The organism is Pseudomonas sp. S2_C03, assembly GCF_054668405.1.
The window spans coordinates 3,154,380-3,212,050 of the sequence record NZ_CP162766.1 but is presented as its reverse complement, the minus strand read 5'-3'; the positions used below and the strand labels follow the sequence as shown (position 1 = coordinate 3,212,050).

51 protein-coding genes and 1 pseudogene (2 of these 52 cut by a window edge) are annotated in these 57,671 nt (G+C 62.6%); 30 read left to right on the top strand and 22 right to left on the bottom strand.

What is annotated here, in order from left to right:
- The 9 genes from AB4N64_RS14655 to AB4N64_RS14615 form a co-directional block, all read left to right on the top strand.
- Nucleotides 1-297, top strand: partial view of a polyamine ABC transporter substrate-binding protein gene (locus AB4N64_RS14655; protein WP_460116517.1) — the final stretch only. It extends 759 nt beyond the left edge of the window; only the last 297 of its 1,056 coding nucleotides appear in the window; the start codon falls outside the window, past its left edge; its stop codon occupies nt 295-297.
- Nucleotides 298-378: 81 nt separating this feature from the next.
- On the top strand, nt 379-1,239 hold the full coding sequence (locus tag AB4N64_RS14650) for an ABC transporter permease (RefSeq protein WP_460116515.1): 861 nt from the start codon (nt 379-381) through the stop codon (nt 1,237-1,239).
- A complete protein-coding gene (locus tag AB4N64_RS14645) occupies nt 1,236-2,042 on the top strand; it encodes an ABC transporter permease (protein ID WP_460116514.1) in 807 nt (268 codons plus the stop codon). The genes AB4N64_RS14650 and AB4N64_RS14645 overlap by 4 nt, the downstream gene beginning before the upstream one ends.
- The gene (locus AB4N64_RS14640) at nt 2,035-3,111 is read left to right on the top strand and encodes an ABC transporter ATP-binding protein (protein ID WP_460116512.1); all 1,077 of its coding nucleotides are present in this window, start codon (nt 2,035-2,037) and stop codon (nt 3,109-3,111) included. Before AB4N64_RS14645 ends, AB4N64_RS14640 begins: the two co-directional genes overlap by 8 nt.
- Nucleotides 3,112-3,144: 33 nt before the next feature.
- Nucleotides 3,145-4,428 (top strand): nucleotide disphospho-sugar-binding domain-containing protein, encoded by a 1,284-nt coding sequence (locus AB4N64_RS14635; protein WP_460116511.1) that lies wholly within the window; start codon nt 3,145-3,147, stop codon nt 4,426-4,428.
- Entirely contained in the window at nt 4,421-4,789 is a 369-nt protein-coding gene (locus AB4N64_RS14630; protein ID WP_460116509.1) for a cupin domain-containing protein, read from the top strand. Before AB4N64_RS14635 ends, AB4N64_RS14630 begins: the two co-directional genes overlap by 8 nt.
- A gap of 131 nt (nt 4,790-4,920) precedes the next feature.
- Entirely contained in the window at nt 4,921-5,265 is a 345-nt protein-coding gene (locus AB4N64_RS14625; protein ID WP_460116507.1) for a cupin domain-containing protein, read from the top strand.
- Nucleotides 5,266-5,270: 5 nt separating this feature from the next.
- Complete coding sequence (locus AB4N64_RS14620; protein WP_460116506.1) at nt 5,271-6,338, top strand: aminoglycoside phosphotransferase family protein; 1,068 nt, start codon at nt 5,271-5,273, stop codon at nt 6,336-6,338.
- Nucleotides 6,325-7,833: an aldehyde dehydrogenase family protein gene (locus tag AB4N64_RS14615; RefSeq protein ID WP_460116505.1), complete on the top strand. Its 1,509-nt coding sequence runs from the start codon at nt 6,325-6,327 to the stop codon at nt 7,831-7,833. The genes AB4N64_RS14620 and AB4N64_RS14615 overlap by 14 nt, the downstream gene beginning before the upstream one ends.
- Nucleotides 7,834-7,966: 133 nt before the next feature.
- On the opposite strand, the gene AB4N64_RS14610 is transcribed toward AB4N64_RS14615, so the two are convergent.
- From AB4N64_RS14610 to AB4N64_RS14560, 11 genes are all read right to left on the bottom strand, one after another.
- On the bottom strand, nt 7,967-9,439 hold the full coding sequence (locus AB4N64_RS14610; protein WP_460116503.1) for an aldehyde dehydrogenase family protein: 1,473 nt from the start codon (nt 9,437-9,439) through the stop codon (nt 7,967-7,969).
- Entirely contained in the window at nt 9,432-10,259 is an 828-nt protein-coding gene (locus tag AB4N64_RS14605; protein WP_460116502.1) for an ABC transporter permease, read from the bottom strand. Before AB4N64_RS14605 ends, AB4N64_RS14610 begins: the two co-directional genes overlap by 8 nt.
- A gap of 1 nt (nt 10,260) precedes the next feature.
- Nucleotides 10,261-11,178 carry an ABC transporter permease gene (locus AB4N64_RS14600; protein WP_460116500.1) on the bottom strand — a complete coding sequence of 306 codons (918 nt, stop codon included), beginning with the start codon at nt 11,176-11,178 and terminating at the stop codon, nt 10,261-10,263.
- 31 nt (nt 11,179-11,209) lie between these two features.
- Nucleotides 11,210-12,352 carry an ABC transporter substrate-binding protein gene (locus tag AB4N64_RS14595; protein WP_460116498.1) on the bottom strand — a complete coding sequence of 381 codons (1,143 nt, stop codon included), beginning with the start codon at nt 12,350-12,352 and terminating at the stop codon, nt 11,210-11,212.
- Between the two features lie 34 nt (nt 12,353-12,386).
- Nucleotides 12,387-13,496: an ABC transporter ATP-binding protein gene (locus AB4N64_RS14590; RefSeq protein WP_460116496.1), complete on the bottom strand. Its 1,110-nt coding sequence runs from the start codon at nt 13,494-13,496 to the stop codon at nt 12,387-12,389.
- Nucleotides 13,497-13,627: 131 nt separating this feature from the next.
- On the bottom strand, nt 13,628-14,470 hold the full coding sequence (locus AB4N64_RS14585) for a helix-turn-helix transcriptional regulator (protein WP_460116495.1): 843 nt from the start codon (nt 14,468-14,470) through the stop codon (nt 13,628-13,630).
- A gap of 178 nt (nt 14,471-14,648) precedes the next feature.
- On the bottom strand, nt 14,649-14,855 hold the full coding sequence (locus tag AB4N64_RS14580) for a hypothetical protein (RefSeq protein ID WP_460116494.1): 207 nt from the start codon (nt 14,853-14,855) through the stop codon (nt 14,649-14,651).
- 301 nt (nt 14,856-15,156) lie between these two features.
- Nucleotides 15,157-15,573, bottom strand: a complete 417-nt coding sequence (locus tag AB4N64_RS14575) for a hypothetical protein (RefSeq protein WP_460116493.1) — start codon at nt 15,571-15,573, stop codon at nt 15,157-15,159.
- Nucleotides 15,574-15,673: 100 nt separating this feature from the next.
- Entirely contained in the window at nt 15,674-16,087 is a 414-nt protein-coding gene (locus tag AB4N64_RS14570; protein WP_460116491.1) for a VOC family protein, read from the bottom strand.
- Nucleotides 16,088-16,193: 106 nt separating this feature from the next.
- Entirely contained in the window at nt 16,194-16,796 is a 603-nt protein-coding gene (locus AB4N64_RS14565) for a TetR/AcrR family transcriptional regulator (RefSeq protein ID WP_460116490.1), read from the bottom strand.
- Nucleotides 16,783-17,634 carry a 3-hydroxybutyryl-CoA dehydrogenase gene (locus AB4N64_RS14560; protein ID WP_460116488.1) on the bottom strand — a complete coding sequence of 284 codons (852 nt, stop codon included), beginning with the start codon at nt 17,632-17,634 and terminating at the stop codon, nt 16,783-16,785. The genes AB4N64_RS14565 and AB4N64_RS14560 overlap by 14 nt, the downstream gene beginning before the upstream one ends.
- A 163-nt stretch (nt 17,635-17,797) precedes the next feature.
- Between AB4N64_RS14560 and AB4N64_RS14555 the strand changes: the two genes are divergently transcribed.
- Complete coding sequence (locus AB4N64_RS14555; protein WP_460116487.1) at nt 17,798-18,808, top strand: AraC family transcriptional regulator; 1,011 nt, start codon at nt 17,798-17,800, stop codon at nt 18,806-18,808.
- On the opposite strand, the gene AB4N64_RS14550 is transcribed toward AB4N64_RS14555, so the two are convergent.
- The 3 genes from AB4N64_RS14550 to AB4N64_RS14540 form a co-directional block, all read right to left on the bottom strand.
- Nucleotides 18,750-19,736, bottom strand: a complete 987-nt coding sequence (locus AB4N64_RS14550; protein WP_460116485.1) for an alpha/beta hydrolase — start codon at nt 19,734-19,736, stop codon at nt 18,750-18,752. The two genes, AB4N64_RS14555 and AB4N64_RS14550, sit on opposite strands and share 59 nt — an antisense overlap.
- Before the next feature lie 221 nt (nt 19,737-19,957).
- Nucleotides 19,958-20,956 (bottom strand): NAD(P)H-quinone oxidoreductase, encoded by a 999-nt coding sequence (locus tag AB4N64_RS14545; protein ID WP_460116483.1) that lies wholly within the window; start codon nt 20,954-20,956, stop codon nt 19,958-19,960.
- A 58-nt stretch (nt 20,957-21,014) separates the two neighbouring features.
- Nucleotides 21,015-22,226, bottom strand: a complete 1,212-nt coding sequence (locus AB4N64_RS14540; protein WP_460116481.1) for a YbfB/YjiJ family MFS transporter — start codon at nt 22,224-22,226, stop codon at nt 21,015-21,017.
- A gap of 111 nt (nt 22,227-22,337) precedes the next feature.
- Here AB4N64_RS14540 and AB4N64_RS14535 point away from each other — a divergent pair, with 111 nt between their 5' ends.
- Nucleotides 22,338-23,201, top strand: coding sequence for a LysR family transcriptional regulator (locus AB4N64_RS14535; protein WP_460116479.1), 864 nt, complete (start codon nt 22,338-22,340; stop codon nt 23,199-23,201).
- A 123-nt stretch (nt 23,202-23,324) separates the two neighbouring features.
- Here the strand turns inward: AB4N64_RS14535 and AB4N64_RS14530 are convergent, their stop codons facing one another.
- A complete protein-coding gene (locus AB4N64_RS14530) occupies nt 23,325-24,047 on the bottom strand; it encodes a pirin family protein (protein WP_460116478.1) in 723 nt (240 codons plus the stop codon).
- A 237-nt stretch (nt 24,048-24,284) separates the two neighbouring features.
- Between AB4N64_RS14530 and AB4N64_RS14525 the strand changes: the two genes are divergently transcribed.
- Nucleotides 24,285-25,235, top strand: coding sequence for a GlxA family transcriptional regulator (locus AB4N64_RS14525; protein WP_460116476.1), 951 nt, complete (start codon nt 24,285-24,287; stop codon nt 25,233-25,235).
- Between the two features lie 159 nt (nt 25,236-25,394).
- The gene (locus tag AB4N64_RS14520; RefSeq protein WP_460116474.1) at nt 25,395-26,867 is read left to right on the top strand and encodes an ATP-binding protein; all 1,473 of its coding nucleotides are present in this window, start codon (nt 25,395-25,397) and stop codon (nt 26,865-26,867) included.
- On the opposite strand, the gene AB4N64_RS14515 is transcribed toward AB4N64_RS14520, so the two are convergent.
- The gene (locus AB4N64_RS14515) at nt 26,838-29,636 is read right to left on the bottom strand and encodes an ATP-binding protein (protein WP_460116472.1); all 2,799 of its coding nucleotides are present in this window, start codon (nt 29,634-29,636) and stop codon (nt 26,838-26,840) included. The two genes, AB4N64_RS14520 and AB4N64_RS14515, sit on opposite strands and share 30 nt — an antisense overlap.
- 336 nt (nt 29,637-29,972) lie before the next feature.
- Between AB4N64_RS14515 and AB4N64_RS14510 the strand changes: the two genes are divergently transcribed.
- Entirely contained in the window at nt 29,973-30,548 is a 576-nt protein-coding gene (locus tag AB4N64_RS14510) for a flavodoxin family protein (RefSeq protein WP_460116470.1), read from the top strand.
- A gap of 59 nt (nt 30,549-30,607) precedes the next feature.
- Here the strand turns inward: AB4N64_RS14510 and AB4N64_RS14505 are convergent, their stop codons facing one another.
- Nucleotides 30,608-31,039 (bottom strand): helix-turn-helix domain-containing protein, encoded by a 432-nt coding sequence (locus AB4N64_RS14505; protein ID WP_460116468.1) that lies wholly within the window; start codon nt 31,037-31,039, stop codon nt 30,608-30,610.
- A gap of 135 nt (nt 31,040-31,174) precedes the next feature.
- Between AB4N64_RS14505 and AB4N64_RS14500 the strand changes: the two genes are divergently transcribed.
- From AB4N64_RS14500 to ycaC, 5 genes are all read left to right on the top strand, one after another.
- A complete protein-coding gene (locus AB4N64_RS14500) occupies nt 31,175-32,092 on the top strand; it encodes a LysR family transcriptional regulator (RefSeq protein WP_460116466.1) in 918 nt (305 codons plus the stop codon).
- Between the two features lie 233 nt (nt 32,093-32,325).
- Complete coding sequence (locus AB4N64_RS14495; RefSeq protein WP_460116465.1) at nt 32,326-32,742, top strand: DoxX family protein; 417 nt, start codon at nt 32,326-32,328, stop codon at nt 32,740-32,742.
- Nucleotides 32,735-33,328: an antibiotic biosynthesis monooxygenase gene (locus AB4N64_RS14490; protein WP_460116463.1), complete on the top strand. Its 594-nt coding sequence runs from the start codon at nt 32,735-32,737 to the stop codon at nt 33,326-33,328. The genes AB4N64_RS14495 and AB4N64_RS14490 overlap by 8 nt, the downstream gene beginning before the upstream one ends.
- Nucleotides 33,325-35,163, top strand: a complete 1,839-nt coding sequence (locus tag AB4N64_RS14485) for an amidohydrolase (RefSeq protein ID WP_460116462.1) — start codon at nt 33,325-33,327, stop codon at nt 35,161-35,163. Before AB4N64_RS14490 ends, AB4N64_RS14485 begins: the two co-directional genes overlap by 4 nt.
- Before the next feature lie 67 nt (nt 35,164-35,230).
- Nucleotides 35,231-35,857 carry an isochorismate family cysteine hydrolase YcaC gene (ycaC, locus tag AB4N64_RS14480; RefSeq protein ID WP_460116460.1) on the top strand — a complete coding sequence of 209 codons (627 nt, stop codon included), beginning with the start codon at nt 35,231-35,233 and terminating at the stop codon, nt 35,855-35,857.
- A gap of 55 nt (nt 35,858-35,912) precedes the next feature.
- Here ycaC and AB4N64_RS14475 read toward each other — a convergent pair.
- Together AB4N64_RS14475 and AB4N64_RS14470 are read right to left on the bottom strand one after the other, a co-directional pair.
- Nucleotides 35,913-37,339 (bottom strand): annotated as a pseudogene (locus AB4N64_RS14475) (mechanosensitive ion channel domain-containing protein).
- Between the two features lie 168 nt (nt 37,340-37,507).
- Nucleotides 37,508-38,527 (bottom strand): alpha/beta hydrolase, encoded by a 1,020-nt coding sequence (locus AB4N64_RS14470; protein WP_460116458.1) that lies wholly within the window; start codon nt 38,525-38,527, stop codon nt 37,508-37,510.
- 160 nt (nt 38,528-38,687) lie between these two features.
- Between AB4N64_RS14470 and AB4N64_RS14465 the strand changes: the two genes are divergently transcribed.
- Nucleotides 38,688-39,584, top strand: a complete 897-nt coding sequence (locus AB4N64_RS14465; protein WP_460116456.1) for a LysR family transcriptional regulator — start codon at nt 38,688-38,690, stop codon at nt 39,582-39,584.
- A gap of 152 nt (nt 39,585-39,736) precedes the next feature.
- Here AB4N64_RS14465 and AB4N64_RS14460 read toward each other — a convergent pair whose 3' ends face one another.
- The 3 genes from AB4N64_RS14460 to gspG all read right to left on the bottom strand — a co-directional run bounded on the left by AB4N64_RS14460 (nt 39,737) and on the right by gspG (nt 41,988).
- Nucleotides 39,737-40,255: a hypothetical protein gene (locus tag AB4N64_RS14460; protein WP_460116455.1), complete on the bottom strand. Its 519-nt coding sequence runs from the start codon at nt 40,253-40,255 to the stop codon at nt 39,737-39,739.
- 89 nt (nt 40,256-40,344) lie between these two features.
- Entirely contained in the window at nt 40,345-41,532 is a 1,188-nt protein-coding gene (locus tag AB4N64_RS14455; protein ID WP_460116453.1) for a type II secretion system F family protein, read from the bottom strand.
- A 12-nt stretch (nt 41,533-41,544) separates the two neighbouring features.
- A complete protein-coding gene (gene gspG, locus AB4N64_RS14450) occupies nt 41,545-41,988 on the bottom strand; it encodes a type II secretion system major pseudopilin GspG (RefSeq protein ID WP_460116451.1) in 444 nt (147 codons plus the stop codon).
- Between the two features lie 194 nt (nt 41,989-42,182).
- Here gspG and AB4N64_RS14445 point away from each other — a divergent pair, with 194 nt between their 5' ends.
- From AB4N64_RS14445 to AB4N64_RS14400, 10 genes are all read left to right on the top strand, one after another.
- The gene (locus AB4N64_RS14445) at nt 42,183-42,791 is read left to right on the top strand and encodes a lytic transglycosylase domain-containing protein (protein WP_460116449.1); all 609 of its coding nucleotides are present in this window, start codon (nt 42,183-42,185) and stop codon (nt 42,789-42,791) included.
- 336 nt (nt 42,792-43,127) lie between these two features.
- Nucleotides 43,128-48,956: a manganese-oxidizing multicopper oxidase MnxG gene (mnxG, locus tag AB4N64_RS14440; RefSeq protein ID WP_460126545.1), complete on the top strand. Its 5,829-nt coding sequence runs from the start codon at nt 43,128-43,130 to the stop codon at nt 48,954-48,956.
- A gap of 241 nt (nt 48,957-49,197) precedes the next feature.
- A complete protein-coding gene (locus tag AB4N64_RS14435) occupies nt 49,198-51,150 on the top strand; it encodes a YncE family protein (protein ID WP_460126544.1) in 1,953 nt (650 codons plus the stop codon).
- Nucleotides 51,151-51,163: 13 nt separating this feature from the next.
- Entirely contained in the window at nt 51,164-51,823 is a 660-nt protein-coding gene (locus AB4N64_RS14430; RefSeq protein WP_460126542.1) for an SCO family protein, read from the top strand.
- Complete coding sequence (locus AB4N64_RS14425) at nt 51,820-52,440, top strand: SCO family protein (protein ID WP_460126541.1); 621 nt, start codon at nt 51,820-51,822, stop codon at nt 52,438-52,440. The genes AB4N64_RS14430 and AB4N64_RS14425 overlap by 4 nt, the downstream gene beginning before the upstream one ends.
- Before the next feature lie 9 nt (nt 52,441-52,449).
- Entirely contained in the window at nt 52,450-54,000 is a 1,551-nt protein-coding gene (locus AB4N64_RS14420; RefSeq protein ID WP_460126539.1) for a cytochrome c/ABC transporter substrate-binding protein, read from the top strand.
- 15 nt (nt 54,001-54,015) lie between these two features.
- Nucleotides 54,016-54,969: a peptidylprolyl isomerase gene (locus AB4N64_RS14415; protein WP_460126537.1), complete on the top strand. Its 954-nt coding sequence runs from the start codon at nt 54,016-54,018 to the stop codon at nt 54,967-54,969.
- 224 nt (nt 54,970-55,193) lie between these two features.
- On the top strand, nt 55,194-55,724 hold the full coding sequence (locus AB4N64_RS14410) for a response regulator (protein WP_460126536.1): 531 nt from the start codon (nt 55,194-55,196) through the stop codon (nt 55,722-55,724).
- A gap of 83 nt (nt 55,725-55,807) precedes the next feature.
- A complete protein-coding gene (locus AB4N64_RS14405) occupies nt 55,808-57,514 on the top strand; it encodes a GspE/PulE family protein (RefSeq protein ID WP_460126534.1) in 1,707 nt (568 codons plus the stop codon).
- Nucleotides 57,495-57,671, top strand: the beginning of a protein-coding gene (locus AB4N64_RS14400) for a hypothetical protein (RefSeq protein ID WP_460126532.1). 627 nt of this gene lie beyond the right edge of the window; 177 of the gene's 804 nt are visible here — the first part of the coding sequence; it begins with the start codon at nt 57,495-57,497; its stop codon lies off the right edge, out of view. Before AB4N64_RS14405 ends, AB4N64_RS14400 begins: the two co-directional genes overlap by 20 nt.

Sequence of the window (57,671 nt, the reverse complement as noted above, 5' to 3'; positions counted from 1 at the left end):
TTGTGGGTCGACACCATGGTCGTGCTGAAAAGCTCCAAGCACCAGGACCAGGCGTTGCAGTTCATCAACTTCATGCTGGCCAAGGAAAACCACGCCTGGGTCGCGGAAAACATCCTCTACAAAGTCCCCAACCAGGCCGCCATGGCCGGCTTGTCGGCTGACCTGCTCAAGCAGTACCCCAACCTCACCATCGCCCCCGACGACTTGCTGAAGATGGAGCAGTTGCGGGACCTGGGCGGCACCACGCAAAAAGCCTACACCCGGGCGGTCACCGAAATCATGGCGGCGCAGAACTAAGCCACATCGATCCCGAGGCATGCCGGGCATGCCTCGCCACGCTCGCAAACCGCCCGTGTGACTGGGCGCAAGGATTGGGTAATGAGTGCTTTGCATGCTGACAGGCGCCTGTCGGCCTGGCTTCTTGCGCCCGGCTTCGGCTGGCTGCTGATCTTCCTGGTGGTGCCCTGCGTGCTGGTGCTGGTCTACAGCTTCGTCGAGCGCGGAGCCTACGGCGGCATCGACTGGCTGTTCACCTGGGAAAACTACCAGCGCGCGTTCGATCCGCTGTACCTGGGCATCCTGCTCAAGTCGGCGAAAATCGCCGGGTTGGCGACGCTGTTCGCCGTGCTGATCGGCTATCCCGCCGCGTACGCCATTGCCCGTGCGCCACGGCGTCATCAGGCGGTGTTCCTGTTCCTGGTGATGCTGCCGTTCTGGAGCAACTACCTGATCCGCACCTACGCCTGGATCGTCCTGCTCAACCGCGAAGGCCTGATCAACCGCCTGTTGCAGATGTTCGGCTACAGCGGTGACCCGATCAATATGCTGTACACCGAAGCGTCGGTGGTATTGGGCCTGGTCTACAACTACATCCCGTTCGTGATCCTGGCGATCTTCTCTTCGCTGTCGCGTATCAACAACGAGCTGTGGGACGCCTCCCGGGATCTGGGCGCCTCGGGCTGGATGACCTTCCGCCGGATTATCCTGCCGCTGAGCGTGCCGGGTGTCGCCGCCGGTGCGGTGTTCGTATTCGTGCTCAGCATCGGCAACTTCATTACCGCCGACCTGCTGGGCGGCAAGCAGGTACAGATGGTCGGTAACCTGATCTACGCGCAGTTCCTCACCGCGCGGGACTGGCCGTTCGGTGCCGCACTGAGTTTCTTCCTGATCGCGATCATGCTGATCCTGTTGTTCGTCCAGGCCCTGGTGGCGCGCCGTGCAGAAGGGGGCCGCGCATGAGTCAGTCGCGTTCCTTGGGCGGTACCGCACTCAATACGCACCTGTGGCTGGTGTATGCCTTCCTGTACGTGCCGATCCTGGTGCTGATCCTGTTGTCGTTCAACAAGTCCGGCCTGCCGACCGCCTGGGGCGGCGTCTCGCTGAAATGGTACGTGTCGCTGGCCCACAACTCGGCGATCCTGTCGGCGGCGCTCAACACCCTGATCGTGGCGTTGGCGGCGACCTTCATCGCCTGCGTGCTCGGCACCTTGCTGGCGCTGGGCATCGAGTTGCGCCGCAAGGGCAGCGACAAGGGCCATGTGGTGGACACCTTGCTGATGGCGCCGATGATCATCCCCGACATCGTCCTGGCCATTGCGCTGCTGAGTTTCTTCAACCTGCTCAAGGTCGGCCTGGGCCTGCACTCGATCATCATCAGCCACGCGGTGTTCAACATCGCCTTCGTCTGCGCGGTGGTGCGCACGCGCCTCAAGCACTTCGACTACTCGATCCTCGAAGCCTCGATCGATCTTGGCGCCAGCGCCTTCACCACCTTCCGCCGGGTGCTGCTGCCGGCGATTTTTCCAGGCGTGCTGGCCGGCGGGTTGCTGTCGTTCACGCTGTCGGTGGACGAATTCATCATTGCGTTTTTCAACTCCGGTTCCGGCCAGGCGTCGACCACCTTGCCCATGCAGATCTACGCCATGATCCGTTTTGGTGTCACCCCGGAAATCAATGCCCTGGCGACGCTGGTGATGCTGGTCAGCATCACCGCGCTGCTGGCTTCGCAGCGTCTGAACAAGGCCCCTCGCACCCATGAATAATTCGTCTGCGGTACTGATCCTGGACAAGGTCAGCAAGTCTTATGGCAACGGCCTGGCGGTCGACGAGGTGTCGCTGAACATCCGCGAGAACGAGTTCTTCGCACTGTTGGGCCCGTCGGGCTGCGGCAAGACCACCTTGCTGCGCATGCTCGCCGGTTTTGAAACCCCCAGTGGCGGCTGCATCTACCTGGATGGCAAGGACATCTCGCCCCTGCCGGCCAACAAGCGCCCGCTGAACCTGATGTTCCAGTCCTACGCGCTGTTTCCCAACATGACCGTGCGCAAGAACATCGCCTACGGCCTGGAGATGGAGCGCCTGCCTCAATCCGAGATCCGTCGCCGGGTCGATGAAGTGCTCAATACCGCGCAGCTCGCTGAACTGGCCGAACGCAAGCCCGATCAGCTCTCCGGCGGGCAGCGCCAGCGTGTCGCCCTGGCGCGGGCGCTGGTCAAGCGGCCACGGGTATTGCTGCTGGATGAGCCCCTGGGCGCACTGGACAAAAAGCTGCGGGAAAAGATGCAGCTGGAACTCAAGCGCCTGCAACTGGAAAGCGGCATCACCTTCATCATCGTCACCCACGACCAGGAAGAAGCCCTGGTCATGTCCGACCGCATGGCGGTGCTCGATGGCGGCAAGGTTTGCCAGTGCGGCAGCCCGAGCGAACTCTACGAGAACCCCAACAGCCGCTTCGTCGCCAACTTCATCGGTGTCAGCAACCTGTTCGAAGGTGTGCGGTCCGGGCAGCACACCGTGCGCGTCAACGGCCAGGAACTCAACGTCGAGACCGATGCGCCGCTGGTGCCGGGGCAATCGGTGGCGGTGGTGGTGCGTCCCGAACGCCTGCAGGTGCTGGGGGAGGGCGAAACCTGCGCCAACCAGGTCAGCGGCCAGATCGTCGAGATCGCCTATCACGGCCTCGACACCAACCTGCATGTGCAGACCGCGTTCAGCGACAAGCCGCTGATCGTGCGGGTGCCGTCCTCGCAATGCGAATTCGCCCATTTTGCGATGGGCATGCATGTCCGGCTCGGCTGGCAGGCACGCCATGCCCGTGTTTTGACGCGCTGAACCCTAAAAAAGACCAGGCAGGAGCATTGTTCGATGAAACAGAAAGTGATCGCGTTCTTTCCCGAAGCCGCCTATGGCCCGGCCCTGAATTCAGTGGGCATCGCCCAGGCGTGCGAAGCCCTCGGTCACAAGGCGGTGTTCCTCACCGACCCGGGCATGAGCGGCGTGTATGCCGGCTATGGTTTCGAAGAACACATGGTCAACATGTCAGCGCCCATGCCGCCGGAAGAAATGGCTCGCTACTGGGTCGACTTCATCAACGGCCACATTCCCAACTTTCGCAAAACGCCGCTGGACCAGATCGACAACTACGTCAAGGAATGCTGGGCCGCCATCGTCGACACCGCCAAGTGGGCACAGAAGGAATTGCCCGCCGTGCTGGACAAGGTCAAGCCGGACCTGATCTGCGTTGACAACGTGATCCTGTTCCCGGCGATCAAGCAATACGGCAAGCCATGGGTGCGGATCATTTCCTGCTCGGAAAACGAGATCGAAGACCCGGACATCCCGCCGCACCTGTCGGGCATGAGCGTCGACGACAAGGCCGGCCATGCGCAATTTCGCCAGCGCTTCGAAGAGGTGGTCGGACCGATCCACGACGACTTCAACCAGTTCCTGCAAGCCCATGGCGAGGCACCGTATCCGCTGGGTACCTTCTTCGAAGCGTCGCCGTACATGAACCTGTTGCTGTACCCGGACGCCGTCAAGTTCGAGCGCCGTCATCCGTTGCCGGCCGAGCGCTTCCACTACCTGCAAGGGTGCGTGCGTAACGATACGAGCTACGAGATTCCGCAGTTTGCCGCTCACAACGACAAACCGTTGCTCTACGTCAGTTTCGGCAGCCTGGGCTCCGGTGACGTCGAGCTGCTGCAACGGCTGATCCGTGCCATTGGGCAGTTGCCTTACCGTGCGTTGTTCAACGTTGGCGAGCACCTGGACGAATACCCGGACCTGCCCGACAACGTGCAGATCTCCAACTGGTTCCCTCAGCCGTCGGTGATCGCTCAGGTCGATGCGGTGATCCACCACGGCGGCAACAACAGCTTCACCGAATGCCTGTTCTTCGGTAAGCCGGCAATTGTCATGTCCTACGTCTGGGACGGCCACGACAACGCCATGCGCGCCGAGGAAAGCGGCCACGGCTTCAAGCTCGACCGCTACGAATGGACCGACGCGCAACTGGCGGAAAAACTCGACGCCTGCCTCAACGACCAGGCCATGCGCCAACGCTTGCAGCGCACCAGCGCGCAGATGCAATCCCGCAAGGGCCCTGCCGATGCAGCGGCCATTCTCGACAAGGTCCTGAACAATGCCTGATACCCACACCACGGCGGGGTTTACCCCGTACCTCGAAGCCGTCAGCACCCGCACCGACCTGGTGGACTGGGGCGTACAGAGTGACGCCGTCGAAGGCGTCTCGCATTCGAGCGGGCGTCTGCTGTTCAAGGGGCCGAACAACAGCCCCGAAACCGGGCTCTGGGTGTGCACGCCAGGGCGCTGGCGCCTGTCGATTCCCCGTGACGAGCTGTGCCATTTCCTGGAAGGCGATGCCACTTACCGCCACGACAACGGCGAGGTGATCGAAATCCGCCCCCACACGCTGGTGCTGTTCCCGGCCGGCTGGACCGGCGAATGCCACGTGCGGGCAACCCTGCGCAACGTTTACATGCTGGCTTGAAACCCACCCTGACCTGTAGGAGCGGGCTTGCCCGCGATGGCGGTGTGTCAGCCAACACTGATACCACTGAGATACCGCATCGCGAGCAAGCTCGCTCCTACAGGGGATATCACCCATTTTGGAGAATGTTTATGACCACCCCATTCCTGTACGACCCCCTGAACATCACCGACGTCAAAGACTGGGGCGTGATCCCCACCATGCTCGAAGGCGAGTCCCGGGTCAGCGGCGTTGTCCTGCACAAGGGTCCGGAAGGCCAGTCCGAGTGCGGCGTGTGGATCTGCACCCCAGGCAAATGGTTCTGCCACGTCACCAGCGACGAGTTCTGCCACTTCCTCGAAGGCCGCTGCACCTATGTGCATGAGTCCGGTGAAGTCATCGAGATCAAGCCTGACACCGCGGCGTTTTTCCGCAAGGACTGGAAGGGCGTGTGCACCGTCCATGAGACGGTGAAAAAGGTCTACATGATTCGGTGACCGCCATGACCCAGACACCTGTGACAACGTCCGAACGCGAACATCAGCGCGCCGCCTTCCTGGCGCGCGCCGGGTTTGCCACGGCGCGATTGGAGGCGTTGCCGGCGGATGCCTCGACCCGGCGCTATTTCCGCCTGGGCGGCGAGGGCTTGTTGCTGATGGACTCGCCACCGCACAGCGAGCCCATCGGTCCGTTCGTTCAGGTGGCCCGGCATCTGCACGACCTGGGGCTGTCCGCACCGGACCTGATCGTGGTGGACGAGGCAGCGGGGTTGGCGTTGATCGAGGATTTCGGTCACGACACCTACACCCGCCTGTTGGCGGCCGGGCACCCGGAAGGGGCGTTGTATCGGTTGGCGGTGGATGCCCTGGTGGCGTTGCATCGCGCGCAGCCCGCCACGGCACTGGCGCCGTATGACGCCGGGCAACTGAGTGACGAATGTGCGTTGTTCATCGACTGGTACGCGCCGTTGTTGATCGGCCATGAGGCAGCGAGGGAGCGGCGCGAGGCGTTCCTGGCGCTGTTCGCCGAAGCCTGCCGCGACGTTGCGCAACGCCGTGAAACGCTGGTGCTGCGCGACTACCACGTGGACAACCTGATGCTGCTCGAAGGCCGTCAGGGCGTGGCGGCCTGTGGCTTGCTGGACTTTCAGGATGCGTTGCTCGGCGCGGCGGCCTACGACCTGATGTCCTTGCTCGAAGACGCCCGCCGCGACGTTCCCGAAGCGCTGCGCGTGGCCTTGCTGACCCATTACCTGATGCAGCGCCCGGAAATCGACGCACCGCGCTTCCTGGAAGATTACCGCCGGCTGGCGGCCCAGCGTCACGCCAAGGTGCTGGGGATTTTCGTGCGCCTGGCCGGCCGCGATGGCAAGCACGGTTACCTGGCCCACCTGCCGCGCACCCTCAAGCTGTTCGTTCGTGCATTGGACGCCGAGGCCTTCGGGCCGCTGCGCGCGTGGCTCAACGGCCATGTTCCGGGCTGGCGCGATGAACTGCCGCCGGCCACGCTCGATGCATTGCGCCAAACCCCTTATCGAATGGTTCAAGGATCTGCCCATGACCCCCTTTAGTCCTGACACCGCATTGCGCTTCATCAATGGCCAATACTTGCCGCTGACCCAGGGGCGAGGGCGCGAAGTGCTCGACCCCGCCACCTTGCAACCCGTCGGGCAGGTCGGCCTGTGCGGCGACGCCGATGTGCAGGCCGCTGTCGATGCGGCCAACGCCGCGCAACGGCAATGGCGGCAGGTCGACGCGAAAAGCCGCGCTGCGCTCCTGCATCAACTGGCTAACGCCCTCGAACAGAACACCGCCTGCAACCGCGAAGTGGCGCGGCTGATGACCCTGGAAATGGGCAAGCCTTTCGCCGAGGCCATGGGCGAGCTGGCCAACTGCGCGCCGATCTTTCGCTACTACGCGGAAATGGCCCGGGACGATGCCGGCAAGGTCGCCGGCACCACGCAGATCGGCTCGTTCCAGCATGTGCGTTACGAGCCTTACGGCGTCAGCGTGCACATTATGCCGTTCAACTTTCCAATCCTGCTGATGTGCTGGACGGTGGCGGCTTCGCTGGCGGCGGGCAATGCCTGCATCATCAAGCCGGCGGAAGCCACCACCCTGTGCACGCTCAAGTTCATGGAGCATTTCACCACGCTGGCGCCGGGGCTGGTGTCCTGTGTGCCGGGGGATGCAACCACCGCTCAGGCGCTGGTGAAATCCAGCGGCACCCATGCGGTGGCCTTCACCGGCAGCGTGGCGGCGGGCAAGGCGGTGGCGGTGGCGTGCGCCGAGCAGATGAAACCCTGCGTGATCGAGGCCGGTGGCAGCGACCCGATGATCATCTCCCGGCATGCGCCGCTGGAAGTCGCGGCCGCCGGGGCGGTGACCGCCGCGTTCCACTTGAGCGGGCAGATCTGCACCTCGGCGGAACGCTTCTATGTGGTCGACGAGATCCACGATGAATTCGTCGCCCGCTTTGCCGAGCGCACCCGAGCGCTGCGCATCGGCCACGGCCTGGAGCACACGGAAATCGGGCCGATGGTCAGCGAGGCGGCGCGTAACAAGGTCATGCGCCTGGTCGACGATGCCGTGGCCAAGGGCGCGACGGTTGTGTGTGGCGGGCGGGTGCCGCCGCAGCATAGTGTTGGCTGGTTTTATGAACCGACCATCCTCACCGGCGTGACGTCGGACATGGCGATCCTGCAGGAAGAATGCTTCGGCCCGGTCGCGGCGATCTGCCGGGTCGGAAACTTCGACGAGGCGGTGCGCCTGGCCAATGATTCGCCATTCGGCCTCGGGGCATCACTTTTTTCCACGGACCTGGCCGAAGCGATGGAGGCCGCCGAGCGTCTTGAAGCCGGCATGGTCTGGGTCAACAACCCGCTGATCGACAACGACGCACTGCCTTTCGGCGGCTGGAAAATGTCCGGACTGGGGCGCGAACTCGGACGGCAGGGCCTCGAGGCGTTCCGCCGCTCGAAAATGGTCATCATCGACCACCAGCCGAAAATCCATGACTGGTGGTATCCGTATGCCGATGATGTGTTTTATCGCGATCAGCCCTGAGTCAGCAGGGCACCGCCCACTGTGGGAGCGGGCTTGCCCGGGAAGGCGGTGGGTCAGGCCCCATGATGTTGGATGTGAGGGCCTCTTCGCGAGCAGGCTCGCTCCCACAGGGGGCCTGCTCGCTGAACCGCGGTTATTTCAGGTACCACCCCCACGGCTGGTCGCTGATGTACTCGGTCACCTGCTTGACCTCCAGGTAATTGTGCAAGCCCCATTCACCAAGCTCACGGCCGATGCCGCTGTGTTTCATGCCGCCCCACGGGGCCTCGACGAAGGTCGGCTGTGAGCAGTTGACCCAGACGATCCCGGCACGCAGCTGGTTGGCGACCCGGGCGCTGCGCTCGAGGTCGGCGCTCATGACGGCCGCGGCCAGGCCGAAGCGGCTGGCGTTGGCCATTTGCAGCGCCTGCTCTTCGGTCTTGAATCGCTTGACACACAACACCGGACCGAACACTTCTTCGCGCCACAGGATGCTGTTGTGCCCCGGCTCATCGAAGATCGCCGGCTCGATGAAATACCCCTCGGGCAGATGCGCCGGTCGCTGGCCGCCGGTGAGCAGGCGTGCGCCGCTGGCCAGTCCCTGGTCAACGTAACCGAGGACCTTGTCGTACTGCCCCTGGCTGACCAGCGGCCCCAGCAACACGCCGGGCTGCATGCCTTGGCCGATGGTGATCTTGCGGGTCTCCTCCACCAGTCGTTCGATCAGTCGCGGTGCGATACCTTCTTGCACCAGCAGGCGCGAGGTGGCGCTGCACACCTGACCCTGGTTCCAGAAAATGCCGAACAGAATCCATTCCACCGCCGCTTCGACATCGGCGTCGTCGAACACGATAAACGCGGATTTTCCGCCCAATTCCAGGCTGATGTTCTTGATGTCACGCGCCGCCGCCGACATGATCTTCGCCCCGGTCGGTACGCTGCCGGTGAACGCCAGTTTGTCCACGCCAGGGTGCTCGGTCAGCGGGCCGCCGGCATCGGCGCCGAGGCCACTGACCACGTTCAGCACTCCGGCCGGCAGCCCGATGCGATCCGCTGCCGCCGCCAGCTCCAGCGCGGTCAACGGCGTCAGTTCAGATGGTTTCAACACCAGCGTCGCCCCGGCCGCGAGGGCTGGTGCGACTTTCCAGGCCGCCATCAGCAGCGGGTAGTTCCAGGGGATGATCTGCCCGGCCACGCCAATCGGTTCGTGGCGGATGCGACAGCGAAAGCGCGCGTCGGGCAACGCCAGGGGTCGGTCCTGCTGCTGATCCAGCTCACGGGCGAGCCCCGCGTAGTAGCGAAAGCAGCCGATGGCATCGGCGATATCCCATTGCGCTTCGGGCAAGGGTTTGCCGTTGTCCCGCACTTCCAGTTCGGCCAGAGTCTGTTGGCCGCTTTCCAGTTCCTCGGCGAGCGCTTCCAGCCACTGCGCGCGCTCGGCACCGGTCGTCTGGCTCCAGCCATTGTCGAACGCTCGCCTTGCGGCGCGCACGGCGTGGTCGACGTCCTCTTCGGTGCCCGCCGCGACGCGATGAAACACTTGGCCGGTGGCCGGGTCGATGACGTCCAGGTAACCGCCCAGGTCCGGGCTGACCCACTCGCCGTTGATGTAAAGCTGATCACGCATGGTGAGACTCCTGGGCGCCGGAACGGCGGTTTTGCAGGTGGCGGGAAGTGAACAGCAGCGCCAGCGACGCACAGATGATGACGGTGGACACCGCATTGATTTCCGGAGTCACGCCGCGGCGGATCGAAGAAAAGATGTAGATCGGCAACGTTGTCTCGGAACCCGCGACGAAAAACGCGATGATGAAATCGTCGAAGCTGAAGGTGAAGGCCAGCAGGAAACCAGCCATGATCGCTGGACCGATCTGCGGCAGGGTTACGCGCCAAAAGGTGTGCATGGGTGGTGCGTAGAGGTCGGCTGACGCCTCCAGCAGCGCCTTGTCCAGTGAGTCGACGCGGCTTCGCACGATCACCATCACCAGCGCCATGGTGAACAGCGAGTGCGCGGCGATCACCGTGAAGAACCCCATGTTCAGGCGGGGCAGGCTCGGAATCCAACTCGCCAGCAATGGGTTGATCAGATCGAACAGACTGATGAAGGCGATCAGCGTCGAAATGCCGATCACGATGCCGGGCACGATGATCGCGCAGTAAGTGAGGGCGTCGAACAGCAGGCGGACCTTGGGATGGGCGCGTTGCAGGCCGAACACCGCCAGGGTGCCAAACAGCGTGGCGATCACCGCAGACGTGAACGCAATCAAGGCGCTGTTGCCCAGCGCTTCCATGATGAAAGGGTTGCCGAACGCCCGGCCGAACCACTGCGTCGAGCAGCATTGGAACGCCAGGCCGCTGCGCCCGGCGTTGAAGCTGAACAACACGATCAACGCGATCGGGGCGTAGAGGAACAGGTACAGCGAAGTCGAATAGCTACGCAGCCACATGTCACATGCCTCCATCGGCGGGGCGGCCGCCGTAGCGGGCCACCAGTTTGAGGTAGACGCCGATGATCAGCAGCATCATCGCCACCAGCGTCATCGCCAACGCACTGCCGAACGGCCAGTTGCGCGATTGCAGGAACAGGTCGACCAGCGCGTTGCCGACGAAGAACACCTTGCCGCCCCCCAGAATCGCCGGGATCAAAAACTCGCCCATCAGCAGAATGAACACCAGCATCACCCCGGTAATGATCCCGGGCGCGGAGAGGGGCAGGGTGATCCGCCGGAAGCTCTCGAAGGCGCTGGCCCCCAAATCCGCAGAGGCCTCGAGCAGGCGCTTGTCGAGTTTTTCCAGACTGACGTAGATCGGGAATACCATTAGTGGCAGGTAGCCATAGACGATGCCGATCAGCACCGCCCAGGGCGTGTTGATCAAGCGCACGTCCTCAAGGCCCACGCTTGCAAGCAGCGCCGGGATGCCCTTGCCGCTGAGGATGAAGATCCAGGCGTAGGTGCGGATCAGGAAACTGGTCCAGAACGGCACGATCACCAGCGTCAGCAACAACGAGCGGTTGCGGGAGACCTTGACCGCCAGGAAATACGCCAGTGGGTAGGCCGCCAACAGGCACACCAGGGTCCCCAGCGGCGCCAACATCAGCGTGTTGCTGAACGCCGCACCGCGGGAACCAAGGTTCAGGTAGTTGGCCAGCGTAAAGCCGCCGGCATAACCGCCCACCGCGCTGCGCTCGCCGAAACTGAACACGAGGATGATCACCAGCGGCATCAACAACAGCAGCAGGAACCACAAGGTCGAGGGCAACAGCATCAGCAGGGTGATCCGTCGGCCGAGGCTGCGCCGTTGGCGTACCTCGGCTGACAGGGCACTGGCCGGCTGCACCGTTTGCGGGTGGGCGGCAGCGTTCATCGGTGACTCCTCGTTGGCCATGGTCGGGGGCTCAGGCGGACTTGAAGCGCGCCATCAGTTCAGCGCGTGCCGGGCTGGTAAGCGTCGCCGCTGCACCGAATTCCAGCGGGCTCAAGGCTTCGGCGGCCGGGTACATGATCGGGTCGTCGAGCATGGCGGTCGGCAGAAGGGCATCAACGCGCTTATCGCCGCTCGGGTATCCGTGGCTCAGCACTTCAAGCTTGTTGTGCTGCGGGTCGAGCAGGTAATTGATGAACGCATAGGCGGCGTCCTTGTGTTCGGAGCTCTTGGGGATGGCGAAAAAATCGCTCCACAGCTCGCCACCTTCCTTGCCCAATGTGAAGTGCATTTGCTCGTTGTCGCGGTGCAGTTGCGAAGCGTCGCCGGTCCAGGACATCGCCAGCCACGCATCGCCGCTGCGCATCGATGGCTGGATGTCCGAGTTGATCGCGAACAGGTGCGGCTTGACCTCGATCAGCAGCTTTTCCGCATCGGCCAGTTCTTTGGGGTCCAGTGAGTTGAAGCTGTAGCCGAAGCTTTTCAGGGCGTTGCCGATGGCGGTCAACTGGTAGTCGTGGACCATGGTGCGACCACTGGCCGGGCCCTGCGCGGCTGCCCAGAATTCTTTCCAGCTGGTGGGCCCGTTCTTCAATTTACCGGTGTCGTAGAGCATGCCGGTGGTGCCCCAGTTTTTCGGCACGGCGTACACCTTGCCGTCTACCGTGCCCTGGGCCATGAACTTCTGCTGGAAGGCCGAAGCATCGAAGTTGGGAATGCGTGACAGGTCCAGCGGTTCGATCAGACCCAGTCCCACATAGGTGCTGATGGTGTAGTTGGTCGGCACGAGCACGTCCCAGCCGCTGCCACCGGCCTGCAACTTGGCGAGCATTTCTTCGTTGGAACCGAACACGCTCATCGACACTCGCGCGCCGGTGGTTTTGCCGAATGCGTCGAGATTGTCCTGGCTGTGGTAATTCGGCCAGGTCGCCAGCGACAGGCGATCGCCGAGCTTGGCCTGCTCGGCCGCGTACGCGGTGGACGTCAGCAGGCCGGGCATGTTGGTGGCGACTACCGCAGCGGCAAGGCCGAGGCCGGTGCGGCCAAGGAATTCGCGGCGACTGATCGAGCCGTTCTGCCAGCTGCGCAGGGTTTTGATAAACGTCTTCTGGTCCATAGCACGCTCCACATCCAGTTGATGAATTATTGATTTACATCGCCATGGCCAAGCCGTTGGCGTGATCCCAGCCGACGCTCACTGCCGCGCCGTGTTCGAATGCATGAGCGTCCTGATGGCGCGGCACCCGCACGCAGACCACGCCGAAAGCCTGGGTGCGCACGCGGTATTCGGTGGAGTTGCCCAGGTAAATGCGGTCTTCCACGCACCCTTGCAGCTTCACTTCGCGGGAGAGGTCCGCGTGGGCGCCAGCAATGCTGATCAGCTCCGGACGCACGGCGATGCAGCCGGCGGAATCGGCGCTCAAGGCTTTGCCGGTGGGCGTCAGGGGGCTGGTCAGCTCCAGACCCTGTTCGGTGCGCAGCACCACAGAGTTACCGTGCAACTGACGCACCGTGCCGTTGAACAGGTTGGATTCACCGATGAAATCGGCCACGTACCGGGTGGCCGGTGCTTCGTAGAGTTGTTCCGGAGTGGCGGTCTGGATGATGGTGCCTGCGTGCATCACGCTGATGCTGTCGCTCATCGACAGCGCTTCTTCCTGATCGTGGGTGACCAGCACGAAAGTGATGCCGACCTCCCGTTGCAGGCGCAGCAGTTCCGATTGCATCTCTTTGCGCAGTTTTCGATCGAGGGCCGCCAGCGGCTCGTCCAGCAACAGCACGGTCGGCTTGTTCACCAGTGCCCGGGCCAGTGCAACGCGCTGTTGCTGGCCACCGGACAGCTCGCTCGGCTTGCGCTGGCCGAAGCCACTCAGGCGCACCATTTCCAGCGCTTCATCGGCCATGCGCAGTTGGGTTTTTTTGTCGGGGCGCGGGGTGCGATAACGCAGGCCGTAGGCAATGTTCTGCGCCACCGTCAGATGGGGGAACAGCGCGTAGTGCTGGAACACCATGTTCACCGGCCGCTCGTAGGCCGGCACACCGGCGACGCATTGACCCGCCAGGCGCACTTCACCGCTGGACGGTTGTTCGAAACCGGCGATCATGCGAAGGGTGGTGGTCTTGCCGCAGCCCGAGCCGCCAAGGAAGGAGTGGAAGGCGCCACGGCGCACAGCGAAGTTCAGGCCACTGACGGCGGTCACATCGCCATAGCGTTTGACCACATTGCAGAATTCGATATCACTTGGCGAATTGTCGTTCACGAGGCCGGCTCCCTTGCAGTGATGAAACAGTGCGACGGGAGCCAAACTAGCAATAGGGGTTTTACGGTGTATATATCCCTTGGGGGATAGGGGCAGCTTCGAGCTTCAAGCTTCAAGCTTCAAGCTTCAAGCTAAAGGCTGGTCGTGCGTTTCTCTTGCAGCTTGTCGCTTGAAGCTTGCAGCTGATTCTCTGTCAGATCGCGAATGAACAACCCGAGCAATTCGGACTGGCTGCCGATGCAGAGTTTGGCGTAGATGTTCTTGCGATGAATCTTCACGGTGCCGGGGCTGATGTTCAGTTGCTCGGCCACCGAGGCGCTGGAGTGACCGCGCAACAGCAACTGGACGATTTCCTGTTCGCGGCCGGTGAGGATGTGGGCGCCAAACTGGTCGAAGGCTTCGCGGATCTTGAAGTCCAGGTCCTGAGCCGGTCGTGGCTGCTGCGCTTGCCGCAGGCGCCAGGCTTCAGTGATGACCTGCTCGACCACGCCTTGCGCGCATTCGATCAACTGCATCTCGTCGCGACTGAATGCGCAACTCGCCGAGGAGCGCATCAACGACAGCACCGCCATGGCACCACCCCCCAGCTCGACGAAAAACGCCACTTCTTCGGCCAGGCCCGTTTGCTGGTAATAGGTCAGGTAATACTCGCCGAGGTAGAAGTGGTCGGGCGCGAACTGGCGCAGGCGCCACAATCCCGGTGCCTGGCCACGGGTGCAGGCCAGGTAGAACGGGTCGAGCAGGTAGGGCCCGCACTGATAGTCGTCGACGTACACGGCGCGCTTGTCGGCGGCGAAGGTATCGAACAGCGCCAGTGGCCGGTGATTGCCCTCGTAGACGAACAAAACGAAATGATCGACTGGGCAGATCTGCCGCAACCAATGGCTCAATCCGGCCAGTCGCGCGTGTCCTGCTTGCAAGTCGAGCAGGTGGGCGACTCCGGTGGTCCAGAGTTTGAGTTCCTTGGGACGCATGGTAGCTTCGGATAACGGGTGAGCTTCAAGCGATGCACAAATTACGCCATGGCGGTTTACGCCATGGATTGCGGGGAGGACGAGGTGGCGTCCTGGAAAAGACGCACCTTTAAGGGGCTGGTTGTTACCGAGGTCTACAGGATCAGTATCATCCTCGAGGCATTGTGTGGGAAAACCGTCAGAGTGCGTAGCCGGCCGTGAGGGCAATCGGGGCGTCCTGCGCACCCACGATCAGATGGAAGGGCACTTGCACAGGTTCATCGACGGAACTGACCTCGAAGCTACCGACCACCACGGGCTGGCGCTCACACATTTCAGTCGACTCTCCGGCCATGTTTTTCGCCATTTTCGCGTGATTCGCTGCGATTTCACTGAGAGTTGACACGTTGCATCTCCGAAAAGCTGATCCAGCGGTGTGCTGGCGTGGGTGAGTATAGGTGATGGATGTTACGTCAGGATTTCGACGCTCCGTGACGACCACGCGAGCGTGTGCAAACCGTGAGCCAGAGGGGGCGGGCTTTTTCTGACGCTGAGCGCCGGGCGACGAGTGGTGAACTCCTGTAGGAGCGAGCATGCTCGCGATGGTGGTTCAGGCACCGCGGGGTGTCAGGCAGTCAGCGTTAACGTTGACGTCCATCGCGAGCATGCTCGCTCCTACAGGTATGGGTACAGGTTCAGGTGACTCCTCACCGATACTTGATCACAATCCCCTTGAGCTTGCGGCCCTGGACCGTTTCAACGTCGCGGCTCCACAAACCGCCGCGCACGAACGCGCCGGTGGTCTGGATGTGGTCGTAGACCACCACCACCGCATCGCCGCCGAGTTTGGCCGATTCCTCGCGCAGTTTCTGTTCGACTTCGGTGATCGGGGGCGCGGGCTCGGTGCTGGCGTCGATCAAGACTTCGCCCAGGCGGATGTGTGGGCGCAAAGGTTCAGTGCGCAGCACTTGCACTTCGCTGGGCAGGGTTGGCGCCGGGTGTTCGACGCCGACGTAGGCGGTGGTGTGGGCGTCGACGGTGGCGCAGCCTTGCAAAATGAGGAAGGAGGCCGCCAGCCCTCCTGCCAGCAGGGACAGTTTTAACCGGGGGGGCAGGAGCGGCATGGGGGGTACTCCGAAAAGTGAAGCGTTAGTCGGGTCGCCCGTTTGACGATAGCAGACACCAGGCTGACTGGCCCCTGTGGGAGCAAGGCTTCAAGACCCGCTACTGATCCTTCTCGCAGTTAACCATCCACGCCACCCCAAACCGGTCGGTCAGCATGCCGAAACGCGCGGCCCAGAAGGTCGCTTCCAGCGGCATCTGCACCTGGCCACCTTCGGCCAGTGCGTTGAACACCCGTTCTGCCTCCTCGATGCTGTCGACATTCAGCGATATCGAACACCCGGCCATGTCATCGGTGGGGCGGTCGGGCGTGGTGTCCGAGCCCATGATTTTCTGGTCGCCCACCGCGAGGCAGGTATGCAGGATCAGGTTGTGCAGGTCGACGGGGACCTGGTCGCGCATCGGGCTTGAAGCAAAATCCATCATCACTTCGATCTGGCCACCCAGGGCCTGGGCATAGAAGGTGAACGCGGCTTTGCAGTCGCCGTTGAAGATAAGGTAGGGATTGATTTTCATGTCGGGCTCCGGCTTTGCGAGGCATCTGGATAGCAAAGCGTTAGAGCGTGGGACAAGCAAAAATCTTTTAGATGGTTTTTCTATTGAAAGGGCGTGGCTTATCGCCTCAGGCGACGGCGAGTGATGGAGAAGGTCGCAACAGGCGCTCGATGGCGCCACCGATCAGGCACTCCAGCAGCTCATCGCGAGCCGGCTCATCCAGCGCATGTTGCGCCAGCCAGCAGGGTGCGCTGTTGAGCAGGTTGGCAATGGCGTGGCCGGTGGCCAGGCGTGCCGGTTCGCTTAGACGCAGGCGGCTGGCGAGCATCTGCAACAGTAGGCCTTCGTACTGTTCGCGCAGCTGCCGTACTCGCGCCTGCTGCTCGTCGTTCAGGCAGCCGCTGTCGCGCTCCACCAGGCGGAAATGCCACGGCATCTCCTGATGGAGGTTCAGGTGCGCACGGATCAGGTTGTGCAGTTTGTCGCGTTTAGCCCCGGCCTTGTGATCGATCCGCGCGAGCGCGGCCAGCAGCTCTTCGTAGAACTCTTCGATCAAATCAAGCAGCAAATGCTGTTTGCTGGGGTAATGGTGATACAGCGAGCCCGGCGAAAGGCCCAGGCACGTTGCCAGTTCGCGCATGCCGACCTGACCGAACCCCTTGCTGGCGAACAACTCCAGCACCTTGTCCCGGTACTCGGCAAAACGCGAACAACGCTCAGGCATAGGCATGGAAGCCACGCCCCGATTTGCGGCCCAGATAGCCTGCGGCAACCATTTCCTTGAGCAGCGGTGCCGGGCGGTATTTGCTGTCGTTGAAACCCTCGTAGAAAGCTTCAAGGATGGCGAGTACGGTGTCCAGGCCGATCAGGTCCGCCAGGGCGAGCGGGCCGATGGGCTGGTTGCAGCCCAAACGCATGCCGGCGTCGATGTCTTCGGCGCTGGCCAGGCCTTCCTGGAACACCAGGATCGCTTCGTTGATCATCGGCACCAGAATCCGGTTGACCACGAATCCCGGACGGTTACCGGCGGTGATCGCGGTCTTGCCCAGGGTGGTGGCCATCTCCAGCGCCAGGGCATGGGTGGCGTCGCTGGTTTGCAGGCCACGGATCACTTCGATGAGGCCCATCACCGGCACTGGGTTGAAGAAGTGCAGGCCGATGAAACGCGCTGGCGTGCTGACGCTGGCGGCCAGTTGGGTGATGGACAGCGACGAGGTATTGGACGCGATCACACACTCGGCGCTGACCTGCGCGGCAATCAGTTGCAACACGCGTAGCTTCAGGTCGAGGTTTTCCGTGGCCGCTTCGATCACCAGTTGCACATTTTGCAGGCTGGCGTAGTCGGTGCTGGTGCGGATGTTGTCGAGGGTAGCGAGCTTTTGCGCAGGTGTCAGGGTCTCTTTGCTCACCTGGCGTTCGAGGTTCTTGTCGATGGTCGCCAGGGCTTTTTGCAGGGCGCTGTCGGCGATGTCGATCAGGGTCACCTTGAAACCGGCCTGGGCGCAGACCTGCGCGATGCCGTTGCCCATGGTGCCGGCGCCGATTACGCCAATGTTTTGCAGATTCATGTGCCGTCCTTTCAATCAACCCTGCGATACCTTCGCCGCCGCAACGACCGAAGGCGTACTATTGCCGCGAGTCTAGAACCGGCATGACGGTTGGCCTATGCCGAAACTGTTCAACGGTGCTGGTGTTTTTTGCCATTCGGCTGATGGGGAGCGAAGCGTTCAAATGCGGGAAAAGGACTCGGTGGCTGCCTACTTCGTGCAAGCGATGATCCATGGGCTGGGTGACGATCAGCAGCGTCTGGCGGCGGCACTGCAGCAGGCCGGTGTCGAACCGGCGTTGCTCGAGCAACCTTCGGCGCGAGTGCCGGCCAGTGCATTTGCGGCGTTGTGGCTGATTCAGATCCGCGAGCTGAACGACGAATTCTTCCGGCTCGACTCCCACGGCATGTTGCCGGGCAGCTTCGCCCTGATCTGCCGCGCCCTCATCCAGGAACCCGACCTGCACAAGGCCATGCGCCAGTGCCTGAGCAATTTTTCCCTGTTTCTCAGTGACTATCGGGGCACGCTGACGGTGCGGGGCAAGCGGGCGGTAATCAGTCTGGACACCTGTGCGCCGAACGCTGATGTCGCACGATTTGGCGAAGAGACCTTCCTGGTGCTGATGATCAGCCTGATGTGTTGGCTGGGCGGGCGACGCATCCCCATCGACCGGGCGGACTTTCGCCATGAACGCCTGTCCCTCAGCGATGACCGCCTGCTCTGGGGCCCCAACCTGACCTTCGGCGCCGAGCGCACCGAAATCGAATTCCCTAGCCATTACCTGCGCCTGCCGGTGGTGCAGGACCTGGCCTCGCTGAAGGTGTTTTTGCGCACCGCCCCCCAGTGGCTGGTGATCCGCTTCCGCAACCAGCACGGCTTGGCCTCGCAAGTCCACCAACGCCTGCGCAGCAGCCACTACAGCCAGTGGCCAACCTTGCAGGCCTTTGCTTTGGAACAACACCTGAGCCCTAGCACCTTTCGTCGCAAGCTCGAGCGCGAGGGTTGCTCCTATCAGGAAATCAAGGACGAAGTCCGACGGGCCGTGGCGTTCGAGCAGTTACGCGAGAGCAAGGCCAGCATCGGCGACATTGCCGAGCGGTTGGGTTTTCAGGAACCCAGCGCGTTTCATCGGGCGTTCAAGAAGTGGACGGGGGAGAGCCCGGGGAAATATCGGGCGCGGTTCCAGACCGCTTGAACGGGCCGGCCATTTGCGCCGGTTTGCTTTTCATCAGGCTCTCAATGGCCTGCCGATACTGGTTGCCCCCCAGGCTCATGCTGTTGTTGTGGGTGCCACCGGGCACCAACAGCAGCTTTTTCGGTTCGTTGGCGGCGTTGAACAACTGTTCGCTGAAGCGCGAAGGCATGAATGCGTCGGCCAGGCCATGGACGACCAGCAGGGGCATGTCGATGTCGACGATTTTGTCGATGGAATCGAATTTCTGTGACAGCAGCCAGCGCACTGGCAACCACTTCACCGGCAGGTTGCTTTCGGCCACTTGCGCCACCGCATCACCCAGCGAGGTGAAGGTCGACTCGATCACCAGCCCGCGCGCCGGCACGGCAACCTGGTCCTTTTTGGCTTGGGCGGCCAGGTCGGCGGCCAGGTCGATGGCCACGGCGCCCCCCAGGGAGTGGCCGTAGATCAGGCGCTTGTTCGCATCCGGCTGCAGTGCCTTGAAGCGCTCCCACGCCGCCCGCGCATCTTCGTACACACTGGCTTCCGACGGCAGATCGCCCTTGCTCTGGCCAAAACCACGGTAGTCGATGGCCAGTACCGAATAGCCCATGGCGCGCAGTTGCTCGATACGGAACGCCTGCCCGGTAAGGTTCCAGCGCACGCCGTGCAGGTACAGGATCGACGGCGCATCCCGTCGCGCAGCGGGCCACCACCAGGCATGCAGGTTCTGCCCGCCCTTGAAGTGGGGGGATTGGATGTCGAATTCCTGGACGTCCTTGGGTAAACCGCGATACCAGCCAGCCGTGCCCGGCTCGATGCGAAACAGCAACTCACGCTCGGTATGCTGCAGCACCCCGCAACTCACCGGCAGGCCGACCACCAGCACGGTCATGCACAGCAGCGCCAGCCAACGTCGGCGCAGGGTGGTGAGCAGGGGTGAAGACATGACTGGGCTACCGGTTGAACAAGGAGAGTCGATTTTTAACAGATGCTCGGCGGCTTTGTGTGGTTTTCGTGTGGCTTTTGTGTGGCTTTTGTGTGGACTCATGTTGCTTTTGTGGGAGCGGGCTTGCTCGCGAATGGGGTGTGTCAGTCACCCACGATGTTGAATCTGCAACCGCCTTCGCGAGCAAGCCCGCTCCCACAAGGGAGAATTGCCTCCTGAGCTCAATCCACTTGCAACACAATCTTGCCGATATGATCCCCACCCTCCATCCGCGCGTGGGCCTGCGCCGCCTCGGTCAGCGGGTAGACCTTGTCGATGATCGGCAGGCAACGTCCGGCCGCCAGTACTGGCCAGACATATTCACGCAGTTGCTCGGCAATCGAGGCTTTTTCCGAAGTGGTGCGCGGGCGCATCAGTGAGCCCGTGACGGTTGCGCGTTTGCTCATGATGCCCAGCAAATCGACGTCATTGGCACGTGCGCCGCCGAGGAAACCGAGCATCACCAGGCGTCCTTCCATGCCCAGTGCCGCGATGTTCTGGTTCAGGTACGAGGCGCCCATGATGTCGAGAATCACGTTTACGCCTTTGCCAGCGGTCTTGTCCTGGATCACCTGGACGAAGTCCTGCTCGCGGTAATTGATCGCCTCGGCACCCAGCTTGCGCACGGCTGCACATTTGTCCTCGCTGCCGGCGGTGGCGAAGGCCTTGATGCCGAACTCGCGGCACAACATCAGCGCGGTGGTGCCGATGCCACTGGTGCCGCCGTGGATCAATGCGCGCTGGCCTTTGCTGGCACCGCCCATATCGAACAGGTTGGCCCATACCGTGAAAAACGTTTCCGGAACGGCCGCCGCCTGCAGCCAATCCATACCGTCGGGGATCGGCAGCGTCTGGCCCGCCGGGGCGATACAGTATTGCGCATAGCCACCGCCATTGGTCAGGGCACACACTTTGTCGCCTACGAGGAATTCGCTGACGCCTTTGCCGACCGCCACGACTTCACCGGCCACTTCCAGGCCCGGGTTGGGGTTCATGCCGGGCTTGAGTGGGTATTTGCCGGCCCGTTGCAGGGCATCGGGGCGATTGACCCCAGTGGCAAGCACGCGGATCAGCACTTCGCCTTCGCCAGGACTGGGCACCGGCACCTGGCGGGGTTGCAGCACCTCGGGGCCACCGGGTTGGGTGATTTCGATCAGGGTCATGCGGTTGGGCAGCGTCATCGGAGCGTCCTGTCTGGAAGTTTTCATTTAAGTGGGACCGCGTGAAGGTGTCAGTGACTCAGTTCAGTGCCGGATGCAGCCGATCGCGGCGCGGCACCAGACGCATGCCCTGTTCCAGCAGCAACGCCACGACAATCGCACCGGCGGCAATGAGAAACAACAGCTCGTGGCGACCGCCGCTGGCGTTGAACAGTGCCGAATAGGCAAACCCCGCCAGTGCCTGGAACGTGGCGAACGACACCGTGGCACGACTCCAGGCAATCTGTTGCTGATGATGTTGAGGAATCAGCTCATGCACGCGGGCCAGCGCCAACGGCACGATGCCGGGTGGGAAGGCACCGATGATCACCGCCAGCACGGCCAGTGCGATGAATGAGCTGGAAATGGCCAGCAACCCCACCGCAACGGCCTGCACCACGAGGACCAGGCGGATGCTCGGGCGCGCGCCCAGTTTGTCGGCGAGAAAACCGTAGCTCACCGGTCCGATGATTGCGCCCAGGCCATACATCACCCAAATCAGTGCGCCCACGTGCGGCCCCGCGCCGAGGCCCCGGGCGACGTAGTCGACCAGGAACACCATGGCCGGAACCAGCCCGGCAGCCATGAAGGCGTACTGGGCGAACAGCAGGTAAACCTGTGGGTCGGTCTTCGCTGCGGATGCATCAGCCAAGGGCGTGTGGGTTGCCACATGGGAGGTTGAAGGCCAGCCAAACCAGCTCGCAGCGGTCAGCACCAGCGACAACAGGCCCAGGCCGAACCATGTGTTCTGCAAACCAAGGCTCAGCAGCGGCGGGACAATGGTCCCCGAGCCGGCAATGCCCAGGCCGATGCCCAAGAAGATCGCACCGCTGGCCAGGCCACGGCGCGAGGCTGGCACGTGCGGCAGCACCGTTGCGGCCACCAGCACCATGATCGCGCCACCGGCGATCCCCGACAGCAGGCGCCAGCCAAAAAACCAGCTCACCGACAATGGGAAACCACAGGCGAAAAACGCGGCCGTCACCGCCAGCATCATCAGGCGCAATGCCGTTGTGTTGGATGTGCGGCGAGCCAGGGGATGGCCGAGCAGGGCGCCGATCAGGTAACCGACCAGGTTTGCCGCGCCCAGGTAGACCACGTCATGGGTCGAGAACCATTGCGCCTGGATCAACGAGGGTATCAACGGCGTGTAGGCAAACCGCGCCAGGCCAATGCTGACCAGGCTGGCGCAAAGGCCTGCGAAGATCGGCAACCAGATCGCGCTGCGGGTTGGTGCATCAGGAGTCAGCATGGGGAGGTCCTGTGGAAATTTCTCTTGGGCCCAGCTTATCCAGTTTCATTGATGCAAATACGCAGCGAATTTGCGTTATGGTGATGCGTAATTGCATCAGTGGAGTACGCCATGAATTGGGATGACGCGCGGGTTTTTCTTGCCGTGTGCCGGGAGTCGACCCTGCGGGGGGCCGCGCGGGTGCTGGGAGTGGACCAGGCCACGGTTGGGCGGCGGGTCTCGGCATTGGAGAAGACCTTGAGCGCGACGCTGTTTCTGCGCACCTCGGAAGGCTACGCCTTGACTGCGGTGGGTGAAGCGGCGTTGCAGGCGGCCGAGAAAATGGAGCATTCGGCGTTGGAGCTGCAACGGCGGATTCAGGGCCTGGATGATCGCCTGACGGGCACCGTACGCGTCAGTACCACGGACTCCATGGCCGTCGATTTCCTGATCCCGGCAATTGCGCGCGTGCACCAACGCCATCCCGATGTGCGAGTGCAACTGGATGCGTCGACCCACATTCTCAGTCTGGCGAAGCGTGAGGCCGACATCGCCGTGCGCAACACCCGTCCCGATAATCCGGACCTGATCGCCCGGCGCATCGCCCGTTGGCCGGTGGGGCTGTTCGCCTCGCAAGCCTATGTCGACGCCCACGGCGTCCCCGCACCGGGCTCGGCGTTCGAGGGACATGACCTGGTGGTGTATCAGCCGTACTTGCAGGGCAACAAGGAATTTACCCTGGTGGCGGAACCGCCGGGGCGCGGGCGCATTGTGGCGAGTCTGAGTTCAAGTCTGCTGGTGCGTCGCTCGATTGCGGCGGGGATAGGGCTGGGGGAAATCCCGGTGTACATGGGCGAGAGGGACGGGCTGGTCCGGTTGTGGCCGGAGCGCACGCGACCGTTGCCCTATGACGTGTGGCTGGTGACCCACGCCGACCTGCGGCACACCGCGAAGGTGCGCGCAGTGATCGATGAAATCGTCGAGGTGTTTGCCTAGATTCTCCTGTAGGAGCGAGCATGCTCGCGATGGTCGTCAACGGTAACGCTGGCTGTCTGGATGCCAACGTTGTCTGGGCTACCATCGCGAGCATGCTCGCTCCTACAGGGCAACCGTGATGCCTCATGGCATTTCAGGCAATTCCTGCGGCCGCAGGTCGAACACCAGCACTTCGGCATCCACTCCATTGCTCAGGTTCAGCAACTGCTCATTACGAACCCGCACGCCGTCGCCTTCCTGCAATTGCACGCCATTGAGTTCGACGCTGCCACGGGCCACATGAACGTACGCATAACGGTCGGCGGCCAGTTCCAGGGTGGCGCTTTCCTTGCCGTCGAACAGCCCGGCGTAGACCCTTGCATCCTGGCGCACTTTAAGCGAGCCGCTTTTCCCTTCGGGCGAAATGATCAGTTGCAGGCGCCCGCGTTTTTTCCCGGCGCTGAAATGCTCCTGCTGGTAGCGCGGCTTGGCGCCACTGACATCCGGCACGATCCAGATTTGCAGGAAGTGCACGCCTTGCGTTGCCGAGTGGTTGAACTCGCTGTGGGCCACGCCGCTGCCGGCACTCATCAGTTGCACATCGCCAGGGCGGATCACCGAACCGGTGCCCAGCGTGTCCTTGTGCTCCAGGGCGCCCTCAAGCACGTAGGAGAAAATCTCCATGTCGCGATGCGGGTGTTGGCCAAAGCCTTTACCGGCGGCGACGCGGTCGTCGTTGATCACCAGCAGGTCGGAAAAACCCTGTTCCTTCGGGTTGCGGTAGTTGGCGAAGGAGAAGGTGTGGAATGACTTCAACCAACCGTGATTGGCCATGCCGCGATCGGAAGCTTTGCGTAGGGTCAGCATGATGGAATCTCCTGTGTTGGACGTTGATTCGTCCGAGTGAGGAGAAGGTTAATGGTTATCCTGTGGTGCAATAAGTAGATGAAAATTGAAATACTGTCTCTTTTGGGTTGACAGTGATGTGTGGGCAGCGCGCGGCTGTGGAGCTGGGCCATAATGCTGGGAAATTTCCTCGTTCCCACAGGGGATTGGTGTGTCTGATCAAAGAACTCCTTTTGAATTTTCAGTGATGTGCAACCCATGAAAACCGTGGCAATGGTGCTGTTTCCCGACTTTCTCCTGCTCGACATGGCCGGGCCCATGGAGGTGTTTTCCATCGCCAATCGTTATCTCAAGCCCGATGACCATTACGCGCTGTCGACCATCGGCACGGTGCCGGGTGCGTTGCGCGCGTCCAACGGGGTGAACGTGCATGCCGACGTGCACATCGACCAGGCCTGTGACGGTTACGACCTGCTGCTGGTGCCCGGCGGCCCCGGTGCGTACAACGAAAGGCATCCACCGTTGCTCGATTGGCTCAAGCACAGCGTCAGCCGTTCCAGGTCCTACGGGTCCATCTGCACTGGCGCGTTCGTGCTTGGGCATGCCGGGCTGCTCGACGGCTACCGGGTCACTACTCACTGGCATTACACCGAACGCCTGATCAAGGCTTTCCCTGGCGCCAAGGTGGAGACCGATCAGATTTTCGTCCAGGACCGTAACCTCGTGACCTCTGGCGGCGTCACCGCCGGCATTGATCTCGCGCTCGCGGTGGTGGCCGATGACCATGGCAAGAAAGTTGCCCAGGACGTGGCCAAGGTATTGCTGGTGGTGATGAAACGCCAGGGCGGGCAAGCGCAGTTCAGCCCCTTGCTGGCCACGGTAGCCCCTCAGGAAACGCCGGTGACCCGCGTACAGAACTACATGCTCGAACACCTCGACGAAGCTTTCAACATCGAGCGCCTGGCGGGCCTGGCGACCATGAGCCCGCGGCATTTCGCCAGGGTGTTCGCCCGGGAGGTGAACATGACGCCGATGGAGTTTTTGCAAAGCGCGCGCATCGACTGCGCGAGGAACCTGTTGGAAACCACCGAGCTGCCGCTCAAGACCGTGGCTTTCAAAAGCGGGTTTGGCAGTGTTCGGCACATGCGCTTTCTATTTGGTGAAAAACTCGGGCTGACCCCGGCTCAATACCGCGAGCAGTTCAGTTAGCGCTGATTTGTCCGTTCTGCGCACCGAGATGGCCGTCATGCTCCCCTCAAGGCAGTTGTTCCGTCACTGATGACTGCCAAGATACCGGGAACGTTTGCAAGGAGGTGCGCGAGCCCGGCGTGCCATTGAGCCACTACGGGTTTGCCGACGAGAACGCGCATGAACAGTGTCACGAACCACGAGACCGTGTTGCATTTTGGTCCCTATGCCTTTCATCTGCGCCAGCGGTTGATCCTTGAGGGTGACCGCCCATTGCGCATGGGCGGGCGCGCCATGGACATCCTGCAACTGCTGGTGGAGCAAGCCGGCAATATCGTCAGCAAGCAAGAGCTGATTGAGCGCGTGTGGCCGACATCGGTGGTCGAGGACATCAACTTGCGCGTGCACATTGCTGCTTTGCGTCGCGCACTGGGGGACGGGCAGGATGGGCGGCGCTACATCGAGAATGTGCCGCAACGCGGTTACCGCTTCATTGCGCCGGTGGAGCAGGCGCCCCTTGGCACCGAGATTTGCCTCGACAGCGCGCAGAAAATCCAGCACAACCTGCCGGCACGCCTGACCCCGGTGACGGGGCGTGACTCACTGGTTGGCAGCCTCGTACGGCAATTGCCGGTGTGCCGGCTTATGACCCTGGTCGGCCCCGGCGGTATCGGCAAGACGACCGTGGCATTGCGCGTGGCCGAACTGCTCTTGCAGCACTATCGGGACGGTGTCTGGTTGGTGGACCTGGCCGCCATCGATGACCCCGCGCAGGTGGAAGATCACTTGAGCCGCGTCCTGGGGCTCGAGGTCGGCACCTCGCTGGAGGTCGTGGCGAACTGGCATGCGCTACTGGTCCTGGATAACTGCGAGCACCTGCACGAACGCTGTCGGTCCCTGGTTGAAAGTTTCCTGCACTCGGCGCCGCGTCTGTCGGTGCTGGTCACCAGTCGTGAGCCGTTGCAGGTGCCGGGCGAAAACGTCCAGCCGCTGCCGGCGCTCACCGTACCGCCACAATCGGCCCTGCGCAGTGTCGACGAAGCCATGGGCTATTCGGCGGTGCAGCTTTTTGTCAGTCGTGCCCGCGCCCGTCAGCAGGGTTTTACCCTGCGCGAGCAGGACTTGGCTGCGGTGCGCGACATCTGTCGTCGCCTCGACGGTTTGCCGTTGGCCATTGAGCTGGCTGCGGGGCAAATCGATGCATTGGCGCTGGTGGGCGTGCAGGCGCAACTGGATAACTGTTTTCAGTTGCTGGCCCAGGGCAGACGCACGGCTGTCCCACGTCATCAGACCCTCAAGGCGACGCTGGACTGGAGTTATGAGCAGTTGAGCCCAATGGAGCAGACTGCGTTGCAACGCCTGGCGGTGTTCAAGAAGGCCTTCACCCTTGACGCGGCGATGGGCGTACTTGCCTGTTCCGCTCTGTTGCCGGCGCGTCTGATGGACGGGCTGCAAAACCTGGTGCGCAAGTCATTGCTGTCGGTGGAGCAGGGCAATGGTCAGGTCCGGTACCGCTTGCTCAATACCACGCGCAGCTACGCCCTGGAAAAACTCGAAGACAGTGGCGAACTGCGCAGCGTCGAGCGGCGGTACGCGCGCTACGTCAGCCAGGCCCGCCTGCCGTCAAACGGTGGGTTGCAGCTGGTCGAGTAGCCGGCGGACTTTCATCAGGTCCGGGGTGGCATAACCTTCGGTGAACCGCTGGTAGATCGGCGCCAACAGCGTATGCGCCTGCTGATGGCGTCCCTGGCGTTGCCACAGTCGCGCCAGCGAGGTGGCGCTGCGCAACTCCCAAGCCAGGGCACCCTGATGTTTCGCCACGTTCAACGCGCGGACCAGCAAGCTCTCGGCCGCCTGGCTGTTCAGCAGGAAATCTTCGACCAACAACGCATCAGCCCTGGCCCGGAGGATTTCCGCCGTGTTCCAGCCCGCCATGCCCGTATCGGCTCGGTGCATCAAATCGTCATCGATGAACGTGCCGTCCAGCGTGATCAGCAGGTCCTTGATCAGGCCTTCGCCCGGTTTGAATGGCAGGCGTGCTTGTTCGCGATCAATCACGTGTGCGTAATGCCTGGCCCAGGTGTAGAACAGCTGCACTGAATGTTTCTGCGCCTGTTCGAGCAACAACCCCAGCAAGTCACGCGCCGTGCGGCTGTCACCGTTGTAATGGGCAATCAGGCACCCGGCCAGGGCCAGGGTGTAGCAGATGGAGGTGCCGTGGTTGATTTGCAGGGCGATGTCCAGCGCTTGCCGGGCGGTACGCCAGGCCTGTTCCGGCTGACCTTGCAGCCAGAGGATTCGTGCCAGGATGGTCAGCGAAGCGACGCTCTGGTCGTATTGCACCCCAAATCCGTGGGTGAAACGGTTGAGATGACCGCTCTGGGTCATGCGTTGCAGCACCTGCTCGGCATTCACTCGGGCCGTTGACTGGTCTCCGGCAAAATGCAGCGCCAGCACCCGCAGCCGTTGAGTGCTCAGTGACAACACGGCGTCACCGTGCAAACCCAGGCGATCAAACTGCTGGCTCTGTTCCAGGGCCGATTGATAGTGCGCGCAACAGAGGTTGACCGCCATGTGCCCGGACACCGCCCGCAGTTGGCCGGCGATGTCGTTGCACTGTCGGGCCAGGGTTAGGGCGCTCACGAACGCCTCGATGGTTTCCGGCGTGCCGCCCTGGGTGTGATAACAGGAGCTGCCCAGCGCCAATTTGAGGGCGATTTCCACCTTGGGGCTGGGCTCGGCCGCAACCGCCAGCAGGGCCAGTGCCTTGCGCACATACATCCCGTGTTCCTTGAGCAGGGACAGCTCCTGCCACAATGGCGTGGACGTGGCCGTGAGGCGGATCGCCAGGGTTTGCGGCCCTTGCGCGGTCAAACCCCAATCGAGCGCCGAGCGGATGTCTTCCAGACTGCGGGCGTAACGGTCGATCCACATCGCCGTCGGTATCAACTCCCAATCGTCCCGCGCCTGTTCCATCAAGGCCAGGCAGCGCTCGGCGTGGCGCTCGCGAGTGCCCGGCAGATCCGAGGCGAGGCCGAGTTTCTCCAGGGCGTAGCTGCGCGTGGTGTCGAGCAGGCGGTAAAACACCTCCTCGTCGCCGACTTCCACGCTCAGCAGCGATTTGGCCACCAGTTGAGTGATCGAACCGAACACCTCGCGCGGTTCGATGTGTTCACCACCGATTACGGCCGCCGCCGACTCCAGAGTAAAGCTGCCACGGAACATGCCCAGGCGCCGCAGGCAGGTTTGCTCGCAGGTACTGAGCAGTTCGAAACTCCAGTCCAGCGTGGCACGCAGGGTCTGGTGGCGGCCCAGGACCGCCGGGCAACCCTGGGTCAGCAGGCGAAAGCTGCCTTGCAGTTGCTTGAGCAAACCGCTCAGGCCCAGGCTGCCGACTTGCGCCGCCGCCAGTTCGATCGCCAACGGGATACCGTCCAGGCGTTGGCAGATCTCGATGGCCAGGGGCAGTTCTTCTTCGGTCAATTCGAAACTGTCGTGACTGGCCATCGCCCGTTCCACGAACAGCTGCAGGGCGGAAAACGTCAGGGCCTGCGCGCGATCGAGCACCGCGATGGGCGGCGGGCAGTCGAGTGATTCCAGGCGCTGCACGAATTCGCCTTCGGCACGCAGGCCTTCTCGGCTGGTGGCCAGAATGTTCAGTTGTGGCGCGGCGCGCAGCAGGCTTTCGCTGAGCAGGGCGATCGCGTCGATCAGGTGTTCGCAGTTGTCGATCACCAGCAGCATTTGCCGGTCATGCAGTAATGCACCGAGTTCACTCAGCGGTTCGCCATCGTGCAAGGTCAGTTCGAGCAAGGTGGCCAGGTGTGAGGTGATCATCGAAGGATTGTTGATCGGTGCCAGGTCCAGCAGCAGGATACCGTCGCGGTAGCGTCCAATCAGTTGCTCGGCGACCCGCAGGGCCACGGTGGTCTTGCCGATGCCGCCGGGCCCGACCAGGGTGATGAAGCGCTGGCGTGGCAACTGCGTCACCAGGTTGTCCACCAGGGTTTGCCGACCGATCATACGGGTGCGCCGCAACGGCAGGTTGTGACCGCCAGGTGAAAGCGCCGGTTGCGCGGTGGGGTGTTCGCCATGCTCCAGCGAATACGGTGCCACGAAGCTGTAGCCTCGCTGGGCGACAGTGACGATGTAGCGCTGCCCGGCCTGACCGTCGCCCAGTGCCTTGCGCAAGGCCGCCATGTGTACCCGCAGGTTGATGTCTTCGACGACGCTGTTGGGCCAGACTCCGGCAATCAGCGTTTGCTTGCTCACCACATTGCCGGCGTGCTCCAGCAGGATCAACAGGATGTCCATGGCACGCCGACCCAGGCGCACCGGTTGATCAGCTTCCATGACCAGGCGTTGCGCGGGGTAGATCCGGTAGGGACCGAAATGGATCGCCTGGGCATGGGGTGGGGTCAATGGGTTGCTCCTGCTTGCAGCCGTCTGGTACGCATATCCCGAGCATTTTTATCAGGTTTTTGCCGCAGCGCAATGCACGTGCGGGTGACCGTGCGGTGCTGGTCTTTGACACCGGGCTCCCGGCGCCACTCTACGCTTGCGGATTTACGGGCTGCGATGCGGATATAAGGTGATGCCATGGCTTTTGGCGCGCCAGGGAAAATTAACAACATTTAACTCGTGCTGCGTCCGGTCTACGCCCAAAACTCTCGCTCTTCAACGTCCATCGATCGGGCGCGACCCGACCGGCACCGTGGCCCTGTTGCAAAAGGAACAATTTGTCATGAGGACGTCGCAATGAGCAGCGTGGTTGTGGTCTATCACAGCGGCTACGGGCACACCCGCGTCATTGCCGAGGCCGTGGCCCAGGGGGTGGAACGCCACCCGGGCAGCAGTTGCCTTTTGATTTGCGTCGAGGATGTCGACCAGCACTGGGACCTTTTGCACAACGCCGACGCCATCATCTTCGGCGCACCGACCTACATGGGCAGCGCCTCGGCGCGCTTCAAGGCTTTCATGGAAGCCACCTCGGCGTTCTACCTGACCCAGCCGTGGCGCGACAAGCTCGCGGCGGGTTTCACCAACTCCGGTAGCCTGTGCGGGGACAAGCTCAACACCTTGTTGCAGATGGCCGTCTTTGCCGCCCAGCATTCGATGATCTGGGTCGGGCTCGATGTGCTGCCCGCACGCTCCAGTAGCGGACAGTTCGAAGGGCAGATGAATCGCCTGGGCAGCTCACTCGGTGCGATGGCGCAATCGAATGTCGAACAACCTCCCGAACAGGCGCCCCCGGCCGAGGACCGCTGCACTGCCGCGCACCTGGGCGAACGTGTAGCGCGGCTGGCCGAGCGCATGGGCCATGCGCCGGCCTGATCGAGGTTTTCTTGCAAAGGTTTGAGAGAGGAGGCGACACCCCATGGGTGTCACCGGCGTTACAGCGCGTGCAGTTGGGGTGCGAGACGGGGCAGGGCACGCAGGGTACGGCAGCGCCAGGCAAATGGGTTGATGCCTTCGCTGCGAGTGAACATGTGGCAGAAATGGGCCTGGTCGCAGAAGCCGCATTCGAGGCTGATCTGCGTGAGGCTGCGATCGGTGTCCTGGATCAATTGCTTGGCCCGGTTGATGCGCTGCCGACGGATCCAGTCCTGCGGGGAAAGCCCCGTGCTGCATTTGAATGCGCGGGAGAAATGACTGCGTGACAGCGCGCAGGCGCTGGCCAGGTCACTGACTTCGATGGTTTCGCCCAAGCGCTCGAGAATCAGTCGCTTGGCCAGGGCTTCACGCCAGGGTGTCAGGCCACCCGCAGTTTTCTTCGGCGCTTGCGTAACGGCCATACAGGCGGTGTTCTGCTGAGAATGGGCCATAACAAATGTCCGTGTCGGTGAGCTTCATTCTTGGTCGCAGGCCTCTGGCAGGCGAGTTAAACGTTGTTAATTGTGTCGATGTGCAGACACGGGATCGCGTAGAGTCCTACGCATTAAAAAAGGAAGGCCTTGCCCATGAACCGTAACGATCTGCGCCGCGTCGACATGAACCTGCTGGTGATTTTCGAAGCCTTGATGTTCGAGAAGAACTTGACCCGGGTCGCCGAAAAACTGTTCATGGGCCAGCCTGCGGTGAGCGCGGCGCTCGGTCGTTTGCGGGATCTGTTCGACGATCCGCTGTTGTTGCGCAACGGCCGCGGCATGGAGCCCACCGCGCGGGCATTGGCGATTCTCAAGGAATTGCAGCCGGCCATGGATGTCATCTCGGGCGCAGTCAGCCGGGCCAAGGAATTCGATCCGGCGACCAGCAGCGATGTGTTCCGCATCGGCCTGTCGGATGATGCCGAGTTCGGCCTGTTTCCACCGTTGCTGCGCCATTTGCAGGAGGAAGCACCGGGCATCGTCGTCATCGTGCGACGTGCCAATTTTTTGCTGATGCCGGCCTTGCTGGCCTCGGGGGAAATCTCCGTGGGGGTGAGCTACACCACGGACCTGCCGGCCAATGCCAAGTGCAAGAAGCTGCGTGACATTCCCTGCAAGATTCTGCGCGGCGACAAACGGCCAGGGCCGCTGACCCTGGATGAGTATTGTGAACGGCCCCATGCCATGGTGTCGTTCTCCGGCGACCTCTCCGGCAACATCGACCTGGACCTGGCAAAGATCGGACGCAGTCGTCGGGTGGTGCTCGGCGTGCCGCAATTCAGCGGCCTGCGTGCGTTACTGGCCGGCACCGAGATGATCGCCACCGTGCCCGATTATGCGGCGTGTGCGCTGGTCGAGGGCTGCGCGTTGCGCGCCGAAGACCCGCCGTTCCCGATTACCGCCGCACAACTGTCGATGGCCTGGAGCGGCGTGCACGATAACGATCCGGCCGAACGCTGGTTGCGCTCGCGCATCAGCGAGTTCATGTCGCGGCCGCTGCCGATCGATTGATATCTTCAACATCTCTCCTGTAGGAGCGAGCTTGCTCGCGATTGCGCAATGTCAGTCAACGTATACGCGCCTGACAAACCGCTATCGCGAGCAAGCTCGCTCCTACAGGGCGCGCGCGGGCACCCTCCGCGCAACTAAGCACGTACATCCAATTTTCCCTTCCCCCGTACCCGCATTATTCCCTCACGTTGTGGCGCACCCGCGCCCATGGTTTTCATTCGTGCAGGTACCCCATGAACGTTTCGCGACCGGATGAACGGGCCCAGGCAATCGGGCTGTTTTTTTTGCGTGTCAGCGCCAGCCTGTTCCTGCTGTGGGTGCACGGTTTGCCCAAGCTGCTTAACTACAGTGCTCAGTTGCAGGTGATCGAAGACCCCTTCCATCTGGGCGCTCACGTCACCCTGATGCTGGCGATTTTTGCCGAAGTCCTGTGCCCGCTGCTGATCATCGCCGGGGTATTGGTGCGTCTGGCGTGCCTGCCGATTCTGTGTGTCCTGTTGATCGCGCTGCTGGTGGTGCATCCACAGTGGAGCGTCGAAGAAGGGCAGTTCGGCTGGCTGTTGTTGCTGCTGTTCAGCAGCGTCCTGATCGCGGGGCCAGGACGGCTCGCGCTTAATGTCCGCCTCACCGGAGCTTTACGTTATGCCTGAATCCAACCGTTTCGACGAAGTCGTGACCCTGGTCATCAAACACCGGATCAAACCCGGTTTTGAGGTGCCTTACGAAGCCTGGTTACGCAACATCGTCAGCATCGCCGGGCAGCAGGAAGGGCACCTGGGCGTGGACGTGATTCGCGGCAAGAACGCTGGCCTCGACCTGTTTACCTGCGTGCTGCGCTACAGCAGCACCGAAGCGATGCAGCGCTGGCTGGACTCGCCGCAGCGCGTGCAACTGGTCAACGAAGCGGCGCCCATGCTTGCCGATGGCGACCAGACCGAGGTCAACCCGGTCAATGAGTTCTGGTTCGCGCCAACCACCGATAACGCACCACCACCGCCACCACGCTGGAAGCAGGCGGTGGTCACACTGGTTGTGATCCTGCCGCATACCCTGCTGGTGCCGCTGCTGTGGGGCCCGCTGCTCAAGCTCAATGCCTGGCTGTCCAACTACGTGGTCGCCACGTTCCTGATCACACTGACCATCGTTGTGTCGGTGTGCTACCTGTTCATGCCCCTGGCGACGCGTCTGTTCGCCCCCTGGTTGTCCTCTTCCACTCCATCCAAGGAAACGCGATGAACGCCGATCTGATTCTGCTCAATGGTCAATTTCATACCGTTGACCGTGAAAACCCGCGCGCCAGTGCTGTCGCCATTACCGACGGCCGTTTCGTCGCCGTGGGCACTGACGCCGAGGCCATGGCCCTGCGTGGTTCAGCTACACAGGTCATCGACCTCAAGGGCCGTTGCGTCATTCCCGGCCTCAATGACTCGCACCTGCACTTGATCCGTGGCGGTTTGAACTACAACCTCGAACTGCGCTGGGAAGGCGTGCCGTCGCTGGCCGATGCGCTGCGCATGCTCAAGGAACAGGCTGACCGCACGCCAACGCCGCAGTGGGTGCGCGTGGTCGGTGGCTGGAACGAATTCCAGTTTGCCGAAAAACGCATGCCGACCCTGGCCGAACTCAACCAGGCCGCGCCCGACACCCCGGTGTTCGTGCTACACCTGTACGACCGCGCCTTGCTCAACCGTGCAGCCCTGCGTGTGGCCGGCTACACCAAGGACACGCCGAACCCGCCGGGTGGCGAGATTGTGCGTGACTCCAACGGTGAGCCGACCGGCATGCTGGTGGCGCGTCCCAATGCGATGATCCTGTACTCGACTCTGGCCAAGGGGCCGAAGCTGCCGCTGGAATATCAAGTCAACTCCACTCGCCAGTTCATGCGTGAGCTCAACCGCCTGGGCCTGACCAGCGCCATCGACGCTGGCGGCGGTTTCCAGAACTACCCGGACGATTACCAGGTGATCGAGCAGTTGGCCAAAGACCAGCAACTGACCGTGCGTATCGCCTACAACCTGTTCACCCAGAAGCCCAAGGAAGAGCTGACTGACTTCAAGAACTGGACCAGCAGCGTGACCCTGCACCAGGGCGATGATTACCTGCGCCACAACGGCGCCGGCGAGATGCTGGTGTTCTCGGCAGCGGACTTCGAGGACTTCCTGGAGCCGCGCCCGGATCTGCCGCAAACCATGGAAGACGAACTGGAGCCGGTGGTTCGCCACCTGGTCGAGCAGCGCTGGCCGTTCCGCCTGCACGCCACCTACAACGAATCCATCAGCCGCATGCTCGACGTGTTCGAGAAGGTTAACCGCGACATTCCGTTCAATGGTTTGCCGTGGTTCTTCGATCACGCCGAAACCATCACCCCGCACAACATCGAGCGGGTGAGAGCGCTGGGCGGCGGTATCGCCATTCAGGACCGCATGGCGTTCCAGGGCGAGTATTTCGTCGAGCGTTATGGCGCCAAGGCTGCAGAAGCGACACCGCCGATCAAGCGCATGCTCGCCGAAGGCGTACCGGTGGGCGCCGGCACCGACGCCACTCGCGTTTCCAGCTACAACCCCTGGACCTCGTTGTACTGGATGGTCAGCGGCCGCACCGTCGGTGGCCTGGAACTGCACGCCGAAGGGCTGTCGCGCCAGACCGCGCTGGAACTGTTCACCCATGGCAGCGCCTGGTTCTCTTCCGAGCAAGGCAAGAAAGGCATGATCAAGGTCGGCCAACTGGCTGACGTAGCGGCCCTGAGCGCGGACTTCTTCAGCGTCGAGGAAGAAGCGATCAAGTGGATCGAGTCGGTGCTGACCGTGGTCGGCGGCAAAGTGGTCTACGCCGCTGGCGATTTCGAAAAACTCGGGCCAGCCAGTGTGCCGGTGCTCCCGGACTGGTCGCCGGTGGCGAAGGTGCCGGGTCACTGGCGCCAGAACGCGCCGATGCAGGCCCAGGTTCACCATTGCAGCGGTCCGTGTGGCGTGCATGCCCACAGCCATGACAGGGCGCGGATGTCGAGCGTGCCGGTCAGTGATTTTGCCGGCTTCTGGGGCGCCTTCGGCTGCTCGTGCTTTGCGTTTTAACCAAAAGAAAATGCGTTGGCTTTGCGTGCCGACGCTCGTGTAACACCCATCCATCGAGGAGCTTCACATGAGCAACGTTCCGTACACACGCCTGAACAAAGACGATGCGGTTGTCCTGCTGGTCGATCACCAGACCGGCCTGATCTCGCTGGTGCAGGATTTCTCGCCAAACGAGTTCAAGAACAACGTCCTGGCCCTGGGTGACCTGGCCAAGTTCTTCAAACTGCCGACCATCCTCACCACCAGCTTCGAAAACGGTCCGAACGGCCCGATGGTGCCTGAACTCAAGGAGCTGTTCCCGGACGCGCCGTACATCGCCCGTCCTGGCCAGATCAACGCCTGGGACAACGAAGACTTCGTCAAGGCGATCAAGGCCACTGGCCGCAAGCAACTGATCATCGCCGGTGTGGTCACCGACGTGTGCGTAGCGTTCCCAACCCTGTCGGCGCTGGCTGAAGGCTTCGAAGTGTTCGTGGTAACCGACGCTTCCGGCACCTTCAACGAAACCGTGCAGCAAGCGGCCTGGGCGCGCATGACAGCGGCCGGTGCACACCTGATGAACTGGTTCTCGGTCGCTTGCGAGTTGCAGGGCGACTGGCGCAACGACATGGAAGGCCTGGCCAACCTGCTGTCGCAGCGCATCCCTAACTACCGCAACCTGATGAACAGCTACTCCGCACTGGCCGCGAAATAACCCCGCAATAACTTTGTGGGAGCAAGCCCGCTCCCACATTTTGATCTTCATGCATTCAACGCTTCTGCATCCAACTCAAAAACCCCCCTTTTTGATCGGCACCGGCTTGGTCATCAGTGCCAATCGGCTGTTCTGCGTGCGCACCGCCTGCAACTTGTTCAATGCCCGGCCCACTTCCACGCGTTGCTCCATTGCACTGCGCACCAGCGCCTTGTCGATGCGGTAGATGACGCACGAGGTCAGGGTGGTGAAGGTAGCCTGGGAAGGGGTGTCGCCGAGGATGCTTTGTTCACCCATCACTTCACTGGGGCCCATGCGCCCGGCTTCGGTGTCTGCGTTGCCGTCCGGCACGGTTGCACTGACCACACCGGTGGCGATCACCATCAGGCTGTTCGGTATTTCGTCCAGTCCCAAGACCACCTGGCCAGCCGCGTATTGTTGCGCCACCATGGACTGGGCCATCTGGTCGCGTTCGTCGTCGCTCAGCGAACGGAAGATTTTCACTTCATCCAGCAGCGCCCGTGCGCGAGTCGCCGGTTCGATCACGCCATCGAGCCTGCGGGAAATACCGGCGGCCTCAAGGTGCCGGTGCGCCAGGTCGAACAGTTGATTGCGCACTTCGCTTTTGTTGCCCAGCTCGGCGATAAAACCGCTGATCACGTATTCGGACATGGTTTCGCCAGCTTCCTTGAGCACGGCTTTTGGTGTCGGATTGGCCAGCAAACGGCTGCTGCCGCGCAGCGTGCGCTCCAGGGCATCCAGAACCCTGCGTGGACGAATGTTGTTGGGTACCTGGATGCTGATCGACACGCCGAACATGTTGTTGGGCCGGCTCAGGTTGACGATCTTCGCCTTGGCCGCCACCGAGTTCGGAACGACGGCGGTCGTGCCGGCGCCGGTCAGCAGGTGCGTGGCGCGCCAGTCGATGTCGACCACCTTGCCCTCCACACCGTCGATGACGATCCAGTCATCGACCTGATAGGGCTTGGTGGTGTTGAGCACGATGCCGGAAAACACGTCGCTCAAGGTGCTTTGCAGCGCAAGACCGACGACGATTGCCACGATCCCGGAAGTCGCCAGCAAACCCTTGACCGGCAGCTCCAGCACATAACCGGCAGCGGCGACGATCGCGGCGAGAAACACCAGCGCCCCGATCACGTCCTGCAGCAAGCGCCCGCTATGCCCGATGCGGCGCATCAGCACCAGGCCGATGACTTCGGTCAATACCCGTGCGGCGTACAACCACCAGAGAATTCCCAATGCGGTAGCGCCCAGTTGCGCCACACGATCATCAGCGAACAACGGCGCCTGCAAAGGATTGACGCCGGCATTGATGCTGATCGCGCTGAACAACATGAACAGCACCAGGCGCACCGCCACCCGCGTCACGCGATGCTTGAAAGGCGCGAGGTGCCAGAGCACGGTGTCGATGAGCAGGAGCAGGGCGCTGAGGGTCAGCAGGTGGTTGGTGAGGAAGGACATGGGGACGCTCCGCAAGGCAGGGACAGGAACCGGAACCCTGTAGGAGCAGCCGGTCGACGCTCGAATGCTCGCGATGGACGCCCAGACACCGCGGGCATTCAGACAGCCCGCGTCATCGTTCACGTCCATCGCGAGCTTGCTCGCTCCTACAGAGGGTGATTGGCGGATTTACTTCAGGTGTTCTTTGAGCTCCAACGCCGCCTGGCGCACCGCCGCTTTCACTTCCGGAATCTGGCTCAGCGGATTGAGCAGGCCGAAGTCGTGGATCATGCCGTTGTAGCGCACTGCGGTGACCGGCACACCGGCCGCATCCAGATGGCGGGCGTAGGCTTCGCCTTCGTCACGCAACACGTCGAACTCAGCGGTCTGCACCAGCGCGGCGGGCAAGCCCTTGAGCTGTTCGGCGCTGGCCTGCAACGGCGAGGCATGGATCTGCGCACGCTCGGCCTTGTTGGTGGTGTAGTTGTCCCAGAACCATTTCATCATGCCTTTGGTCAGGAAGTGGCCTTCGGCAAATTGCTGGTACGAACCGGTTTCGAACTGTGCATCGGTCACGGGCCACATCAGTAACTGGAAGCGCAGGGCCGGGGCTTTCTGTTCCTTGGCCATCAAGGCCACGACTGCCGCCATGTTGCCGCCGACGCTGTTGCCGGCCACTGCCAGGCGTTTACCGTCGACACCGATCTCCTTGCCGTGTTCGGCCACCCAGCGGGTCGCCGCATACGCCTGATTGATCGCGGTCGGGTATTGGGCTTCTGGCGATGGCGTGTAGTTGACGTACACCGCGACGGCACCGGAGCCGACCACCAGGTCATGGATCAGGCGCTGGTGAGTCGGGTAGTCGCCCAGCACCCAGCCGCCACCGTGGAAGAACATGAACACCGGCAACTCGCCCTTGACCTTGGCCGGGCGCACGATTTTCAGGTCGATGGTCTGGCCGTCGACCTTGATCGCACGGTCGCTGACTTCAACACCCGACAGGTCCACTTTCACCGAGTTCTGCGCACCGGTCAGCACCGCACGGGCGTCTTTCGGGCTCAGTTGCTCGAGCGGCTTGCCACCACCGGCAGCGAGGGCTTCGAGGAAGGCCTGGGTGTTGTGTTCGACACCTGGGCTGCCTGCGGCGAACGCATTGCCGACAGCGAGGGAGAGGAGGGAAGCGGTCAGGGTTTTTTTGATGATGTTCATGGGGCAATTCCTTTTTGATTAATTAGAAGTTCGTTACCTGAGGGTCAGGGCTGCTGGCTCTGCGGTTCAGGCCTCAGCAACACCGTGGACACAGATTAATAAGTCGCCGCACAAGGAAAAAGCGGCTATAAAGCGTTTAACTGTCAACCAGAGAGTGACAATGAACCCGTTCGAAGACATGCGTATTTTTTGCCAGGTCATGGACTCCGGAAGCTTCACGGCGGCGGCCGATCAATTGGGCCTGTCCAAACAGTTCGTCAGCCGACGCCTGATGCAGCTCGAAGAGCGCCTGGGCGTGCGCCTGCTCAACCGCTCGACGCGGCGACTGGACGTGACGCCTTTGGGCCACAGTTATTACGAGTCGGCCATGCGCTTGCTCGGTGAGGTCGAGCAGGTGGAGCAGGGCATTGCGGGCCAGACGACCGAGCCGCGCGGCAGCATCCGCTTGAGTGCGCCGCTGTCGTTTGCCGTGGCGCATTTGGGTTGCCTGCTGCCGCTGTTTTTGCAGCGCTATCGCGATGTCACGGTTGACGTGGACTTGAGTGACCGGCCGGTGGATCTGCTGGGCGAGGGGTATGACCTGGCGTTGCGTATCGGCGTGCTCGAAGACTCGACGCTGATTGCCCGGCGCATTGCCGTCATCCAGCGGGTGTACTGTGCAAGCCCCGCCTACCTGGCCGAGCGCGGTACGCCACTCAAGCCCGAGGACTTGCACAACCACGACTGCCTGCCCTACGGCCACGGCCGCCAGGTGCAATGGCGCTTTGCCGGACCGGGTAAACCGCTGACGGTCAATGTCGCCGGGCGCATGCGCGTCAACAACGGTGAATTGCTCAGAGACGCCGCCTTGGCCGGGATGGGGATTACTTATTTGCCGACGTTTATCGTCGGGGCGGCGTTGAAGGATGAACGGTTGGTGCCGGTGCTGGAGGACTATCAGCCCGAGCCGCTCGTGTTGTCGGCAGTTTACCCGCAGCATCGCCAGAGTTCGCGCCCGGTGCAGGCGCTGATCGAGTTTTTGCGGGAGCGGTTGGATGGGGTGGAGGGAGGCCTGTAGGGTTCACTCGGCCTCTGTGGGAGCGGGCTTGCCCGCGATTGCGGTGTGTCAGGCGACTTCTCTATCGACTGGCACGGCCCCATCGCGAGCAAGCCCGCTCCCACAGGTTGTGTAACTCACAAGGTCTATGGGTGTTGTTGGATCACTCTCGGTCAGGACCGTTTGTCATCACCCGGCTCGCCACCGACGTGTACGCCGTGGTCGTCGCCGATCTCGCCGGAGCGATGTACACCGTGGTCATCGCCGATTTCCCCTGAGCGATGAACGCCATGATCATCACCGGGCTCGGAGTGGGTGCCACTGCGACCCGATGAGGCCGTGTTGCCGGAATGCCCCGAATCGTTGCCTCTGCCGCTATTGCCACTGTGGTCGCCACCATGGCTGCTGCCGCTGTTGCCGCTGCCATGATCACCGCCGTGACTGCCACCGCCGCCGCCACTGCCGCCACTGCCGCCACCGCCTCCATTTCCACCGCCACCGCCGCCAGATCCACCTCCGCCACCACCACCGGATCCTCCGCCACCTCCATGGCCGCCGCCACCGCCGCCACCACTTCCGCCATCCTTGGCCTGTGCGCTGGATACGCTGGACAGGCTGTCCGGGATCAACACGGTAGACGCCGACAAGACCGCGCCAATCGCTACTGCCAACAAGAGTCTGTTGATATGCATGTCGTTCTCCGTTTTCTGTTTCGGGTTTGAACGTCTGTGCTGCTTGATTCAATGGGTGAACACCTCACCCTGCGTATTTATTCGCAGGGTCAGTGAATGCTTGAGGCCAATTCGAAGATCGGCATGTACATCAGGATCACGATGACTCCGATCAACAGTCCGATGAACGTCATCAGCAGAGGCTCGAACAACCGCACGAACCACTCGATCCATCGGCTGATTTCCTCGTCGTAGAAATCGGCGCTGCGCTCCATCATCTGCCCCAGGTTCCCGGACTGCTCGCCGGCCCGCAGCAGGCGCAGCGAGACCGGCGTGACCAGTTGGTTGAGCTCCAGCGCGGCTGAAAGCGACTGGCCCTCACGCACCCGTTCGCAGGCCTGATCCAGGCGCGTGCGGGAGGCGACAGTGAGCAGGTTGCGAACCATGCCCATGGCCGTGACGAGCGGGATGCCGCCCTGCAGCAAAATCCCCAGCGAGCGATAAAAACGCGCCAGTTCGTACATGACGATGCGCTGATGGACTGCCGGCAGTTTTTCGATCAAACGGTCCACGCCCCGACGAAAGGTCGGTTGTCGTTGCAGGAAGGTGAGGGTGCCAATGATCGCCGCAAGGCCACCGAAGAACTCCATTTGATGCGCATGGAGGAACATGCCACTGCTCATCAGGATCTGCGACAGCCACGGCAGGTCCGAGCCCAGGCCCTCGAATACCAGGCTGAAGCGCGGCACCACATAGCCCATCAGGAACAGCACCACGCCACCGCCCACCACCAGCAACAACAGCGGGTAGATCGACGCGCTGACGATCTTCTGCCGCACCTCGTCCATGCGTTGGCGATAGCTGACATAACGCCCCAGAGCCTCGCCGACGGCGCCGGTCTTTTCGCTCGATTGCACCAGCGCCACGTACAGCGGCGGGAACACCGCCGACAACTGCCCCAAGGCCTGGGAGAACGATTTGCCTTCATACAGCAGGCGTACCAGTTCACTCAGGGTCTTGCGGGCCTGCGGCGCACTTTCCTTTTCCGCGAGGCTCTCCAATGCATCGATCAACGGCAGGCCGGCATTGAGCAGGGTGGTCAGTTCCTGGCTGAACAGCACCAGATTGAACGCTTCGCGCTTTTGCAGGCGCAACGCCCGCCAGTGGCGCTCGGCGTGCAGGCTGACTACCCGCAGGCCCTGGTCTTCGACCATGCGTCGCGCTTCGCTGTCACCCTGGGCCTCGATGCTCATCGACACCACGCCAGCCTTGCCCACCGCCTTGAGATGGAAACGCATGCGCACCTCCGGTCACTGCCAACTGGTGATTTCGGCGTTTTCGCCGTCACCACCGGGCTGCCCGTCCTTGCCCATGGACAGCAGGTCGTATTCGGCGTTTTCACCGGGGTAACGGTAGGTGTAGCTGCGGCCCCACGGGTCCATGGGCAGTTTTTTCTGCAAGTACGGGCCGGTCCAGCGGGTTTCGTCGCTGGGCGCAGTCACCAGCGCCTGCAAACCCTGTTCGGTCGACGGGTAGTGGCCAACCTCCAGGCGGTAAAGGTCCAGGGCTTTGCCCAAACCTTCGATCTGCGCCTTGGCCACTTTCACTTCGGAGCGGCCGAGCTGGGCGAAATATTTGGGTGCGACGATGCCGGCCAACAACCCGAGCACCACCAGCACCACCAACAATTCGAGCAGGGTGAACCCGCGTTGAGTTCGCGTTGAACGCGGGGCGAAACACAGTGGCTGTTTCATGATGACCTCACAGAGTCGGCAGAAGGGTCGCCACAGCCCCTCATGCAATTGCCATGCTCACCCCCGGACATCCTCGCGCAACCCTTGATTCACGGGCCTCCACGCAATCGGCACAGTGCTTGCGTATGCCTGCTTTACCACCGGCTATTGGGGCATTACCCCCATTTTTCGGGGTCGGTCAGGGGAGAAGAATAATGAAAACACTCACCGCGGGATTGCTCGGCTGTGTGCTGCTGGCAGGTGCCGCCCAGGCCGATGTCTTCGTTTCCGTGGACGCCAAGGGCAGCTACGTTCTGTCCAACGTCCACCGCCCGGGTCGGACCTACGAACGGGTGATTCGCGAGCCATCGTCCTCGCTGGTCAGCCTCGATCAGCAACCGCAGATGATTGCCCGGCAGCCCTATGCCGAGTGGGTGTCGGCGGCGGCCACGGCCAATCATTTGCCGGCGGCGCTGGTTCATGCGGTGATCCAGGCTGAGTCCGCCTACGACCCCAGCGCACGGTCGGCGAAGGGGGCGGGAGGCTTGATGCAGTTGATGCCCGACACCGCGCGGGAGATGGGCGTGAGCAACGTCTACGATCCCCAGGCCAACATCCAGGGCGGGACCAAATACCTCAAGCGCCTGCTGACCCTGTTCGACAATGACATCGCCCTCGCCGTGGCCGCCTACAACGCCGGGCCGCAAGCGGTGCTGAGCCGGGGAGGGGTGATACCACCGTTCGCCGAAACCCAGCGTTATGTCCCCAGTGTGCTGCGCCAGTACCGCCGTTTGCAGGGGCTGGCGGCGGATGCGCCGTTGTAAACCGGGGGTGCCCCAGTTCTGGGGCATAAGCCCCTGATCCCCAAACACACCCCGTCTCCTGTGGGAGCGGGCTTGCCCGCGATAGCGTTGGATCTGCCCATCATTTGTTGCCTGACACTCCGCCATCGCGGGCAAGCCCGCTCCCACAGTGGATCACTCGGAGCAATCTGCCATCCACCCGAAATGTGGGGGAAATGGGTGGGGGATTTCCCCCCACTTATCAAGTCGTTATCGCAACAGACTGAAAAATAACAAAAATATTTATGGCATGCGGATTGCTCAAAGGGATTTGTCGAGAACCATTCCCTGTGAAACCCCACAGCGAGGACCGTGATCATGACCGGTATCCCCCACGCTCATCACCTGGTAAACCTATTGCTGTTTCTTGCGCCGCTGTTCGGCGTCGAACTCGCCCAAGCCGCTGCACGCTGCGAACGCAATCTGGTGGCGAACGTCGTGGCGCTGGATCAACCGCTCATGTTCAACCGCCTCGGCGCCCAGAACGTCAACGGCATGATCTACGCCCTGCGCCGCGATGTGGTCGACGATAACGAAGTGTCGTTGGCCCAGGGCGGCGCGGCGGTGCCGGGCAAGGTGACGCTGCGGCCGGACAAGCGTCCGCGGCCGCTGGTGTTGCGCGTGGCGGCAGGCGACTGCCTGACCGTCAATCTGCAGAACCTGTTGGCTTATCAGGCCAACCCCGGTTCCCATGAGGATGGCGCACAAGAAGGCGAGGAGGAAGGGGGCGTCGCAGTCGGCAACCTTGACCCCTTCAAGGTCGACGAGCAGGTCGCCGACCGTCACGTCGGTTTTCAGGTCAACGGCCTGCAAGCGGTGAACAGCGTCGACGACATCTCGTCGTTCACCGGACGCAACGCCAACACCCTGATCCCCCCAGGTGCCAGCCGTTCCTACACTCTTTACGCCGAGCGTGAAGGGGTGTTCGCCGTCAGCAGCCGTGGCGCGACCTTCGGTGGCGAAGGTGCGGCCGGCAACGTCGCCAACGGCCTGTTCGGCCAGGTTGCAGTGGTGCCCAAGGGTGGTCGCAGCTACCGCAACACGATCACCGAGGAAGAAATGCGCCTGGCCAGCACTGGCCGCACGCCAGCCGGGCAGCCGATAGTCGATTATCAGGCCCGCTACCCGCAACGCGAGCCATGGATACGTGAAGGCAAGGCCGGCTCGCCGATCATCAACATGGTCGATGGCAACGAAATCATCTCCAGCGAAAGCGACGCCATTGTCATGGGCAGTAATGCCGACGGCAGTTTCCTGCCCGCCACCTACGCGCTGGAGTCAGTCGGTAAACGTAACCCGGCGCTGCCCAATCGCCTTGAGCCGTTCCGTGATTTCGCCTCGCAGTTCCAGGATGAAACGGCGGCGACCCAGGCGTTCCCCGCTTACTGGGCGGATCCGGTGATGGCCCACGTGCTGGAGCCGACCCGCGATTCGTTCATGATCAACTACGGCTCTGGCGGCATGGGGGCCGAAGTGGTCGCCAACCGTCTGGGCGTGGGGCCGATGCACGATTGCCTGTCCTGCGCTTATGAAGAATTCTTCCTCAGCTCCCACACCGTCGGTGATGTGGCGATGCTGGTGGACGTTCCGGCCAACGCCGGCCTGGAAGGCATCACGCCCGGCCAGACGCCGCGCGCCGACCAGGTCGGGGTCAAGGCGACCATGGCGCTGTATCCGTCGGAGCCTTCCAACGTCAACCACAGTTACATCGGTGACTTCGTCAAATTCCGCAACACCCACAACGGCCACGAGCAGCACATCTTCCACCTGCACGGGCACCAGTGGCTGTTCAACCCCAATGACGATAACTCCGATTACGTCGACGCCCAGGGCATCGGCCCAGGGGCCGGCTACACCTATGAAATCGCCAACGGCGGCTCGGGCAACCGCAACCGGGTAGCGGGCGACGCGATCTATCACTGCCACTTCTACCCGCACTTCGCCCAAGGCATGTGGGCCATGTGGCGGGTGCATGATGTGTTCGAAGAAGGCACCCAACTCGAAGTTTCGCAACAAGGTAACGACGGCTACCACAGCGAACCCTACGCATTGCGCCAGGGCAAACCGGCTGCGGGGGCGCGGGCCTTGCCCGATGGCGAGATCATCGCCGGCACGCCGATCCCGGCCGTGGTACCGCTGCCCGGCAAAGCGATGCCACCGATGCCCGGCAAGGTCGCGGTGGTGCCCAAAATCAGCGAAACCCTGGTCGCCGGCCATGACGACGATGATGAACATGAGGACCAAGGCGATGGCGACGGCCAACACCACGGTGGTGGCGCCCAGGCCATCGGTTCCCTGGCCCTGGTTGACCGCAGCGAAGCCAACCGCAACGCTGACGGCACGCTGAAAAACCCTGGCTATCCCTTCTGGATCGGCGGCATGGAAAGTTCGGTTGGCCAACGTCCACCGACCCCACCGCTGGACATGCTCGACGCGGCCACGGCTCAAAGCCTGAAAGCCACAGGCAAAGCCCTATGGGCGAACCTCGACCCGAACCAGTCCGGCGGTTGGGACGGTGGCCTGGGGCGTCATTCCCTGGATGGTTTCTCCGCCGGTGGTGAAGCCCTGACGGTGACCACTTCGCTGGATTTTTCCAAGGAAGTGAAACGCGCCAAGCCGCTGTACCTGCCGGAAGAGGGCACCGAAGTCGAACAGGCGGCCATGGCCTTCCATGCGAAAAAGGAACACCCAAGCTTTGCCCTGCTGCCCGGCAACCAGATCGTGCCGCGTAACTTCCGCACCAACGGTGCCTTGCCGATAGCCGGTGCGCCGTACTACGAGCCGTGCATGGATGACCGGCAGAAGCGCCTGACCAGCAGCGCCGGCACCGGTGAGTTCGCCAGCGGCGAGCGGGTCGACGGCATGACATTTACCGGTTCCTCCACCTACACCGCCGACCGTCCACGTATCTACAAGGCGGCCAATATCCAGTTTGACGCGGTCTACAACAAAGTCGGCTACCACTTCCCCCAAGCGCGCATCCTGGCGCTGTGGGAAGACGCCTGGCCGGTGATCACCAAGCAGCGTCCACCAGAGCCGCTGGTGATGCGCATGAACACCTTCGACTGCGTGCAGTACCAGCAGACCAACCTGGTGCCCGCCACCTACGAGATGGACGACTATCAGGTGCGCACGCCTACCGACGTGATCGGCCAGCACATCCACCTGCCCAAATGGGACCTGACGTCTGCCGATGGTTCGGCCAACGGCTGGAACTACGAGGACGGCGTGCTTTCCCCAGGTGCAGTGCAAGAGCGTATCCACGCCATTCGCGAATTCAACCAGTGCGAAGGCACCGATCCGCGCGACGGCACACCGGCCTGCCCGAAAGCCAAAAACCATCCATTCTTCGGCCAATACGGCCGAGCGGACTGGGTCGGCGCGCGCACGGCGATGCAACGCTGGTTCGTCGACCCGGTGATCAACACCAAGGGCGTTGACCGTGGCTTGGGCACCATCTTCACCCACGACCACCTGGGCCCATCGACTCACCAGCAGATTGGTCTTTACGCCACCGTATTGGCTGAACCTGCCGGCTCCACCTGGTTCCATGCCGAAACCGGCGAACCGTTGTACAGCGGCGCGCGCCAGGACGGCGGACCAACCTCGTGGCAAGCGGTGATCAGCACGGGTGACCTGGACGGCGACGGCAAGAACGACAGCTTCCGCGAGTTCTTCCTGGAGTACAGCGACTTCCAGCACGCCTATGAAGCGGGTGTGTATGTGGGCGCCGGCCCTAACGGCGTGCCCAATCCGCAAGCCTTCCCGGCCACCGCGGACAGCTTCCGCTACGCCATCAACCCACCGGTGCGCAATAACGCCAGCACCTTGCTCGATGGCATGCTCGAAGTGCAGGGCGGCATGGTGCCTGGTTGCCCGACCCGGCCGTGCCCACAGGCAATCTCGGTGGATGACCCTGGCATGTTCGTCGTCAACTACCGTAACGAACCGCTGGCCCTGCGCGTGTACGACCCGAACAAGGTCGGCCCGGACGGCAAGCGCGGCATGCAGGCCGATGGCCTGGGCGGCGACCTGGCGTATGCCATGCAAAGCCGTACCGACCGTGCAATCCCGGCGATGAACCTGGCACCGAACCTGATCACCGCGGCCACCGGCCCAACCGGTGGCACCACCTTGTTCCCGCCCCACATCAACAAGGGCGGCGCGGAAGCGGGTGACCCGTTCACGCCGATGCTGCGCACCTACACCGGTGACAACGTGCGGTTGCGGGTGCATGCCGGTGGTCACGAGGAGGAGCACAACGTCACGTTGCACGGGGTTAAATGGCTGCAGAGCGGTTCCGGCTTCGGCAACAGCTCCAACTCCGGCTGGCGTGCGTCGCAGATGATCGGCATCTCCGAGCAAATGGGCTTTATCGCACCGGTTTCGATGCTCTCAAGCTCGGCGGCGACCACGGGTGACTACCTGTACTCGATGGACGCCTCGATCGAAGGCTACTGGAGCGGGATCTGGGGCGTGATGCGCAACTACACCGCACAACGCAACGACCTGTTCGCCATCCCCAACAACGCCAAACCGACCGGCATGCGCAACACCGTGGCGTTCGACGGCGTGTGCCCACGGATCGGCGCCAACCCCAACGGCATCGGCACCCGGCCAACCCCGCAGCGCAACTATGAAGTGGTCGCGGCACTGGCCAATGACATCCTCACCAACCCGCTGGGCCTGACCATTGGCGACCCGGCAGGCTTGGGCATGCACGTGGGGGGGCCGTTGAACCCGGCGGGCGGCACCCTGGTGTTCAACTCGCGCACGGTGAGCATTCCACAGGTCACCGTGACCGATCCCGAAGACGGTGAAACCATCACCATCGGCGGGCAAAGCGGGCCGCTGCATGACCCGACCGCGATCCTCTACGTGCGCAAGGCTGATCTCGACATCACCACCGGCAAGCTCAAACCCGGTGTGCCCGTCGAACCGCTGGTGCTGCGCGCGGCGGCCGGTGATTGCATCAACATCACCCTGGAGAATCGCCTGCCAAGCGTGATGCCGGACCTGACCCAGACGGCGGTGATGCAAGGCATGGTCAAGCGCGACCGCAACAGCGGCACGGGCTCGACCACCTTCAGCAACAACCTGATACGGCCATCGAGCCACGTGGGTCTGCACGCGCAGTTGCTGGCGTACGACATCACCAAATCCGACGGCACCAATGTTGGCGCCAACCCGATCCAGACCGTGCCACCGCGCGTCGGCAACAGCGGCGCGTACCCGACCCGTTCCTATCAGTACTACGCCGGGCACCTGGAGCGTGAAGGCAAACCGATCACCCAACTGGGGCGCAACGTCGACAACATCAATGCCACGGCGATCGAGTTCGGCGGCTTGAACTTCACACCGGCGGACGTGATCAAGCAAGGCCAGAAAGGCCTGGCAGCAGCGATGAGTATCGTGCCGATGGGCGCCACCTGGGTCGAGGATGCACGCAAGGTCAATGCGACGGTGACCGCGCCTGGCCAAACCAGCTACCGCGACTTCGCGATGGTCTGGCAGAAGGCGCTGAACATGCGCTGGGCCAACGGGCGGCCCGTGGAAGGGATTGCGGCGGAAGGGTTCGGCGTGCCGACCGACCCGCAGGACAACTCCAGCATGGCCATCAACTACAGGACCGAGCCGCTGTGGTACCGCTTTGGCCTGGCACCGGATGCACCGTTCGGTCACGCGCAGGGTGCCGGTTATGGCGACATGACCAACGCGCACATGGCCTACAGCAATGCGCTGGTGGGAGGCGATCCGCAGACGCCGGTGCTGTACGCCAAACCGGGGCAACCGTTCAGGACCCACATCCTGATGCCAACCGGCGGCAGTCGCGGCACCACCTTCCAGCTGGACGGGCATGTCTGGTCGGCCAACCCATTCCTGTCGGAGAAGAGCGATACCGGTGGCTATCCGATGGGTGCTCCGGGCGTGGGCTCGGTGAAGTTCGGCTACAACCCGATGTCGATGTACATCGGCGCCCACGAAAGCATCCTGCCGGCGGCGCACTTCAGCTTCATGTTGCCGAGTGCCGGGGGTGTCAACGCGGTACCTGGGGATTACCTGTTCCGCGACTACGGCGCCTTCGGGAACATTTCCGGGTTGTGGGGATTGCTGCGGGTGACCAATGAGCCGGAACCGGCACCGTAGGAGGAACCTGTAGAAGCGAGCCTGCTCGCGAGGCGGCGTGTCAGGCATTGGAATGTTGAAGGTGCCGGCCTCATCGCGGGCAAGCCCGCTCCTACAGGGGGCGGGGCAGTACCTGTAGGAGCGAGCTTGCTCGCGATGGCGGAGTGTCAGGCACTGAGATGTTGAAGGTGCCGTCCTCATCGCGAGCAAGCTCGCTCCTACAGGGGGTCGGGGTTGGCGGGTTTACCAGGGGAAAACAACAATGAACAAGACCATCTCAATCACCGCAGGCACGCTGGTCATCGGGTTGGCCGTGATCTGGCTGAGCGTCTGGCGCACCACGCCGCCGACCCTGCTCAGCGACGTTGCCTTGCCCAGCACCTGGGGCGACCAGACACTGGAGCGCGACGGCGTATCGGTTTCGCTGCAAATGCGGCCGCTGGCCGAGGACGGTGTGCTGCGCGAAGGGGAGTTCGCCGACGTGCTGTTTCGCATCACCGACAAGGCGTCTGGGCAACCGCTGGCGGGGGTGGCTCCCGGTGCCTGGCTCGATCCCGAGGCGATGGCCGCCGATCAGGCCCAGGGCCGTGACAGGAGTTGCAAGTCACGGGTCGGGGTGTTCCTCAAATCCAACATCGGCGCGCGGCCGGTGCTCGACCTCAACAGCTATTTCCTGCTGGTGATGAATCACGATGCTAGCGTCATGGTGGTAGACCCGTCGGTTTCGGTGGGTGGCATCACCAGCACCATGGCGCGCATCGACATCAAGCAACCGCCGATGGACTGGGTCACGCCAAAGGACAACAAACGGGTGTTCGTGTCGATGCCGGCGGCCAATGAAGTGGCGGTGATCGACAGTGAGCAGTTCAAGGTGCGCGAGTCGATCGCAGCCGGCAGCAACCCGGTGCGCGTGGCCCTGCAACCGGATGAACGCCTGCTGTGGGTCGGCAACAACGCCCCATCCGCCGAGCAGTCAGGGGTGACGGTGATCGACACCCGCAGCCTCAAGACCCTCAAGTACCTGGCCACCGGCGGCGGACACCACGAAATGGCCTTCAGCAAGGACAGCCGCTTCGCCTTCGTCACCAACCGCGACGACGGCACCCTGAGCATTATCGAGATCGCCAGCCTGACCCTGATCAAACAGCTCAAGACCGGCTCACACCCTTTGTCGGTGGTGTATTCGCCGCTGTCTGACGCCGCCTATGTCGCCGATGGCCAGGACGGCACGGTGACCGTGGTGGACGCCCAGACCCAGTCGGTGCGGCGAGTGATCGCGTTGAAACAGGGCCTCGGCCCGATGGGCTTCAGTGCCGATGGCCGCTTTGGCATCGTCCTCAACACCCTGGAGAACCAGGCCTCGGTGATCGACGCCGCCACCGACGCGCTGATCCACGACCTCGACGTTTCCGCCGAGCCCTATCAAGTGGTGTTCACCAAGGCCTATGCCTACGTGCGCGGCCTGGCGTCGTCGAAAGTGACGATGATCAACCTGGCAACGCTGGGCGAAGGGCGCAAGCCCATCACCCAGGGTTTTGAGGCCGGGACCAAACCCCCGCGCCTGGCCGGTGACCTGCCGCTGGCGTCGAGCCTGGCCGTGTCGCGCGATGACAACGCGGTGTTCGTGGTCAACCCGGTGGACAACACCACCTACTTCTACGCCGAAGGCATGAACGCGCCGATGTCCGGTTACCCCAATCGCGGGCAATTGGCGCGGGCGGCGCTGGTGATCGATCGCAGCCTGCGTGAAGTCGAGCCAGGCTTGTACAGCTCAAGGATCAAGCTGCCGCCGGCGGGGCGCTTCGACGTGGCGTTCCTGCTCAACCAGCCCAACATCGTCCATTGCTTCAGCACCGTGATCGAGCCCGACAACAGCACCGCGCAACATACCGGGGTGCCGAAGGTGGAGTTCCTGCTCGATAAATCCACCGCATCCCTGGGCAAGCCGTACACCGTGCGCTTGCGCATTGTGCAGGGCAAACAGAAGACCGTGCGCAGCGGCATCAGCGACGTGCAGGTGCGCTACTTCCTGGCGCCGAGTTCGCGACCACAACTCGTTTCAGCCCGGGACGTCGGCAACGGCGTCTACGAAGCCCCGGTCACTCTGGACCGCCAGGGCGCCTGGTACCTGCATGTCCGCGCGCCGTCCCTTGGCGCCGGTTTTGGTGATCAAACGTTTGCCAGTGTCCGGGTAATGCCCGACGCCGCTCATTGAAGAGGACATCGACATGAATCGATTTACACCGTGTGGACTGCTGACACTTTGTCTGTTGGCCAGTGGCATCGGCCAGGCCATGGCGCACTCGACGGGCGAGCATGCCGGGCACGACATGCCGGCCAAAAGCGCCAGCTCGGAAAGCACCCAGGTCAGGTTCGCCGACGTGGCGCTGGTGGACCAGAACGGCAAGAGCGTGCGGCTGGAGAAGGACCTGGTCAGCAACAAGATCGTGGTCATGAGCTTCATCTACACCAGTTGCTCCACGGTATGCCCGGTGGTCTCCTCGATCATGGGCAAGGTGCAGCAGCAGTTGGGCGGCCGGGTCGGCAAGGAGGTGCAACTGGTGTCGATCAGCATCGACCCGCAGCGCGACGACGCCAAGCGCCTGAACGACTACGCCCGCGCTTTCCAGAAGGGGCCGGGCTGGAGCTGGCTCACCGGCTCGCCGCAGTCGGTCAACGAAACCCTCAAAGGGCTGGGCAGTTTCAGCGGTGACTTCAAGAGCCATCAGCCGTTGATCCTGGTCGGTGACGGCAACAGTCGGCACTGGACACGCTACTACGGCTTTACCGACCCGGCCGTGCTGACCCGCGAAGTGGAAAAAATCAGCGGTCAGCGCAACGCCCATGCCAAACACACCGCCATTGCCAGCACGGAGCAACAGCCATGAGAGTCATCGACTGGATCAGCCTGACGGTGTGTTTCTGGATTTTCAGCGCAATGGCCTTCGCCCACGAAGACCATCAGCCGGCGACACCGACCGTCGCGGTGGCGCCACCGGCCACCGGTACCCGCGATGCCAAAACCTGGTTCACCGACACGCCGTTGCAGGACCAGAACGGCAATACCCTGCGCTTCTACAGCGATGCGCTGCACAACCGCGTGGTGCTGCTCAACGTGATTTTCACCAGTTGCAACGACGCCTGCCCGCTGATCACCCAGAAGCTCAAGGAAGTGCGAGAAGTGCTGGGCGACAAGGCAGACGACATCACCTTCATTTCCCTTACCAGTGATCCGCTGCGGGACACGCCAGCGGTGCTCAAGGCTTACACCTTGAAACAGGGCGTCGATGGGCCCCACTGGTTTTTTCTGACCGGCGACAAGGCGCAAATGGACCTTGTACTGAGCCGAATCGGCCAGATCGTGCCGACACCCGAGCAACACTCCACCCAACTGATCGTGGGGGATGTGGCCAACAAACGCTGGAGCAAGATCCGTCCCGATGCACCGCCCGCCGCCATTGCCCAGCGCTTGCAGTTGCTGACAATGCCCGTGGCCGGTCGCTGAGGGCGCGCCATGAAAACCCCCGTCATCCTCGGCCTGTTGATTTGCTGCGGCCTTGCCCTGAGCGCTCACGCGTTGCCGTTGACCCCCAGCGAAAATGCCGGCAAGCGGTTGTATCGCGAAGGGAAATCGGAGAGTGGCGAGCCGATCATGGCGCGGGTCGGGGCGGCGAACATGGTGCTGCCGGCCACGAGCCTGCCATGTGCCAATTGTCATGGCGCCGATGGTCTGGGTCGGCCCGAGGGCGGCGTGCGACCGCCGGACCTGAGCTGGTCCCGGTTGACCAGCAGCCATGGCCAGCAGCAGGTCAATGGCCGCGATTATCCGGCCTACACCGACCAAACGCTGGCGCGGGCCGTGCAAGAGGGAAGGGACCCCGGCAACAATCGTCTCGACCTGGCGATGCCGCGCTTCGTGCTGTCGATGAGCGATCAGCGCAATCTGACTGCCTACCTCAAGCGCCTCGCCGATGAGCGAGACCCCGGCCTGACCCCTGACAGCCTGCATCTGGGCACCTTGCTGCCGGGGGCCGGCCTGCTGGCGGAGGAGGGCGCGACGGTGGCGGCGGTGCTCAACGGCAGCATCGCGCGGATCAACAAGGCGGGCGGCATACATGGTCGGCAGTTGCGCCTGACGATCCTCGACCCGGGGCCTGACCTGGCCAGTGCGGAGGCTGCGCTGGATCAACTGATTGACCAGGAACAGGTGTTCGCGCTGATTGCACCGCTGGCCCCGGCGCTCGATTCGCAACTCGTTGCACGCCTGGAAAAGGCCGGTATCCCGTTGATTGGCCCGGTGTCGTTGCAGGGCTCGGCGCAAACCAGTCGGCAGATTTTCGAACCCATGCCGGGGCTGCGCGAACAACTCTTCGCCCTGGCTGATTACGCCACCGACAGTTTGCGCGTGCTTCAAGGCCCGACGCTGATCACCTACCCCGACGAGTCCGGCCAGCAGCAGGCGGCGCAAAATCTCGGCCAATACCTGCACCAGCGCGGCTGGCAGAACGTCAGCGTCAACCCCTACGGCCCGACGCAAGACCAACTGCCGCTGGGGTCGCGCTCGGTGTTCTACCTGGGCTGCGGCGAGGACTTCACCCGGTTTGCCGCGCGCCTGGAAACGGCAGGGCAGGTGCCTTACCTCTTCGCTACCTCGAATCAGGTGGCAGGCGACCTGCTGCAAGTGCCCAGCGGTTTTTCCCGCCGCGTGTTCCTGTCCTATCCATTCGTACCCAGCGACTGGACCCAGGCCGGGCGCCTGGCCCTGACCCAGGTGCGCGAACAGCAGGGGCTCGGCGGCCAGCACGCGGTGCTGCAGGTCGGCGCATTCAGTTCGATGCTGCTGTTGAGCGAAGGCATGAAGCAGGCGGGGCGCGATGCCAGCCGCGAAAAACTGATCAACGCACTCGAAGGCCTGCATGACTTCGACACCGGGCTGACCCCGCTGATCAGCTTCGGGCCCGGCCGGCGCCTGGGCTTGAGCGGTGCGCATATCGTCACTGTAGACCTGCCGGACCAGCGTTTTTACCTGGTTGCACCCTATAAGCCTGTGATGGCGACACCCTGAGCGGAGGCCTTGATCATGAAGTCCAGACTGCTGTTGATGGTCCTGACCTGTTGGTTGCCGGCGGTGTTGGCCAGCAATGGGCCCGCAGTGGCCAAGGTCAACGATCAGGAGATTTCGGCGCTGCGTTTCGAGCGTTATTTCGCCGAGTACCTGGAAGACCAGGGCCGGGCATTGGGCAGCATCCGTAATCCCAAGGCCTACAAACAACTGCGCCAGAAAGCGCTGGACGCTTTGATCGACCGCGAGCTGCTGTGGCAGGAGTCGATCAAGCGCGGGGTGGTCATCAGCGATGCCGCCGTGCAGCGCCAGGTTGAGCAGATGCGCGACGCCATGGGCGGAGCCGAGAAGTTCGCCCGCCGCCTGGAGGACGCCGGTTTCGACGAGGCCGGATTTGCCGAGTACACCCGCCATGAACTCGCTGCGCAGCAAACGTTCGCGCAACTGACGCAGGTCGCCCCGCCTGACGAGACAGAGGTTCGTGCGTTCTTTGACGATCACCGCAGCGAAATGAGCCAGCCTGAGACCGTGCAGGCGCGTCACATCCTGATCAAGGTCGCACAGGGTGCCGATGCCACCGCAGTCGAAGCCGCACGACTACGCTTGGTAGAGATGAAGTCGCAAATCAGCCGGGGCGCGGACTTCGCCAGTGTGGCCCGTACCGGCTCCGAAGACGCCAGTGCCGGCGCCGGTGGCGAGCTGGGCTATTTCCCCCGTGGCCGCATGATGCCGACGTTCGAAACGGCCGCTTTTGCGCTCAAGCCTGGGCAAGTGAGTGAGCCGGTTCGCACTCCCCTCGGATGGCATTTGATTTATTTACAGAACCACTTGGAGGCGGCCGATGTCTCAGAATCGCAGGGGCTTGAAATGGTCAGGGCGTACCTTGCCCGACAGCGACAAGTCCAGGTTCGTCAACAGGCGCTTGCGCAGTTGCGCTCCAGCAATCGGATCCAAAGGATTGACGGCGACTGAGGATTGGCCCCCCAATAGTGGGGGAAAAGCTTCGGCGACCATTCGTGCGCTTCCCCGCCTTTGGGGGAAAGGGTGCCTGGACGAAAACATTATTCGAAGCAATTCAACGGGATACGGCGGTGAAATAACCGGCGCTCAGCCTGGCATGAAGTGTGCGTTAGCCCTATCAAGGCGCGCACTCCATCAGGCTCGGAAATCGGACCTGCGGTTTCAAGGAGTCCACCTTGTTAAACAAAGTACTGGTTGTTGAAGACGAACAGCTTCTTGCCCAAAACCTCAAGGATTACCTTCAGGTGCAGGAACTGGACGTTCGGATTGCCCATGACGGTGCGACGGGTATCGGCGAAGCCGAACAGTTTGCCCCCGATGTGGTGGTGTTCGATTACCGCTTGCCTGATATGGAAGGTTTTGAAGCGCTCGAAGCGATCCGCCAGAACAGGAATTGTCATTTTGTGTTGATCACCGGGCACCCGACCGCCGAAGTCTGCGAACGGGCGCACCAACTGGGAGTCAGCCATATCCTGTTCAAGCCGTTTCCGATGGCGGAACTGGCCCGAGCGGTGTGCGACCTTCTGGGCATGCAGCGCGAACCCAACATGGCGGTAAGTACATCCGAAGGTTTTGTCGAACGACGCCAGAGCAGGAAAGAGAGTTTCCCGCTGCAGTTGTACGACGGCAGTTGGGTGCTGGTGGATCGCCGACGAAGTTCGACCTCCAAGGCACCAGACGACGAACAATTGCTCACCGGGGAATAGTGGCGCGACAAGCCGTTCCGGTCACACCGTAATTGCTCGCCGCGTCGACAGGGCTCAAGGGCCCCGGCGTTGGAGAGCAAGCCATGGACCGTCTATCCCTTGCCGTCGAACCGGCGCAGTTGGAATGCCCGCCATCGCGTTTTTCCAGTGAGCAACTGGCCCAGGCCCGGACGCTGTCCGCCAGTTCCGGCGAGCGGATGCTCGAAGCCCTCGGGGTGTTGTGCGAACTGGCACCCATGCCCTTCATCCAGCGCCTGGGCGCGACGCTGCATTACCCGGTGCTCGACACCGACACTCTGTTTTCGGCCACCCCGGTGTTCGACCGGGTCACCCTGGCCCAATGCCTCAAGCGCGAATTCATCCTGCTGCGCCACGATGAAGCGGTCATAGGCGTGTTTGCCGACCCCTTCGACACCGCACGCCTGGCCTGGATCGACGACTGCCTGCACGGCGCGCCGTTGTACCTGGTGCATGCCGACGACCTGAAAGCCTACCTGGCGCGCCACGAAGAGAGCTTCCACGCCGTGGAGTCGCTCAACGCCCAGGCCGATGCCAACACGGAAACCGACACCCTGCAAAGCTTGTCGCTGACCAGCATCAGCGAGGACGCGAGCGTTGTGGTGAAACTGGTCAACTCGACCCTGTACGACGCGCTGAAAATGCACGCCAGTGACATTCACCTGGGCACCACCGGCAGCGGCCTGGTGATCAAGTACCGCATCGACGGTGTGCTCAACAATATCAGCAAGATCCAGGGCAACGAGTTTGCCGAACAGGTGATTTCGCGGGTCAAGGTCATGGCTGAACTGGACATCGGCGAGAAACGCGTGCCCCAGGACGGTCGTTTCAAGATCGGCATCAATGGCCGCCAGATCGACTTCCGGGTGTCAATCATGCCAAGCATCTTCGGCGAGGACGCGGTCCTGCGGGTGCTCGATAAACAGGACCTGGCCGACAAGGTCTGCGGCGTGCAGTTGCAGGCCCTGGGCTTCGAAGAGGAAACCCTGCGCCAACTGCGCCGCCTAGCGGCCGAGCCCTACGGCATGGTGCTGGTGACCGGACCGACCGGGAGCGGCAAGACCACCACGCTGTACGCGATGATCACCGAGATCAACCACGGCGTGGACAAGATCATCACCATCGAAGACCCGGTGGAGTACCAGTTGCCGGGCGTGCTGCAAATCCCGGTCAACGAAAAAAAGGGCCTGACCTTCGCTCGGGGTTTGCGCTCGATCCTGCGCCATGACCCGGACAAGATCATGGTCGGTGAAATCCGTGACCCGGACACCGCGCAGATCGCCGTGCAATCGGCGCTCACCGGGCACCTGGTATTTACCACCATCCACGCCAACAACGTGTTCGACGTGATCGGTCGTTTCACCCAGATGGAAATCGACCCCTACAGCCTGGTGTCCGCGCTCAATGCGGTGCTGGCGCAACGTTTGATTCGACTGGTTTGCAGCAGCTGCAGCAGCCCCTACATCCCCGGCGTTGAAGAGCTGGAAGCCTCCGGCCTCGATGAGCAGCAGGCGGCTCGCTACCACTTCGTGCAGGGCAAGGGTTGCGGGCATTGCCGTGGCACCGGCTATCGCGGACGCAGCGCTATCGCCGAGTTGCTGCACCTGGACGACGAGTTGCGGCAGATGATCGTCGAGCGCCAGCCGATTGCGAAAATCAAGGCCCACGCCTGCAAACGTGGCTTGCGCCTGTTGCGTGAGTCAGCCCTGGAACTGGTGCAACAAGGCCGGACCACTCTCGAGGAGATCAATCGTGTCACTTTTATCTCGTGAGCGTTATGTCGCCGTCATCGGCGCCAGTGGTGTCGGCCTCGGCCAGCGCCGAGGCAGCGAAACCCTGTGGCTGGGCAGCGTCGGGTTCATCGACGAAGGCTTCAAGGCATGGGCCGTGGCGCTGGACACCCTCGACCACTTGCTGGCGGACCACACC

Coding starts and splice junctions, on each gene's coding strand:
- AB4N64_RS14650 (WP_460116515.1), top strand. CDS start 379: ATGAGTGCTTTGCATGCTGACAGGCGCCTGTCGGCCTGGCTTCTTGCG.
- AB4N64_RS14645 (WP_460116514.1), top strand. CDS start 1,236: ATGAGTCAGTCGCGTTCCTTGGGCGGTACCGCACTCAATACGCACCTG.
- AB4N64_RS14640 (WP_460116512.1), top strand. CDS start 2,035: ATGAATAATTCGTCTGCGGTACTGATCCTGGACAAGGTCAGCAAGTCT.
- AB4N64_RS14635 (WP_460116511.1), top strand. CDS start 3,145: ATGAAACAGAAAGTGATCGCGTTCTTTCCCGAAGCCGCCTATGGCCCG.
- AB4N64_RS14630 (WP_460116509.1), top strand. CDS start 4,421: ATGCCTGATACCCACACCACGGCGGGGTTTACCCCGTACCTCGAAGCC.
- AB4N64_RS14625 (WP_460116507.1), top strand. CDS start 4,921: ATGACCACCCCATTCCTGTACGACCCCCTGAACATCACCGACGTCAAA.
- AB4N64_RS14620 (WP_460116506.1), top strand. CDS start 5,271: ATGACCCAGACACCTGTGACAACGTCCGAACGCGAACATCAGCGCGCC.
- AB4N64_RS14615 (WP_460116505.1), top strand. CDS start 6,325: ATGACCCCCTTTAGTCCTGACACCGCATTGCGCTTCATCAATGGCCAA.
- AB4N64_RS14610 (WP_460116503.1), bottom strand. CDS start 9,439: ATGCGTGATCAGCTTTACATCAACGGCGAGTGGGTCAGCCCGGACCTG.
- AB4N64_RS14605 (WP_460116502.1), bottom strand. CDS start 10,259: ATGTGGCTGCGTAGCTATTCGACTTCGCTGTACCTGTTCCTCTACGCC.
- AB4N64_RS14600 (WP_460116500.1), bottom strand. CDS start 11,178: ATGAACGCTGCCGCCCACCCGCAAACGGTGCAGCCGGCCAGTGCCCTG.
- AB4N64_RS14595 (WP_460116498.1), bottom strand. CDS start 12,352: ATGGACCAGAAGACGTTTATCAAAACCCTGCGCAGCTGGCAGAACGGC.
- AB4N64_RS14585 (WP_460116495.1), bottom strand. CDS start 14,470: ATGCGTCCCAAGGAACTCAAACTCTGGACCACCGGAGTCGCCCACCTG.
- AB4N64_RS14575 (WP_460116493.1), bottom strand. CDS start 15,573: ATGCCGCTCCTGCCCCCCCGGTTAAAACTGTCCCTGCTGGCAGGAGGG.
- AB4N64_RS14570 (WP_460116491.1), bottom strand. CDS start 16,087: ATGAAAATCAATCCCTACCTTATCTTCAACGGCGACTGCAAAGCCGCG.
- AB4N64_RS14565 (WP_460116490.1), bottom strand. CDS start 16,796: ATGCCTATGCCTGAGCGTTGTTCGCGTTTTGCCGAGTACCGGGACAAG.
- AB4N64_RS14560 (WP_460116488.1), bottom strand. CDS start 17,634: ATGAATCTGCAAAACATTGGCGTAATCGGCGCCGGCACCATGGGCAAC.
- AB4N64_RS14555 (WP_460116487.1), top strand. CDS start 17,798: ATGCGGGAAAAGGACTCGGTGGCTGCCTACTTCGTGCAAGCGATGATC.
- AB4N64_RS14550 (WP_460116485.1), bottom strand. CDS start 19,736: ATGTCTTCACCCCTGCTCACCACCCTGCGCCGACGTTGGCTGGCGCTG.
- AB4N64_RS14545 (WP_460116483.1), bottom strand. CDS start 20,956: ATGACGCTGCCCAACCGCATGACCCTGATCGAAATCACCCAACCCGGT.
- AB4N64_RS14540 (WP_460116481.1), bottom strand. CDS start 22,226: ATGCTGACTCCTGATGCACCAACCCGCAGCGCGATCTGGTTGCCGATC.
- AB4N64_RS14535 (WP_460116479.1), top strand. CDS start 22,338: ATGAATTGGGATGACGCGCGGGTTTTTCTTGCCGTGTGCCGGGAGTCG.
- AB4N64_RS14530 (WP_460116478.1), bottom strand. CDS start 24,047: ATGCTGACCCTACGCAAAGCTTCCGATCGCGGCATGGCCAATCACGGT.
- AB4N64_RS14525 (WP_460116476.1), top strand. CDS start 24,285: ATGAAAACCGTGGCAATGGTGCTGTTTCCCGACTTTCTCCTGCTCGAC.
- AB4N64_RS14520 (WP_460116474.1), top strand. CDS start 25,395: ATGAACAGTGTCACGAACCACGAGACCGTGTTGCATTTTGGTCCCTAT.
- AB4N64_RS14510 (WP_460116470.1), top strand. CDS start 29,973: ATGAGCAGCGTGGTTGTGGTCTATCACAGCGGCTACGGGCACACCCGC.
- AB4N64_RS14505 (WP_460116468.1), bottom strand. CDS start 31,039: ATGGCCCATTCTCAGCAGAACACCGCCTGTATGGCCGTTACGCAAGCG.
- AB4N64_RS14500 (WP_460116466.1), top strand. CDS start 31,175: ATGAACCGTAACGATCTGCGCCGCGTCGACATGAACCTGCTGGTGATT.
- AB4N64_RS14495 (WP_460116465.1), top strand. CDS start 32,326: ATGAACGTTTCGCGACCGGATGAACGGGCCCAGGCAATCGGGCTGTTT.
- AB4N64_RS14490 (WP_460116463.1), top strand. CDS start 32,735: ATGCCTGAATCCAACCGTTTCGACGAAGTCGTGACCCTGGTCATCAAA.
- AB4N64_RS14485 (WP_460116462.1), top strand. CDS start 33,325: ATGAACGCCGATCTGATTCTGCTCAATGGTCAATTTCATACCGTTGAC.
- ycaC (WP_460116460.1), top strand. CDS start 35,231: ATGAGCAACGTTCCGTACACACGCCTGAACAAAGACGATGCGGTTGTC.
- AB4N64_RS14470 (WP_460116458.1), bottom strand. CDS start 38,527: ATGAACATCATCAAAAAAACCCTGACCGCTTCCCTCCTCTCCCTCGCT.
- AB4N64_RS14465 (WP_460116456.1), top strand. CDS start 38,688: ATGAACCCGTTCGAAGACATGCGTATTTTTTGCCAGGTCATGGACTCC.
- AB4N64_RS14460 (WP_460116455.1), bottom strand. CDS start 40,255: ATGCATATCAACAGACTCTTGTTGGCAGTAGCGATTGGCGCGGTCTTG.
- AB4N64_RS14455 (WP_460116453.1), bottom strand. CDS start 41,532: ATGCGTTTCCATCTCAAGGCGGTGGGCAAGGCTGGCGTGGTGTCGATG.
- gspG (WP_460116451.1), bottom strand. CDS start 41,988: ATGAAACAGCCACTGTGTTTCGCCCCGCGTTCAACGCGAACTCAACGC.
- AB4N64_RS14445 (WP_460116449.1), top strand. CDS start 42,183: ATGAAAACACTCACCGCGGGATTGCTCGGCTGTGTGCTGCTGGCAGGT.
- mnxG (WP_460126545.1), top strand. CDS start 43,128: ATGACCGGTATCCCCCACGCTCATCACCTGGTAAACCTATTGCTGTTT.
- AB4N64_RS14435 (WP_460126544.1), top strand. CDS start 49,198: ATGAACAAGACCATCTCAATCACCGCAGGCACGCTGGTCATCGGGTTG.
- AB4N64_RS14430 (WP_460126542.1), top strand. CDS start 51,164: ATGAATCGATTTACACCGTGTGGACTGCTGACACTTTGTCTGTTGGCC.
- AB4N64_RS14425 (WP_460126541.1), top strand. CDS start 51,820: ATGAGAGTCATCGACTGGATCAGCCTGACGGTGTGTTTCTGGATTTTC.
- AB4N64_RS14420 (WP_460126539.1), top strand. CDS start 52,450: ATGAAAACCCCCGTCATCCTCGGCCTGTTGATTTGCTGCGGCCTTGCC.
- AB4N64_RS14415 (WP_460126537.1), top strand. CDS start 54,016: ATGAAGTCCAGACTGCTGTTGATGGTCCTGACCTGTTGGTTGCCGGCG.
- AB4N64_RS14405 (WP_460126534.1), top strand. CDS start 55,808: ATGGACCGTCTATCCCTTGCCGTCGAACCGGCGCAGTTGGAATGCCCG.